The sequence below is a fragment of the Chryseobacterium shigense genome, assembly GCF_014207845.1.
Lineage (GTDB): Bacteria > Bacteroidota > Bacteroidia > Flavobacteriales > Weeksellaceae > Chryseobacterium > Chryseobacterium shigense_A.
The window spans coordinates 173015-230685 of sequence record NZ_JACHLC010000004.1 but is presented as its reverse complement, the minus strand read 5'-3'; the positions used below and the strand labels follow the sequence as shown (position 1 = coordinate 230685).

Below are 57671 nucleotides of genomic sequence, written 5' to 3'. Positions count from 1 at the left end.
AAGCGTTTTTACAAAAGACAGCTTTATGGAAGAGCATGAAATGTTTAAAAATAACGGTTCAAATTATGCTATTCCCAAGGTAGATTTGTATTATTCAAAAAAGATCGGGACTAAGGATGAGCTCAGTTTAAATGGAGTAGGTTCTCATTATAAAACCAATACTACAGAATCGGCCAGGGAATGGATCATCCCTTCCGGAATCTCGGTGTACGATAATGATATGGTCCTGAAAACTGAACAAACTAATTTTGTAGGTGAGCTTGCCCATACCCATGATTTTAAGGCAGGAAAGCTTTCTTCAGGCTATCGTGTTTCCAGTACTACTATTTCCAATGACCTGAATAATCTTGCCGGATATTCACAATACAGCGTTAATTACCTGGAACAGTATTTTTACTCCGAATTTTCCGGAAAAGTTGATAAGTTCAGCTACAGGGTCGGTGCAGGATTAACCAATATCCATAATAAAAGTGCTGCCAATACTTTTGATGAATGGTCATTTACCCCAAAAGTTATTTTAGGTTATCAGCTTAAAAGTAACCAAAGCCTTAGACTGACGAGCAGTTATAGCCCTACAAGTCCGTGGAGCAGTGCACTCAGCAGTAATGTGGTTCAGCTGGCTCCGAATATTGTTCAGAAGGGAAATCCTTTCCTGAAATCACAACAGAACTTTTCCAATAATTTAATTTATTCTTTTAATAATAAGAAATTTGATTTTAATGCTGCTCTTTTTTACCGCTATACAGACCGCGTTATCAATCAGTATTACGTTTTGGATGACACGTTCGGAGGATATGCATTAACTTATGAAAACGGAAAAAATGCACAGCGTTATGGAATACAGTTATCGGGATCTTACAAACCTTTCGGAAGCAGTCTGCTCGTATTGAAGGCTGTACTGACACCAACTTCAGAAACTTTAAGAACCAGCAAAGGTGCATTGATTAAGAATGATTATTTAGCGAATAATTTTTCAGTATCCTCAGAATATAAATCTTTCAGTGTGCAGTATATGGTGAATATCCCGGTTTACACGCTGAATGGTGCTTTTCTCAACACCAATGAGAACCAGAATCATTTCTTTGCGACGTACAAACTTAAAAGCTGGAGTTTTACAGCGGGAATATACTGGATCGGAATGTCTTCGGAATACAAAACCAAAAGTCTTCCGGAAAGCTTGGTAGATTATAATCTGCATACTAAAATCATGAATAACAAATCAATGTTTGTCTTGGGAGTAAGCTTTGATTTTTCAAAAGGAAAGAAAACGGAAATCCAGAGAAAACTGAATAATGAAACTGCTCCTGCAGCTACTTTTTAATTTTTTAATGAATGTTTAATAAAGCCGCCGCCCGATGAAATCGGGCTGCGGTTCTGTGCGTTATATATCATTTTTAGTTGCTCATTATTTTGCGGTATGCATGAATATCTTCAATAGTTACCACGCTCATTCCTTTTCTGGACGCGAAGTCCACGATTTCCGGAAGTCTTGCCATAGAGCCGTCTTCGTTTGTAAGTTCGCAAAGTACGGCATCATCACCCAGGTTGGCCATTTTCACCAGATCCACACTGCCTTCCGTATGCCCGCGCCTTTCGAAAACACCGCCTTTTTTGGCGATCAAAGGAAAAACATGTCCCGGACTTGCAATATGACCGGCTTCTGCATTTTCCGCTACAGCTGTTCTGATTGTTGTTACACGATCTTTAGCTGAAACACCGGATTCAACGCCCTCTTTGGCTTCAATAGAAATGGTGAATGCTGTCTGGTTTTTAGAGTTGTTGTTTTCCACCATCGGACGAAGGTTGAGGTGCCTGCTTTTCTCCTCTGAAATGCACAGACAAACAATTCCGCTGCATTCGCGGATCAGAAGTGCCATGTCTTTTTCTGTAATAGTGGATGCGGGAAAGATGATATCGCCCTCATTTTCGCGGTTTTCATCATCTACTAAAAGAATTCCTTTTCCCTGTTGTAGTGTAAGAAGTGCATTTTCTACACGTTCTTTGGAGGTTGCTCCAAATTGTTCTAATAATTTTTCCATGTTATTTTACTTTTAAAAGTTAAAATAGTCTTCGGTACATGGAAATGAAATACGGCACAATAAGTCCGTAAGAAATCTTACTGACCGTTTCATTTTCTTCTCCCATCCAGACTTTAACTGTCGGTTTTGGAATTTCACCAAATCAGTCCCTTCAGAAGAAAGGAGTCGCGGACTGTAACCGCCGGTAGGGAATTTCACCCTGCCCCGAAGAAAACTTATACTAAGTTTTACTGTATGTTCTGATTTAAAATTTTATTTCATTCATTATATTTTAACGCACAGACTGCTAATTTCGGGAAGTTTTTTGAATTGAAGAAAATTTTTCTGATGGTATTTATGAATAAATAAGAAGTTTAAGATTACAGGCTGTATCAGTCTGTTTTCTCAAGTGATTTTTTGAATTCTGCAGCAGTGATACCTGTGCCCTGTTTAAAGAATCTTGAAAAATAAGCAGGATCCTCAAATCCCAGCTCGTATCCGATTTCTTTAGTGTTTAGTTTATTGATTGCAAGAAGACGTTTAGCTTCCAATAAAAGACGCTCTTTAATAACCTGAGAGGCAGATTTATCCAGAAACTCTTTTACCAGACTGTTTAGCTTCCGCGGAGTGATCCTGAGCTGTTCAGCATAATCCTGTACCTCGTGATGGGTAGTGTACTGTTCATTCAATAAACGTTTAAAATCAAGAAGGTGCTGATGCTGTATATCAGTCTGAATTTCCTGTTCCTGAAAATGCTGTTTCCGGATACGGAGAATTTCCATTAAGATAATTTTTACATAAGCAGAGATCAGGGAAGAAGTGCCGCTCACATTATTTTTATATTCCTGTAAAGACATGTCTACAAGGGTTTTTAGCTTATCCCACTCAGCAACAGTTAGAGGAATTACCGGATGGTTCTTAAAATGATCAAACAGGAAATAAGAATACAGCTTAGAATCTGTTCCGTTATCATTATCAAAGAAATCATCTTCAAACTGTATTGCAAAACCGTGTCCTCCTTTTTCTCTTATCAGCTGATGAACCTGTTCCGGGGCTGTAAGGAATATAACGGGCCCGGAAAAAGGATAAACTTCGAAATCAATATGATGCACTCCTGTACTGTCTTGCAGAAGGAATATTTCGTAATACGTATGCCGATGAGGGTACTGCCGGTCAAAAATTTTGGATCGGTCATCAAAATCGGCAATAATGATATTCCTTTCCTGTCCTTCAAATTTTGAAAAACTTTTATTTAACGGGTGAGTCGGGATTTTTGATTTCATGTCAAAATGTACAATAGATGATACAATTTATCCATTTTCTCAGGCTTATTTCCTGTATAATTTTACATAAAAATAAGAACAATGGCAAAAATTAACCGAAGAAAGTGGATCAAACAAAATGCGTATGCAGCTTTAGCCCTTACAATTCCCGGATCCATCACAGCTTCATTATACAAAAATAAGGAAATGAATACGAAACATCCTATTTGTGCAACCTGTGGTGTTCAATATGAATCTTCAACACAGGAACATTGCCCGGTTTGCGAAGATTCAAGACAGTATGTTAATGCAGATGGCCAACAATGGACTACGTTGGATGCTGTTAATAAAACGCATAAAAATATTATTGAAAAAGTAGCTCCTAATATCTATGCAATCTATACGAGTCCGCGTTTTGGAATTGGGCAGCATGCACATCTTGTGATTACTCCAAATGGGAATATATTGTGGGACTGCATTACCAATCTGGATGCTACAACTGTTGATATTATGAAAAAACTGGGAGGTATAAAAGCGATTGCCATATCTCATCCCCATTACTATTCAACTATGCTGGAGTGGAGTAAGGCTTTTGGTGACGTACCAATCTATATTCATCATTCGGATGAAAAATGGGTACAGCGTAAAGGAGATGCCATTCAGTTTTGGAAAGGCAGAGAAAAAGATCTTTGGGACGGAATGAAACTGGTGCTCTGTGCGGGGCATTTTGACGGCGCTACGGTTTTGTATAATCCGGATCATGGCGGACAGCTTCTTACGGGGGATATGCCGTTGGTATGCTCGGACCGGAAAACAGTTACCTTTATGTACAGTTACCCCAATTATATTCCTTTGCCGCCGGAAGCAATTCAGTATGCTAAAGAGTCTTTAGATCCATTGAAGTATGATGCTGTATTTGGAGCTTTTGGAACATATATCCTGGGAAATGGCAAAAAAGCAGTTGACTTTTCGATAGAAAGGTATCTTGGCCAGACCAGGTAAAATTTAGTTTGATAAATATAAAAACCGCTTGTAAAGGGCGGGTTTTTATATTTTATACATACGATGTTTTTTGGGGATTTATTCTTCTCTCAATATCTTTTCCATCTTTTTACCCTTTGCCAGCTCATCGATAAGTTTATCCAGATACCGGACATTTCTCATAAGTTCATCTTCAATATCTTCCACACGGTATCCGCAAATAACCCCTTTGATTAAGGAAACATTAGGATTGATCCGTGGAGCCTGTTCAAAAAATGTCTGGAAATCTGTTCTGTTCTCTAAGATTTCCTGAAGGCTTTTTTCATTATATCCGGTTAGCCAGAATATAATTTCATGAACTTCAAATTTTGTACGTCCTTTCTTTTCTGCTTTTTGAATATAATGAGGATAAACGCTGGCAAAAGCCATAGTATAGATTCTTGTGTTCTGCATGACTTTTTTATTGTCGATTAACTTAACTCTTTAAGAATATCATCAAGTATCCGGTTGAATTCTTCCGGATTTTCCAGCATAGGGTAATGCCCTGTTCCGGCGATTTCAATAGAGTTGTAATCTTTTAAATACTTTCTGTTATTTTCAATGTTCGTAGGGAAATTATCCGAACTGATTGCTCTTACAGGTATCTTAACTTTTGCGGCAGTTTCCCTGAAATCCTTTTTATATAGAGGCCTGAGCAGATCAATGGCTTTTTCTGATGTATTTTGGAGAAATTCGTCCTGTAATTTCTGTTTTACATCAGATGGTGTTTTTCCTGTAAAAAGATATTGGGGAAGAATATTTTCAACTGCGTTTTTAAAATCATTGCGGTAATGAACAAACAAAATCTGTTCGGCCTGTTCTTCCGTAAAAGCTTCATCGAGATTTTTAACCGTGTCTATCAGGATAAGTGCCTTTACATCAGGTGTTTTTAAAGCAGCTTCAAGAACATAGGCTCCTGACATAGAATGTCCGACAAGAATAATTTCCCGCGAATCTATCTGGTTTGCTACTGCTTGAATATCATCTGCATACAGCTCACTTGTCCATTCCTTTCTTGAAGTGCCGGATTTTCCATGTCCGGCAAGATCCATTTGTACAATGTGATATTTTTCTTTGAAATATTCCTGCTGGCTGCTCCACCATTCCCCGTTGCCGAGCCATCCGTGTACAAAAAGAATAGAAGGATTCCCGTGCCCGCTTTCTTTATAATGAATGTTCTGTCCGTCCGAAGACTTTGCATATTTTTCCATAATTAATATATTTCTGTAAGTGGTTTATTTGTTTTTGGGTTCGTAGATAAGCTGTACCACACCGGACCGGAAGGTATTGGTTGTAATGAGACTGAGTTCAAGCCTTTCTTTCAGATTTTCAAACAAAGGTTTGCCGCTTCCCAAAGCAACCGGATGAACCGAAATCCTGTAAATATCAATAAGGTCTAGATTAATAAAGGTTTTAATAAGACCGGCACCGCCGTAAAGCCAGATATCTTTTCCCGGTTGAGTTCTGATGTCCGCTACTTTTTCAGTAATATCAGAGTTGATAAAGACAGCTGCCGGATCTTCTCTTTCCTGTTCTGAAAAAACATATTTATTTTTAGAATGAATGGTTTTCCAGAATTCCTTTTCTTCGGGAGCAGCATTTTCTTCCGGGTGGTAGGTTCCCCAGGCATCATAACTTACCCTGCCGTAAAAAATAGTATCAATACTGTCCAGAAACCTGTCAAGGTTCATATCATCATCCATGATGCACCAGTCTGTTTCGCCATTAAGCCCTTCAATGAACCCGTCTAAAGTAACAGCCAGGTCCAGGATTATTTTTCTCATATGATTACAGTTGTATGGTTGGGTATGTGTAAAAATACAGAAAAACGCCCTGAAGACAGAACGTTTTGTATAATAAGATTTACCATTTCCATATCTGGGGCTCATCTTTCCAGATCAGCAGCCTGAATTCTTCATAATGGTTTCCGTTGCCTATGGTATGGGTATCTCTGTGGCCTTTCTTTAGTTTTAACTTATGGAGAATACCGGAATGGGCAGCTACCCATAAAGTTTCCTCATCATCTGAGAGGGTCATGCCGGAAATAGTGGAACCTAAGAAATGCCTCCAAAGTCTTTTCCCGTTTTTGTCGAAAGCTTTGATATAGCCATAGGCATCACCCAGGATATAATAATCTTTTGTAGCTGTACCTGTATATACCCTCATTTCTTCATTGATTACAGTATAATCATCACTTTCAGTATAGGCTTCGATATCGGCTCCCACATACTGATCGGAATTGATTCCTATAGTAATACCGTTGTAGAAATGGCAGGAATTGGTGATTAACTGGCTGTCATCTTTTGAAAACAGGCAGAAATGCGGATATGAAGACTGCGCCCCGACAGATCCCAATGTATTTCCTTCAGCATCTAAAATTCTGTGGTCATAGTTCTGGTCACCAACTACAATGTAATTATTGTCATTGGAAATTGTCGCATTTTCCATATCAATATCCGAGGTCCAGTCTTCTTCATTGTCTTCATTAACAGGATGGATGAGCTTTTCTTCTTCGCGGGAGATAAGGTAGATGCCATATGAAGTGATCAGGATAACTTTGCTTCCGTCATTGAAAGGAATAAGCTCTGTAATACCGAAATCTGCAGTGTGGTTTAACCGGAATTCATTGATGATGGCTCCGTCCCAGCCTTTATGCAATGAAATTTTATCATTGGAAGCAACGGCAAAGATGTTTCCCTGCTTGGATTTTCCGATGGCCTGAATATTTTCATCAAGTTTTGTAATCTGATCATCATCCAGAAGATAGGCCTGCCTCTTTTCATAAGAAGTGCCGGTAACGAAGACAATTTTCTGACCGGAAATAAACTGAAGCTGCTCGATACTTTGTGATTTCTCTTCCAATAAAGGGATAATAGGGGTGTGGGCTGGCGGGAAAAAGACCCTGAAATTTTCCGTATCGTTGTTTTGGTTAGCCATTTTCAGTAATTTGAAAATATCCTGGGCAAGGTTGGCTCTTTTATCTTCGGGCTCTTTGCCTTTCCAGTTTTCCCAGCCGTTTTTTTCACCGAATTCAACCATTTCATTAATTTCTGTAGCATATTGTTCTCCTTTTGAGAACCATTCTTCCTGGATTGTAGTGTTTTGCATATTAATGAGTAAATAATGTTTAATATTTAGAAAAGTTTATGATTATTTGAAGGTAATTCTTTCTTCATGAGAACCTCTGATCTTACTGCTGCTTCCTTTTAACAGATGAGGATTGAGAGAGCCTGTTTTCTCTGCTGTGAACTCAAAGCTCATGATGCTTAATGTTTCTCCTGGTTTGGAGAAGTTTTCTTTTTTAACGGTATAATTTCCGGATGGGCCTATTTTTATTGTATCAGCAGGCTGTTCCATAAAAGTCTGTACATTACTGTCATTATCTTTAGTTTCTATTTTGACACTTTTAGATAAATACAGTATGTTAACATCCTGAAGCCCGGACCATTGTATGGAATAATTGCTGTTCAGGGAGGCTTGCGGGTTATAAATAATATTTCCGGAGCTGCTCAGCTTCAGGGAAGGGATGTTGGAAAGGGAAAATTTTTTACCATTGGATAATTGGATCTGAAGGTCGTAACTGTCATTCTTCGGGGGAATATTTTCAGCATGGTAATTGTAATTCTTACTGTAATACAGCTGCTGCGTAATTTTATATTCAGCTTCTTTGCCGTTAACGGTTATTTTCACGGAATCACTGCCAAATTCTTTTCCTTTTTTATCATATAAAACCACAGAAAGGGAATTGTCATTTTCGTCCGTTAAGCTCTGGTAGATTTCAATTTCGGCTTTTATATCGGAAATATCTTTGATTGTTGATGCAGAAGCCGGCCCGGAACAAGAGGCTAACAGGAAATATATGGAGCACAGCAGCATAGAAAGCTTTATTTTTATAGAGCTGTCGGTTTTCATAATTTGTGACATTTGGTAATGGAAAAATTTTCCGGTCCGTTAAATTACAAAAAGAAATAGAATAGGGGATATTTGTATGTGGATTAATTTGTAAAATATATTCAGGCAGATTTTTTATGCAGAATAGAGTGGGTATATAGATATAATTAATCTTTATAATAATTTTTGAAGTCTTTTTTTTCAAGAATCTTCCAGCTTTTGTCAGTAAAATGTACGGAAGCGCCTTCACTTACTTTGCCGTCTGTGGTGAGTTCATAGAAATCGCAGCCCCAATCTTTATTCATCATACTATAATGTGCTCTTACAAGGTACCTGAATCCGTAAATCTTTTTAGCGGGTTCATTTTTGATTTTCACAAAAACAGTATCCGTTAACAGAATTTCGTTTTTTACAAAATAGTTTCTCTGATGTCTCAAAGAATCTGAAATGGCATCAGGGATCTTATCATGATAATTCTGAATGATTTGATTCCTTCTTTTGATCCTGATATTTACAGAATCCGCATCTTTTGGAAAATATCCGAAGAAAGAAACATTGAAACCGTCAATTTTAGTTTTAGCCAAGCATTCTTTTTCAATTTTGGACAGCCTTTCTTTATCGCTTTCACAGGAAAGTAAAGCAATAGCAATGAATGCGGGGAAAATATTTCGAAGGAGAAAATTCATCAGTTTTTTTGACATTATTTATTCTGTAATGACCAATGGATCATGCCATCCTCCTGTTTTATTTCAGTAAAGTTTAATTTTTTCAGAAAGTTGATGGAATTTATATTTTCCAAAAAACATTTTGCCGTAATTTCATTTATCTTCTCCGTGGAAAAAGCCCAGCGTATAAGCTCTGTTACAGCTTCTTCAGCATAGCCTTTTCTTCTTTCTTCCTTAATAATACCATATCCGATATCAATGTTTTTTTCCTCAGCATTAAGTCCTTTAAACCCGGCATCACCAATTATTTCGGAAGTTTCCTTTTTAATGATCATCCAGGATTCAAATCCGGTTGGTGCTCCTGTTTGCGAAAGATTATCGATTATTTTAGGCAGGGTTTCCAGCACATCCTGATCCGGCCAGCCTTTTCCTTTTTTTATTCCTAACACAGGCAAATCGCTGAAATCATTATTCAGAAGGTTTTTGCAAATTTTTATAGTGAAAGGAATAAGGATTAATCTTTCTGTGGTAAGCGGATCTATTGGTAATGGCTGGGCTTTCAAATGTTTGATTTTTATAGGCTGAATTTAATATAATTTATTTGATAAGCTCTTTTGAATAATTATAAACCGATTTATTATATCTTGGCAAATGAGCAGAAAGCGATTGCAAAACCAATGATAATGCTTCTTTATCATTGTTGAGGGAAGAAAGCGACAGAGCAAGAAAAGCGTTCACAGCATCATCCAGCTCATCGGAATAATTTTCTTTTTCTTCTCTCAATATTGCTATGCTTTCATGGAATTTTCCATTATTCCGCAATGTACTGGCCAGTTGAATTCTGGCTCTTCTTCTCCGCAATCCTGTAAGACCGGATTCCAAAGCAGCTCTGTACAAAGGTTCTGCTTTTTCTTCAAAACCGGTGGAATCGTAGGCACAGGCTCTTTCAAAGTCTGCAATGGCGTTGGAGTGGTGATCGGGAACTTTACCCGTATGTACTTTTATGTTGTTGATAAAATCATCATCGGAAACGGTTCCCAACTGTTCCCAGATCGTTTTCAATTCTTCTTCCCAAAATTCAAAATCTGTCATCTTTTTATTGGTGTTTATCAGTCTTCAATAGCTTCGATGCCTTGCTGCTTCAGTTTTTCAAGGTGGTCTTTCATTGCTTTGAGCTGTTCAGGTGAATGTCCCTGCCATTCTTTTACCTCTCCGACAACTTTAAACGGGTGTTGAGAACGGTAAGATTTAGTAGGATTGCCCGGAAATTTTTTATCGGTTAAATTCGGATCGTCTTCAATAGGCCCGGTAGGCTCTACTATATAGATTCTTTCTTTACCTTCCCCGAAAGCCAGCTCCGTACCCCAGGTTGCAGCTTCCAGAGTGGCGGAAAGATAAATGTACCTTGCCTTTCTTTGGGTTCCGTAGTTTGAAGTGAAGCCGATTTCGATGAGGTCTCCGGTTTTAAGATCTGCTTTTGTACCGTGATAGTAGATGATTGGCTCTTCAGAAGAGTTTGAATTCATAGTCTGGTTTCTTTGATATATAAAATGTAAATATACGGTATTGGATTACGCTTCAGATTTTATTTCTGCATCTTTATAGATGTTCCAGAAGTTGTAATCTGTCATTGGAGCATCTGTGATTCCTACATTGCGTCCCATTGTTACGATCTGTCCTCTGTGATAGGTTCCGTGGATGATGGCGTGCTGAATGTATTCATACTTAGAGAAATCGCATTGGAACCACGGAGAATCTATTTTTACGTTTTGAGTTAAATCTTTTTCGGATAAAGTTTCAACGTAATCCACTAATTTTTGAGAATTGTTTTTTATCCCTGCAAAGATTTCTTCTTTACTTACTGCACCCGAAATTTCCGCAAAATTAAAATCAGTTCCGGAAATATGGCTCCACCAGTATTCCTGGGTTTGCCAGATGTGATGCAGGGTTAATAAGATAGTAGGAAAACTGGAAATTACTTCCTGATTAAGCTGTTCGTCAGACTTTGTGGAAAGCCAGTCGATGTACTTATTAACAACCCAGTTGTTGTACTGAGCACTGTGTGTAATTAATGTTTTTAAGCTCATGATGATTAATATGTTGTTTATTGATTTGGTGTTATAAAAATAAGTAAAATATTAACCGGATTTTGTAAAAACAGAAAATTCCTAAACGATCTCTTTATGTTTTAAAATAAAGGTTCACCATTCAAATCGGTGGTAAGTACCTCACTCATATAATCAAAAAAAGGACGCATGGCCAATAAGGTGAGAACTGCTTCCTTCTGGAAATCAGCGGACAGAACTTCATTATCCGTAAACTTTCTCATCACAACATATTGCTTTTTCCTGATTAGATCTATAGCCGGATGATCTTTGTCAAAACCTCTCGGGGCTGTTTTTACGGCATCGCCTTTAATTTCTCCGAAATATTGTATGAAAGTTTGGTCAGAAGTAATCTTTTCAATTTCTGTGGTACTGATTTCAAATTCTTTACGGATACGGAGCAGGTCTTTGGCATCCGGTCCCCAGAATCCTCCTCCTACAAAGCTGTTACCGGGCTCCAGTTGCATATAATATCCGCCTCTCAGCATTGGTTTTGAACGGGAATATCCCACCCCGAAATTGTTTTTGTACGGCGTCTGGTCTTTGGAAAAACGAACATCCCTGTAAATCCTGAAAATATGGATTCCTTTTACATTATCGTGCTCCTGAAGTTCATTATAAATCTGATTGAAAAAGGCTTTGTTTTCTTTTACCACCGAATCATATTCCGGCTTATGCTGTGCAAACCATTCACGGTTGTTGTTTTTTTCCAGCTGTTTAAGGAATTCAAAGGTCTTTTTCATGCTACGATATATTCGGATTTCGTTAATTATACTCAAAAATAACAAAACGTTCTGTAAACAGTATGATTTTTAAATAGATTTAGAAACTACAATGTGATATCGCTTCCGGCAGATCCATTTTATTTCTTTTTTCCGGGTATTTACGAACTCTTCAGTTAAAGTCATTTCTGGAATATCAATTCTGCTTTCAAGGTTAGTATCAACCGATTGTGAACAGGAGGTTTTTTATTTACAAATGTTATTATAAAGGATAAAAACGTTAATTATAAATGTTAGGACAAAAATGATTATATGTATAAACTCTAACTTTAAAACACGTATGCCATAATTTTTATTTTCAATATTTATTTCAATAATTATATTTACAGCTGTCGTAATTGTTAATGGTAGTAAAAACCAAGATCCTTGAAAGCTTAATGCTCTAAGTAAGGCTTTATAAAAATATTCACATCTAATATCTGTTAATAAAAACGATACTGTCATGAAGTAAATTACAATACAAATCACTCCAATATTGATAAAATATTTTAAGATTTTCATTAGATTTTGTTGTAATCTTTCCGGCTACCAGGCAAGATATTCATAATTTTGTTCTATGTTCTATGTTCTATGTTCTATGTTCTATGTTCTATGTTCTATGTTTTATGGTTTGTTTTTTTGAGGGAGACTATATTTTTCGTTTCTCAAAATGGCTGTAATGGCATCGGAAATTTCGAATAATTTCCCGTTGTAATTATTTCCTAACAAAATAATGGTAAATTTTTGATCCAGATCAGAAACTAAAAGAGCTTCATATCTTCCGGCTCTTCCATCATGTAAATGCTCAATTAACTTTCCATTCCTATATTTTGCCTGTCCTAAAGCGGATTGGGTATCCGGCATATCAAAATGTTGCCCCAGCTCAAACACTGAGTTGGCGCTGATTACTTTATTGGAGTGAAGGCAATTTTCCCATTTCAACAAATCTTTAGTGGTTAAATAGGTTCCGCCTGTTATAGGCAGTTCTTCTTTGTCTGCTACTAAATTATTATCAAATGCTTTGGCTATATTTTTTTCATTTTCAAAAAGTGTCATTACGGAAGAAGTCATTTTGCAAGGCTTGAAAATGAATTTTTCCACATACGTTTTAAAGTTCATTCCGGTTAACCGCTCAATAATGAACTGACGTAAAAACAGATTGTTGATGGTGTAATCGTAATTAGTACCCGGTTTGAAATCCAGTGAATCCACGAGCTTTAAGCCATCAAAAAGGTCTTTATCATTTTTAATCTTTTTCCAGTTTGCATCGGGAATGCCGCTTGTGTATTGTAACAGGTTTTTTATGGTGACTTCATTGGCCCATTTTGGTAACCCCGGAATGTATTTGGAAACATGATCTTCTATGTTCAATTTGCCCTGCTCCTGTAATTGCATCAATGCCACGGCACTGAATTCTTTGGTGATGGAACCAATATGAAACCTGTAATCAGGCGTTAGTTTTTTCGTTTTTGTGGCGTCTGTAAAGCCAAAAGAAGCGTTGTAAATGATCTTATTATCTTTTGAAACCAAAACATTTCCATTAAACACTCCAATCCGGTTTGACCATTTCATCAGGGAATCTATCTGACTGATTTTGTTTGTCTGGGCAAATGAATTCTTTATGGGAAGTAGAAGAAGAATGAAAAATAGGAATAGTTGTTTATAATCTGGTACTCTTAATGTTTTTATCATTGGTGTTATTTTTCCTGATTTCGGATCATATTCTATAAAAAGCTGTTTTACTACTCAAGGAGGTGATTATGATTAATTTCCTACAAACAATTTAAATTTAAGTATTTCGGATTGGCCGGGAATTTCGGAAAGTATCCAGTAGTAGTTATTTTCTTTGTTTATAATTTCATAAATATATTTATCTCCTTTTTTACTGAAATTCTTTCTTCCGTTATTATTACTTTCAATAAATTCCAACTCAAATTTATTTTTGCCAATCCATTTGTAATATAATTTTGAATTCGTTCCATCTTCAAAAGTTTCTATCCAAAAGTTTTTGTCAGTTTTTAATGTTGTTTTTTTACCTTCATATTCAAAATAATAAAAGTCTATGGTTTTCTTAAATTGAGCAATTTCATTTTCAGATACTGTAATTTTTGGGTGTGCATCAAGTCTTGCCCAATTGTCATCTTTTGGGGGATCTACTTTTACTAAATAATCTCTGAAATGTTCACATCGCTTTTGAAATCTGAAATATAGATTATCAATTTTATCTTCAAGTTCTGAACCTGAGAACTGACTTAGATAGGGATGAATAAATTTTTTGTTTAATATTTCAATTCTTAAAGTATCACTTAAATTTTCATTAAGTTTAAAATTTGAACACATTTCATCAAGCATTTTGTCTGTTTTATCCGATTCATTTTGTGCATTTAAAAATGTTGAAAGCAGTAGAATAATTATCAACACTGATTTTTTCATGATAAGTGATTTTTATTGTAGCGCCCAAATCTACGAATTACAATAATATCAGGCTATGAAAATTCGGGCTTTTCATCTTTAGAAACCATAATATCCCTGTGAACCCTGATTTCCCACTGCACAAAATCTGCGAAAGTTCAAACATATATGTTTTTCACTACAGTAATTTGTATTTGGTTTAAAACAGGGGTGTTTGTAATCAAATACTTTTTACATTGGTTACAAACAACCTTGTTTTTGTTAAAAATACTTTATTGAAGGTCTTACGCAAGTTGCGGGAAACAAAATACAATTATGTTTTGTTTCCCGGAATAGGGTTTGGAATGAAATACTATTAATTTGAGGTGAGGTTACCTTTATTTTTTCTTTCAATAATGAGATACGCTGCATCCAGCATTTTGGTGAGGTGAATGTATGGGCTTATCATATTCCTTTCCGGCAGATTGTTGTAGATTCCCAGTGAGAAATAGACCATTCCGGAAATAAAATAATCAAATTCCTTGATGCTGTATTCTCTGAATGCTTTTTTAAAGACCAACAGCGGATTTTGGTATTCCTTCTCGGAAAGCAAGCCAAGAACCAATGGGGAAACATCTTCCAACGGAGTATTGACGCTTCTTTTCTTTTCCTGTAGTGCAATGAAGTAGCCTGCACGGATGAATGGCCGCATCGCCTGCTGAAAATGAAAAACGACGGCCGGATGTTCTTTTATCCAGCTATTTCTTTTTACCGCATAACTTATAATGTCGTTTAGCAGCTCTTTGGATGCTGTCAAGTCATTGAGCTTAAAATAGTTTTCCATTAGCTGTATGCCGCAATATTTCTTCCGGCCTTTACCAAGCCGGGAATGAAGGTCTGTTCTGGTTTTTTTCATGAGTTTGTATTTTTTTTACTGTACGATTTTACAGGCTGTAAAGGAGGAAGTCCGCCTGAACTTCCTGCCCATACAAGCCAAAGGTAATATGATAGAATTTGTGTTTTTACAAAAAGCCCTAAAGCCGCAATGAGTTGTACACCCCATTGTACCGTATCATGATACTTTATGTTGTAAAGCAGACTTAGAAAAAGATGATTGTAGAAAACAGAACAGCATGAAAATAAAACGGCATGAGACTCTACAATATCCGACTTGAGGTACTGGTATACCGTGCAACAGATAAGAGAGCTCACGCCTAGGTCGTGAGCTTCTTGCTTATCTTCTCGTTGCTTTTAAATTACCAGTTTTCAAGTCGAGATTCTAAGCAATAGCTTCTAATATTCTTTGAAGTATCGCAAAGCTACATTTCTTGTAGCTTATGTTACAAATATAATAAAAAAACACAATATTGGCATATATCCCAATAAGATTTATTTTTTATAAATGCAATTTGCTTGAAAACATAGTATTAATGGATTTTCAAGAAGACCTGCGAATTTTGATTGGAAAGCGTATTGTTGAAATTAGAATGAGAAATAATCAAACTCAACAAGATTTGGAATTTTTAACAGGTATTGATTCAGCAGAAGTGAGTAAATATGAAAAAGGGAAAAGAAATCTAACCTTAAAAACTATGATAAAATTTGCTGTAGCATTACAAGTTCATCCAAAAGAGCTCTTTGATTTCGATTTTGATATCAACAGATACAAGAATGAAGAATAAAGAAAAATCCTAGCGAGAGCTGGGATTTGTTTTTATTAACCTATCAGGTAATAGAATAAGTTTTTCAACTTGGTGATGTGGTGGATTTTAAAGCACTAAAGTTTAATAGAATTACTGATGCTGAACTTTGCACAATTGATTAATTGAAGCACTTCGGCCTCGCTTTGGGCAACCCCTTGTTAGCTGCTGCCTTTTTCCTGATTATTTTGTTTTTCTAATATTTTGTTATAAAGTTCGTTACGCCTGTTAAAAGATTTTATTGTCCCGATAACTGCACCTGTTTTTGTAAGTAAATAATTGAATTCCCAATTATCGTAATCATTGAATGTAAATTGAATTTTTTCAGCATCAAAGTTTTTTAGTTGTTCAATTTTGTCAGCGACTAGTTTAAGTTTTTCTGTTGTCAAGGAATTTAAAACTTTGTCAGCCTTGTGTGTTGTAATTACTAATTCAATATTGCATTCTGTGTTTGGGTAAGAAATGACAAAGTTTTTTGGTCGGTTTGATGGTTTGGCTTTTTTAATAGTCTCAATAGCAAGTGTAGATATTAATTTATAGAATTTAACCAAATCTTCACCAACTGCTTCCCCTAATTTTTCGGTTACCTTTGATTTAATGATTCCAAGTGTTGTAGCAAGAATTTTAGTTATTGTGATTACAGTTTCTGGGTCGGGCAATTCTGACTTTCGTCCAAATTCAGATGTGTCAAATTCTAAATCAGTTTCTTGTTTTACTAACTCATAAATTTCTTTATGCCCGTTTAGTTTTTCAAAATTAGCTGGATCTGTTGCAATAGATAATTTTGTTGCCTCGTTTTCTTCGCATTCAATAAATGGGTATTCTCCTTCACTGAAATACTCTTTCACCAATTTAGTTCCGTCGTTAAGTGTAATAAACTCTTGTTTGTCAAAATACATCATTTCAGCAGACAAATAATATTGTTCGTCATCACCTTGAAAAACTTCTCCATTAGAGATTGCTCCAAAAGGAGGAAATGTTCTTATATGTTCTAAACCTAAACGTGGTTTTCTTTTTCCGTTTAGCTGAGGCAACATACTGTCAAGTGCACTTTTCATCATCATATATCCTTGACTGTCTAAATGCGTTGAACTAACAATATATTTCTGTTTTCTTATCATAATCGGGGTCTGTTAAGATTGCAGCTAACATCCAAATTTAGGCATCGTGCAATATTCAATTACGCTAATGTTGTTTTGGTTCTAGCTATCTATTTGTTAATCATCAAATATATAATATAAATATACTATTTCATTACGGAAAACCATAATACAAACAAAAAACCGCCCTATAAAAATAGAACGGTTAGTATATTAAATTGCCTCGGTCGCTGACCGTTGCCAATACAATGTTGTGCGATGTTCTTTTAAGAGTTCCATTCCATCCATCCAAATAACATATGATGTTCTTTACAAAATAGTGTTTTTCCTCCTGAAGCAATTAATCCTGAACCAATTGACCAATTTTCTGAATTAATTTCGTCTCTACTATAATAAGTTTTACATTTAACACAATAGATAGAAATGTATTCATTTTTTCTTACAGTCTTCTGTGAAAAGGATGCTATGTAGTTTGTGTTATCTTTAAAATCCAAATTTTTGTTATTATTTAATGCTTCAACTAATTCAGATCTAATATTCAAGATCGAATTATACTCAGTATGTCTTGGTGCATCTTTAGGGAGGTTTTTACAAAATTTTTTATAGTAATTAATTTCTTCATCATATATTTCAATGAGTTTTATTATTTCTATCTTAATGATTGAAAGGTATTCTTTGTTGTGATAAAAGTTGAATTGATAATAACTCATTTTTATTTTAACTTATTACTAAAGATGTGAAATGGAGAAATAGTGGTGAAAAAGTAGGAGAGGGCTTTCAATTCTGATATTAATCCCGTATTTTTCCAATACCATGTTGTTTTATTTATTGATAAAAGGAAGTTTAAAAATTTTCACATTATTTAAACCGCCATTTTCAAAATATTCGGTTTGTACAACAAAGTAGGTTGGGGAATTTTCAATTACCCTGAAAGTCAGTGATTTATTTTTGAGATAGGTTTCATCATAATTACTGTTGGTTTCCAGCAGATTTAATTTGTACGTGCACTTATCAACCCATTCAATTTTATTAATAGAATAAACATTGTTTTTTCTTGTTTCGATAACTTCATTTTTTGTAAATGTCAGGTACGATTTTTCTGTTTTTTGCAGCGTTTCATAATAGTAGATTCCTGTTTTAATATCATCACAATTGGAGATGCTTTCTTGCTTTTCGCGGACAAATTCTTTTTTTCTGTATTCTAAAAAACTTTTACAATTACTTAGCAAAAGTCCTTCAATAGATACGTAATAATCTTCAATGTCTTTTGTGTGGGTATTCTGAGGGTCATTAAATTTTTTAACAATTTCAGTATAGTTATTGTCAAAACTTTTTTGGGCACATTCTTCCAGTTTTTTTTCGGGATCTTTTAAGTTTTCTACATTTCCTAAACAGGTACAAATTTCGTCTGATATTTTTTTCTCCAAATTTTGAGAAAACAAACTAATTGAGCTAATTAATAATATAAATTGTAGTATTCTTTTCATTATGATAAAATTACAGTTAACATCTAAATTTACGCATTATGCCAATATACACTATGTACAATTGCGCTAATGTTGTTTTGGTTTTTATTTTGAAAGTTTAGATTTTTTGCTATTCAAGGCTTTCTGCTTTATCCATTGTACAGCAATATCAAAAGGTGCCGTATCGTTGCCGGAAGAAGTATTGTGCCCCAGTTTAGAAAAAAGAGTATACTCGAAAGGCTTGCCTTGTGTTTTAAGTGTATTTAATTGTTCTATACACAACTTTACAGGAATCTGTATATCTTTTTCGCCAAAAAGCCAAAGCCCGGGAATTGAAAGCATGTTCAGAGAGGTTTTTGGATCTGTCGCTGCAAATTGATATTTGTCCGGATCATTTCTGGTATGCTCAATGGCATCTGCTTCTGTGTGATTTTCCCAGAAATTATTGTTTCCATTAGTATAAAACTGAAACCGAAGCTGTTCCAGTGTTGTAATGGTAGGGCAACTAAATAAAACCATAAAATCAACTTGTGGATTTTTGCTCGCTGCAATCGGGATGATCCATCCGGCCTGGCTGAAACCCACTAATCCAATGGGTGTTTTTTTATCCTTCAAATAGGTTTGAAATGTTTTTACGGCTGCATTTGCATCGTGAGCCAATAAAGTAAGATTGGCAGTGTCGATATTATTCGTGCCGACAGATGGCCCTACATACACACCGCCGGATTCTCCCACGCCACGTTTGTCATAGGTGAGTACGGCAATACCTTCTTTGGCAAGACGCTTTGCAAACTCCATTTCTCTTTTTACCGGATCGGAACCGTGAACAATTACCACTGCTGCCAATGGTTTTTCAGGCTCTAAAATGGAACCTGCAAGAGTGATGCCCTGACTTTCAAACTTTACATCCCGAATGGTAAAGTCGGTTGATTGTGAAAATACAAATTCCGGTAAAGCTATTAATAACAGCCAAATATATAAGTTGGGAAAAAGGTTGATTTTCATTTTATTCTTCAACTTTTATTTCAATTTTTATTGTGTTTTCACATTGCTTAAAATTTATGTTTTTACTTTCGATAATTTTAATAATTTCCAAGCTATGATTTATCATTTTTTTAGGAACTAATTTTCCAATGTTTTTTTCCTCTATGGGATTTATTTCAATATATTCAATTTTGTTTATAATATTAGGTCCTGTCTGTCCGGTTTCAATATAATTCCCAGTAGGATTAATAATCCAATCTTCCCAAGTTAAATTTTTATCTTTATTTTTTAATTTTAATCTAAATTTTACCGGTTGAGAGTTTAATTCTTTTATTAATTCAAATAAATTATCAGTGTTCATTTTTATCAATATAGTTTTTAAGATGACACATACCATCCAAATTTACATATTACGCCAATATTAAGACCTATGAAATTTTAGGAATGTTATTTCTTCTTTCTCCTTTCAATCATAAGGTACGCTGCGTCCAGCATTTTAGTCAGGTGAATGTACGGGCTTATCATATTCCTTTCCGGTAGATTGTTGTAGATTCCCAGTGAGAAATAGACCATTCCGGAAATAAAATAATCAAATTCCTTGATGCTGTATTCTCTGAATGCTTTTTTAAAGACCAACAGGGGATTTTGGTATTCCTTCTCCGAAAGCAAACCAAGAACCAACGGAGAAACATTTTCCAATTTGGGAACTGTAGTTGTTTTCTTTTCCTGCAACGTTATGAAGTAACCTGCACGGATAAATGACCGCATCGCCTGCTGAAAATGAAGGATAACGGACGGATGTTCTTTTATCCAGCTGTTTCTTTTTACCGCATAACTTATAATGTCGTTTAGCAGCTCTTTGGATGCTGTCAGGTCATTGAGCTTAAAATGGTTTTCCATTAGCTGTATGCCACAATATTTCTTCCGGTCTTTCCCAAGCCGGGAATGAAGGTCTGTTCTGTTTTTTTTCATGAGTTTGTATTTTTTTACTGTACGATTTTATTGGCCGTAAAGGAGGAAGCCCGCCTGAACTTCCTGCCCATACAAGCCGAATGAATATGATAGAATTTGTGTTTTCTAAAAGCCCTAAAGCCGCAATGGATTGTACACCCCATTGTACCGTATCATGATACTTTATGTTGTAAAGCAGGCTTAGAAAAAGATGATTGTAGAAAAACAGAACAGCATGAAAATAAAAACGGCATGAGACTCTACAATATCCAACTTGAGGTACTGGTATACCTGTACACAGATAAGAGAGCCCACGCCTAGGTCGTGAGCTGTTTACTTATCCTCTCGTGTACTTTAAATTACCAGTTTTCAAGTTGAGATTCTAAGCAATAGCTTCTATATTTCTTTGAAGTATCGCAAAGCTACATTTATTGTAGCTTATTGTACAAATATAATATAATTTTTTAATTGTAGGTTAATTCAACTACATTTTTTTATTGTAAACTTTCCAAATTGCTTTGATAATGGTATTGCAATGGATAGAATTGAGTTTCGAATAGCTTTTGGTAAAAGAGTTGAAAAATTTAGAAAGAAGTTGGGATTAAGCTATCGGGAGTTAGCTCAAAAATGTGATGTAGACCACAGTAATATCAGCAAAATTGAAAAAGGAGAGGTTGATTTAAGAATCTCTACACTACAGGAACTAGCTAAGGGCTTAGAAGTTCATCCTCAAGAATTATTTGATTTTAAAATAGAATAAAAAATAAGCTCCAAAGTATCAAACTTTCGAGCTTGGTTATAAAGGCAATTTTGTTTTATAGACTTAAAGACAAGGAACTTTGTGTAATTAGGATTTACAAAAGCAATTTTTAAATCAAAACTTGAAATTTACTTTTGTTAAAAATCTATTACCAGAAATTTATTTTTTTCTCCACGTAGTTCCTCGACCTTGAGTTCCAGGAGTTTGTTCAAGAAATCCTTTGTCTCGTAGACTGTAGAAAATTTGTTTCATAGTATTTTCTGAGCCAACATTAGAAAGTTCTCTTGCTGTTCTGTTATTGATAGAAGGATTAGATTCTAAATATTTCATAATAACTTCTTCTGGTGAGGCTAATGACTCATGTCTAATCAATACTTGAACTGAATTTTCTTTTTCAACTATTAAGGGTTCTTTCAACTTTAGTTTTTTCATAGCATCAAAAGCCGTATTTAACCCTTCACCAACATCTTTGTTAGGTGGGTTTGGAAATTTATTAATTAATCTTACGATAGCTCCATTCCTTGCAAATTGTTCTTTTAATATATTTCCTGTTGTGACATGTCCTGGTAATCTACCTGGACTCTCAACTTCAATTCGATTATCGAATATTCTTATATGTATATCAGAGGCAAGACTATAATCTCTATGTAGAACTGCATTTGTAATAATCTCATGCAATGTTTCATTTGGATAATGAATTGTCGTTTCACCATCTTCTGTAAAAACTTTAATTGTTTGAATAATCTCGGTCACTTTGGCAACAGCTTCATAAACTTGTTCATAGGCACAACCTTCTACTGAAATAGGTGTGAACGCAAGTGTTTCTCGTATCCCAACAGATTCTTTTGTCATGTATCTATAAATCTTAATTCCACTTTGTTTTGGAAGAGCAGCTTGTGGATTGTCGGCAAATAGCATAACAGCTGCGACAGTTGGGTGATTGGTTTTAATTAATAACTGTTTTTTTAACCAAGGTATTGGCTCAGTAGTTGGAATCACTTCAATCATAAACTTGTAAATGGTAAGTGAATCTGAAACAAAATCAAGAGGAACATCTAGTGTGTTATCTTCAAATGAAGAGACACCTTTGTCTAATTGTAGTCTAGTTAATTTTTCAGCTGTTTCAACAGGTAAACTTTGTGCACCACGTCTTATATAAGGTATCCCATCAGAAGCTTTTACAATTTGTTTGGTTTTAAGAATTCCGATTTGTAAAACTAACCCAATTTGTCCCGCAGCAGTTAAAAATGTATAAGTGAAATCTGTTCCAAGTGGAAAAAGTTCTTCAAATATTTGAATGTGACCATTAGCTGCTTCTACATCTGCAAAACCCCTCCATTGACGAGTTTTAACGCCAGAGACTTCTATCTCGTCAATACCAATGTAGATTTCCCCACCAACCGTATTAGCAAAAGCGGAAATTGTTTTTGTAAGTTTTCCTGGTCTGATATCTATAGCCTTTAAATCTCTGAAATGGTCTTCTTCTATAGTTAAAATATAATCCTTCTGTTTTTCGCTTATTTCTTTTGTTTCTATCATTCTAGTTTTGTTGAATAAAATTGCTTGTAAGACCCAAATTCAATCATTGTAATGGATTAAAATGTCATTAAGTTAAATATACGTAACTAATTCGATGTAAAAAATAAAATTTCATATTTTTTCATACTAATGATGAGCCTAAAAATAAAGGAAATTATAAGGCTGACAACTGAACGATATATAAAAAACCGCTCTACAAAGCAGAGCGGTTAGTATATTAATTGTCTCAGCGATACGATGTTACATCATTCCCGGCATTCCACCGCCCATTGGCATAGCTGGTTCGTCTTTTTTTACTTCAGTGATTACACATTCGGTTGTTAAAAGCATTCCGGAAACAGAAGCTGCGTTTTCAAGGGCAACCTTAACCCATATTTTGCCAATACAATGTTATCTGTAGTTGCATTATTCGGTTTTTGATCGAACGAATTTAAGTGTGTCAGTAATTATTGGTTTTGTCCAACCAATGTTTTCATCGGGATTTTTTTGTTCAAGGACTACTTTTACAGTATCAGAAAGTTTGTCAAGATAAATTATTTTTCTTCCGTTTCCAATTTCGGTGTAATTTTCATCTGTCGATAATCGAAGTTCAAACGGAAAATCTATAAAGTAGTCCCTATAATCATATTTAAAAATTATTTCCAATGGATAACTGATATTTGAAATTTTATTATTTTCATCGTATTCTATTTCAATTTTTGCAGTGTAAAACATTACATCTTTTTTGTTTAATAAGGTATAATTATTTTTTAATGGTTTATAAAAAACATTTTCAATACGCTTTTGTTTAGCTTGTTTTACATCGTTTTCTTTTGTTGCTGCAAATACTATAAATGAATAGCTTAAAGCATTTCCAATTAAAAGAGGAATAAATAATTTTTTAAAACTGAATTTGAAAATTTTTGATATAGCGAAAGTTTCAATACACACACTTCCCAAACACATCAAAAAATAAGTTGCAATCCAGTTAAATTTGTCAAAAGTTGCATTTGGAAGAAATCTATCAATTGCAAAATGCCAAATTAACATTGCAAACATCATCACAAGAGTTCCAAGAAATCCAGAAATTAAATTTCCGATTATTGACATTAGCACAGATTTTTTCCAACCAATTTTAAGAAATACATAAATAGTTATGGTTTCAATAATTATTGTAAGGAAAATTAAATACCAAAATTTTTGAACTTCTTCACTAACATAAATAGCGGGCCAAATTACATTTAATAAAGTCATTTATTTTTTGCGAGATATTGGTTTTGCAATTACAGATAACGTCCAAATATACGCATTGCGCAAATATCACATATATATTATTGCGCTTATTTCATATGTGTATTGTACAATTGCTTGTTAAACAGCGGTTTATTTTTAGTTGTTTTTGGATAAACGCAATAGTATATAATAAATGATAAACAAAAGAGTTATCTACAAAATAAAAAACCGCCCCACAAAAGCAGAACGGTTTATATATTAAATTGTCTCAGCGACACGCTGTTACATCATTCCCGGCATTCCGCCACCCATTGGCATAGCTGGTTCGTCTTTTTTCACTTCAGTAATTACACATTCAGTGGTTAAAAGCATTCCGGAAACAGAGGCTGCATTTTCAAGGGCAACTCTTGTTACTTTGGTAGGATCTATGATCCCTGCTTCAAGCATGTTTACGTACTCGTCAGTTTTTGCGTTGTATCCGAAGTCACCTTGTCCTTCAGCTACTTTAGCTACAATTACAGAACCTTCACCGCCTGCGTTGGCAACGATTTGTCTTAATGGCTCCTCGATAGCTCTCTTAACGATCTTGATCCCTGTAGTTTCATCAGAATTGATCCCTGTAAGGTTTTCCAAAGCTGAGATTGCTCTTACTAAAGCAACACCACCACCAGCAACGATACCTTCTTCTACAGCAGCTCTTGTAGCGTGTAGAGCATCGTCAACTCTGTCTTTTTTCTCCTTCATTTCCACTTCAGAAGCAGCACCTACGTAAAGTACGGCAACACCACCGGCTAACTTAGCCAGTCTTTCCTGAAGCTTTTCTCTGTCGTAGTCAGAAGTTGTAGTTTCCATCTGAGCTTTGATCTGGGCTACTCTTCCTTTGATTCTGCTTTCGTCACCGCCACCGTTTACGATAGTTGTGTTATCTTTATCGATCGTTACCTTTTCAGCAGTTCCAAGCATATCCAGAGAGATGTTTTCCATAGTGAAACCTTGCTCCTCAGAAATTACCTGTCCACCTGTAAGGATCGCGATATCTTCCAACATTGCTTTTCTTCTGTCCCCGAATCCCGGAGCTTTTACAGCAGCAATTTTAAGAGAACCTCTCAGTTTGTTTACCACCAAAGTAGCTAAAGCTTCACCTTCCACTTCTTCAGAAATAATTAAAAGAGATTTTCCGCCTTGTGCAATAGGCTCAAGAACCGGAAGCAATTCCTTCATTGAAGAGATTTTTTTCTCTACCAAAAGGATGTATGGGTTTTCTACTTCAGCTAACATTTTTTCAGGATTAGTCACGAAGTAAGGCGACTGATATCCTCTGTCGAACTGCATACCTTCCACAACATCTACCGTTGTATCGATACCTTTAGCTTCTTCTACAGTAATTACTCCTTCTTTACCCACTTTTCCGAAAGCCTCAGCGATCAAAGCACCAATAGTTTCATCATTGTTGGCAGATACAGAAGCAACCTGCTTTACCATTTCTGTAGAATCTCCAACAGTTTTAGACTGAGACTGAAGGTTTTGAACAACTGCAGTTACCGCTTTGTCGATACCTCTTTTCAGATCCATTGGGTTAGCACCAGCAGCTACGTTCTTAAGACCTTCTCTTACGATAGCCTGTGCCAAAACAGTAGCGGTAGTAGTACCGTCTCCCGCAATATCATTGGTTTTGGAAGCCACTTCTTTTACCATCTGCGCTCCCATGTTTTCTACTCTGTCTTCAAGTTCGATTTCTTTCGCTACAGAAACACCGTCCTTAGTTACGTGAGGTGCACCGAAAGATTTTTCAATCACCACATTTCTCCCTTTTGGTCCTAAAGTTACCTTTACTGCATTAGCCAATGCATCAACTCCTCTCTTTAGAGCGTCTCTTGATTCAATATCGAATTTTATTTCTTTTGCCATATTGTTAAGCTTTAAGCTTTAGGCAGTAAGCAGTAAGCTTTTGCCCTGAAGCTGTTAATTATTATTTAATAATTTTTTTCTAAGTTGTATAATTTTTTGTCTGATTAAATTCAGTTTTGGATTAAGGCCTGATAGCTGGTCTTCGGAAGTGAAACCTAAATCACAGGAAAGGAATAGTAAATATTCGGTTTCGTTTGTAGAACCTATACTTATTTCTAAAAATCTTGCAAATTCTTTGTCTGTAGCTCTTCCGCAGCCTTCTGCAATATTTGTTGGAACAGAAACTGCTGCTCTTCTTATTTGAGACGTTAAACCAAAAAGCTCTGATTTTGGAAAATTTTCAGAAATAATATAAATTTCTTTTACCAACTCGTGGGCAATTTTCCAGGTGTCATATTTTTTGTAGTCTCTCATTGCCTATTGCTTATAGCCTAATGCCTACTGCTTTTATCCAATCACTCCTAAAAGATCTCCTTCCTTAACGATTAAGTAATCTTTACCTTCCAATTTCAATTCAGCTCCTGAATATTTTCCATAAAGTACTTTGTCACCTACCTGAACAGTTGTAGGTTCGTCTTTTTTACCAGGACCTACTGCTACTACAGTACCTTCTTGCGGCTTTTCCTTTGCAGTGTCCGGGATAATAATTCCTGATGCTGTTTTAGTTTCTGCTGCGATTGGCTCTATCAGAACTCTGTCTGCCAATGGTTTAAAGTTTACTGACATAATATATTTATTTTTTTAATTATTTCTGTCTAATAATTCTCTAAATGTATGCCATGAGATGGCGGTGGCTGAAATGGCAGACTTTTATGTGTGGATGTGAAAATTTGGCAGAAAAATGAAAAAGATAAAGCCGGAAACTTCCGGCTTTTTGTATTTAATTCTAATAATTCTGTGAATTAAGGGCAGTTCTGTCCCGGTCCTATCCATAAGATACATTTTCCCTGTTCGTTCCATTCACAGCAAACAAGTCTGGCAGCACCTCCCATAATCAATTTTTGGGCGTCTCTGCTTAATGATTTAGCATTTTTCATGATTAATATTTTAATTTGTTTTTAGATTCCTGAACATTTATAGTCAATCAGGATTTTTGACGATTTGGTGTGTAATTGTTATTCAAAGATAGGGAAAATATGAATTGGTTATTCACTGTTTGTGGATTAATTATTGGAGTTTGTATTTTGAAAATCAGTATTGTATATGTTTGAATGTGAGATAGTATGATTGAATCAAAAAAAGGTAAGAAAAATATTACTGTATTTCATGTTTTTTTGAAGCCTGATTTATTTTTGAAATCACAGCCCCGGAAATAGCGATACTGATAAAATTGGTAACAGATCTCGCTTCATTCATAAAACGGTCCACACTGTAAAGAAGCGCAATATCCGTTAACGGAATTTTCCCAAATCTGTTTAAGGTAAAAATAAGAGCTAAAAATCCCGATCCCGGAACACCTGAAGCAGTTTTTGAGGTTATGGAAATAATGACGAAAAGCCACAGATAATCACTTAAGTTGAGTGAAATATCATAAAACTGAATAAGAAAACAACAGGTAACGGAAATATAGATACATGCTCCCGAAAGATTAAAATTATATCCCAAAGGAATTACAAATCCTAAAATTTTTCTGCTGTACCCTTCGGATTCCATTTTATCAAAGATCAGAGGGAAAGCGGTCTTTGAGGAAGAGGTAGTGACTACCAGGATGATTTCCTCTTTTAAATCCAGTAAAAATTTCCACAGCTGGATTTTAAACAGATAAGCTACTGCCCCTAAAATCCCGAAAATAAAAACAATATCGGCAAGATAAACCGTTGCCACTACTTTACTGAGGGGTAAAAGGGTATTGATACCATAAACAGCAATTCCATAAGCGATATTACAGAAAATAACAGCCGGAAGAATGATGTATAGATATTTGATTACCGTGTAAAAAACCTTAAGGCCGCGATCCAATATGTTCAGGAACTTTTCCCTTCCTTTGGAGAGATTCATAAAAATTCCGGCTACAATTGAAGTGATAAGGAAAATCCCATGCCTGTTAAGATACAGCCTGCCGGATAAACTTGCATCATTGATTTCAAAGGTTCTGGGAAGAGATTTACTGATCCTGGAGGTATCAATTCCCGTATCGGCTCCGGGTTTTACCGCAAAACCGAAAATAAATCCTAAAACAATAGCAATAGAGCTTAAAATCAGAAAATACAGAATAGTTTTCCATACGATACTCCTCGCGTTTTTGATCCCTGAAAGCTGGCAGATCCCGTACATGATCGCCATGAAAATAATAGGAAGGATGATCATTTCCAGTACCATGAAAAAATACCGGCTCACAATTCCCAGTTTAATGCTTGTCTCAGGTGCATAATGTCCTGTAAGCACTCCACCGAGAATTGCGGCAAATACATATAAGGTAAGATTTTTTAAATATCTTCCTGTGAATGTTTTTTTAGTTTCAAAAAGGTTCATCTGAAAAAAATATACTGTCTGTGCAAAACCGGGAGTTTTTTACATATCCGAAATATAATAATAATTAACGAATTGAGATTAGATCACACCAAGAATCAACGCTGCCAGAAGCATCACAATGGAGGAGCCCAAAGCCCATTTTAAAGTATACTTCAAATGATCGGAAAATTCCACACCTGCCAGTGATACCAGCAGATAGGTAGAAGGAACCAGCGGGCTCAGAAGATGAGAACCCTGCCCGATAAGGCTTGCCCGTCCCAATATTTCCGGTGAAATTCCCAGCTGATGTCCGGTAGTGACAATAATAGGAAGTATCCCAAAATAATAGGCATCATTGGACAGGAAAAAAGTAAGCGGAATACTGAATAGGGCGGTCACAATATTCAGATAGCCTCCCCAGCTTTTCGGCACTATTTCTATCATGCTGTTTCCCATTGCCTGCATAATGCCTGAACCATTCAGAATTCCCGTGAAAATTCCTGCTCCGAAAATCATTCCTGCTACTGATAGGGCGTTTCCTGCATGTTTGGAAATAATTTTCTGCTGGTCTTTCAGTTTTGGATAATTGATGATGGAAGCAATACAGAATGCAATCATAAAGGCAATGCCTAAAGGAACAATATCAAGGATCATCACCACTAAAAGAGTGATTGTAAGGGCAAGATTAATTAGAATCAGCTTGGGACGACGGAGTTTAGGATCTGCTTCACCAATAATATCATTGCTGTTGTAATTGGTAAATTTTCCGTGTTTGGCAATCCTTATTTTTTCTCTTCTTCCCAAAATGTAAGCCACAAATATAACCCATAGAATACCTATAGCCATGATAGGGATCATAGGAACAAAGATTTCTGTATGCCCAAGCTTCAGGGAGCTCATAACTCTTGCGGTAGGACCTCCCCAGGGTAGAATATTCATAATCTGGCCAGCCAGCATAATAATGCAGGTAAGAATTAACGGATTCATGCCCTGTCTTTTGTAAAGCGGAAGCATTGCAGCAACTACAATTAAATACGTGGAAGAACCATCGCCGTCCAGTGAAACCAAGGCTGTAAGAATGGCAGTTCCTATTGTTGTTTTGATGGGATTGTCCCCAACAGCTTTTAAAATTATATTCACTAAAGGCTCAAAAAGGCCAGTGTCTATCATTAAACTGAAATAAAGGATGGCAAAGATCAGCATCACACCTGTTAGCGCTATTTCTTTGACACCGTTTTTCATCATATCTCCCAGTTCAGGTCCGAAACCCGCGAAAAGAGCAATGGTTACCGGTACGATGACCAAAGCTGTAAGCGGTGTCATTTTTTTATTCATGATCAGGACCATAAAGATCAGGATCATGAGAAATCCGAGGAATGTAAGCATAGGTGATTGATTTATAGTTATTTATTTTTGTTTTTTCTCCAGTCGAAGCTGTTTCTGTAGCCGATGTAGCCATAGTTGCTTGTGGAACCAGTTTCCAGCTGGTTGATAAAAGCCACTTCAATCGCTGAATTTTTTCCTACTTTAATGCCAAGTCCGGCTGTTAAACGGTTGCTGTCGAACGGATCTTCCTTTACCACATTCATCCTTAATTCATTTTTCAGGATACCGTACAGTTTTTCTTTTTCTCCTGCTTTGTTAAATGGAATTCTCAGAGAAATCAGATAACGGAGACGAACGATAAATTCATTGGGATTGCTTATGAATCTTTCTTCCACCCGGAAACGGTGCGAAACCGAAGTTCTTCCGATATTACCTCCTAGTGTTACCTGCTGGAAAGGTCTTTTTTCATACCTCTCTTTTTTGGTATTGTCAGATTTATAGGAATCCAGTACCAGGAACATGAATCCGGCAGCGGGTTTTACTTCCTTGGCTACTTCGTAATCTACGTAGGCAGAAACCAGGAAAAGCCTTGTGTCATAAGCCAGGTCAAAGGAACGGTATTGTGACAGAGCCGTTAAAGTACTTTTATCCGTCAGTCTTGCCGACATCAGATACTGGAACCACATATTGTAGCTATCACGGCTTTGAGCATCTGCCTGATGGATTATTCCGAACAGCAGAATAATGATTAATTTGAATTTAATTTTCATGTAATATTGAGTTAATATCCTGATGTTTCAAATATATTTATAAGAACCAGCCGCAGATTTATTTTTCAATCAATGACAGTTTTTATCAGTGAACTGCACGGCGGGCTTAAAAAGATGGTATATTTGAAAGATTGAAAATTGAGGTTTTTAGATGTTTTTAATTGTAAATATTGTATTTATATTGTTGGTTTTCAGGCTTTTGTTTAATGCGAAAGTTTTGAAAAAGCTGATGGAATATCATTGGGGACTTTTGCTGAAGTTTCAGCACATTCTTTTCCTTTTGATCTTCATTTTAATTACTTTTTTTACCGAAAACTACTTTTTGGATGTTCCGGAACTCATCTGGAGTGTTATATCAGTCATTATTTTTAATGTCGGAATTTACAGTCTCGTCTATTCTTATCTCGTCCCTGAATTTTATCTTTCCAATAAATATCCTGAATTCATTCTCTTTGCCCTGATCACTTTTCTGGTCTCGAGCCTTTTCAGGATTCTGCTTGAACCGGCGGTTTTTAATATGAGTTTTAATGAAAACCTTTCCAATACAAAATTTCTGTACAATGTATATACCGCACAGGGAATTGTGATACTTGTTGCTTCATTTCTTGGAATTACAAAGGATAAATTTTTGATAGAGCAGGATTTTAAAGACCTGGGTGAGGAAAAAGACCAGCTGTACCTTGATCTTTTGAAATCTAAAATGAACCCCCATTTTTTACTCAATACGCTTAATAATATTTATTCCAAAAGCTTTCAGCCTTCGGAAAATACCTCGGAATCTATATTGCAACTCAGTAAACTGCTTCAGTATGTGATTTATGATACAGGAAAGGATAAAATCAGTATGGCTCAGGAGTTTTCATCCATTAAATCTCTTGCTGGATTATATCAGTTAAAGTACAATAATGTCTTGAACATCACTTTTACTGTTGAAGATGAAGAAACGCTGGAATTAATTGATATTCCGCCTTCTGTATGCCTTACTCTGTTTGAAAACGCCCTGAAACATTCAGCTGTGGGAATAGAAGAGGGGAGTTATATTAAGGTAGGCTATAAAATACTTGATCAGGAACTTTTATTTGAAATTCAGAATTCCGTGGCCAGGAAGAAGAACCTTGTCGGGAATCTGAATGACAGTGGTTTGGGGAATGAAGCGGTAATCAATATTCTTGAAAAAAACTACGCAGGAAGATTTACTTTTATATCTGAACCTATAGAAAATAATAACTATCAGACGATCTTAAAAATAAAATTGTAATGGCTAATCTGACAATCGTAAGTGTAGATGATGAATATCCGGCGCTCCAGCTTATCCAAAAATATTGCGGACAGATGGAAGATGTGGATCTGCTGAAAATTTTTCAGAATCCGGAAGAAGCACTGGAATATCTTAAACAGAATAGAGTAGATCTGGTAATTCTGGATATCAATATGCCTTACATCAACGGAATTGAGCTTTTACACCAGTTACCTTACAAACCGCTGTGCATATTTCTCACTCTGGAAACTCAATACGCGGTTAAAGCCTTTGAATTGGATGTTGTTCATTATCTTGTAAAGCCTGTAGATTTTGATACATTCAGGAAAGCAATTAATAAGGCAAAAGATTTCTTGCAGTTTAAAAATTCTACGGAACATCAGAAGAAAGAGGATTTTATTATGTTCAAATCCAATTATGTGATGAATAAAGTACTTCTGGACGATGTGCGGTGGGTGCAGGGATTTGGAGAATATATCATTCTGGTAACCCATCTGAAAAAGTATATGCTCCTTGAACGGATGTCTAATTTTGAAGAGAAATTTCAAAATCTGGGATTCATAAGAATTCATAAGTCATATATTGTCCTGTCTTCTCATATCAGTTCATATGATACGGCTCATGTGTATCTTAAAGATGGGGAGAAACTTCCGCTTGGAAGGACTTATAAGAATTCTTTGAAAGCTTACCTGAACTAATTTCAACAACAGCTTCATCAATCAATTTGAAAAATTGATTCATTCTTTACAAACTTTAATTTTCGGAATGTGAATGAAACTTTGCGTTAAAAAATCTCTCGCAGATTAAGCTGATTGAGCAGATTTTTTCTTTTCCGGAATTATATAATTCAATAGGAGCGGGCTTTAGCCCGCTTAATGATTTAAAGAAACATAAAAGGCTTTAGCCAAAAAATATAATAAATTCAATAAAAAAGGCAGCCTCAAATAGGGACAACCTTTTTTTATTTTTATAATTTCTTTCCGCCTGCCTGCATCGGATTTTCTTTTCCATTGGAGCCACCTCTTACCGGACCGTCTCCCTGTTTCTGTTTAAACAACTGGAATTTTGAAACCTGGCCATCAGAACCGCTGCTGCTCCACAAATTATTAGAAGTATCAATATCTGCAGTTTCTCTCATTGGATCAAGCTGTATGGATTTGATCTTCTTATCAAAATAATAAGTCTTTGAAACCTTCTGCTCATTATGTCTCCAGATTTGTGCAGATGATTTGTCGTATAGTTTTGATCCGTCTTCAAAAGTGAATTCAAGGATGATCGGCATTACCAGTCCTCCTTTGTTTACAAAATCAATCTGGTATCCTGTAAGATTTTTGAATTTCTCCTTGTCTTTGGAATCTAATGGAAGACCGGCTTCTGCTTTTACAGTATATTCTTTATCATTGTCTACTTTTTCTTGGCCTCTGTCATATCTGTAATAAAAATCCTGAAGATCTTTGTCTTTATCCACATAGAAGGTAATATTTTTATCCTCCCTGTTTCTGATCTTTGAAATATCCTCAAAAGAATTCTGAAGCGGTTTTTCCACTTTATATTTTGTTTCTTGGGCTTCCTGTGGGGGAGTATTGAGGTCCGGAGTGGCAACAGTTACCTTATCAATGGCAATGTCTACAGGATCTGTTCCGTAGAACCATCCTCTCCAGAACCAGTCAAGATCCTCTCCGCTGGCATCTTCCATTGTACGGAAGAAATCTGCGGGTTCGGGATGCTTGAATGCCCATCTTTTAGCATAGGTTTTAAAAGCTTTGTCAAAAAGTTCCCTTCCCATGATGGTTTCACGAAGAATATTTAAACCTGTAGCCGGTTTTGAATAGGCATTCGGGCCAAATTGAGCGATATTTTCAGAATTACTCATGATCGGCTCCAGTTGGTCTTTTGGCAGCTTCATATAGTCTGTGATCGTCCATGCTGGTCCTCTTTTTGAAGGGAATTTATTATCCCATTTTTCCTCTGTAAGATATTCCGTGAACGTATTTAAACCTTCGTCCATCCAGCTCCATTGTCTTTCATCTGAGTTGATGATCATCGGGAAGAAATTATGTCCAACTTCGTGGATCACAACTCCAATCATTCCGTTCTTGGTTCCTTCGGAATAAGTTCCGTCTTTTTCCGTTCTTCCGAAATTGAAACAGATCATCGGGTATTCCATTCCGTTGGCCGCTTCGACGGACTGTGCTACGGGATATGGATAAGGAATCGTGAATTCAGAATAGGTTTTAATTGTGTGGGCAACTGCCTTTGTTGAATATTTTCTGTAAAGTCCATAAGCTTCTTTTGGGTAGAAGCTCATTGCCATCACTTTATTATTATTTTCAGGGATTGTAACGCGCATTCCGTCCCACACGAACTTTCTGGATGAGGTCCATGCGAAATCCCTAACGTCATTGGCGGCAAATACCCATGTTTTTCTTTGTTTGGAATGATTTTTTTCAGCCTTTTTCGCTTCATCCAATGTTACAATTTCCACAGGTTCGGCAGCGTTTTCAGCCTTTCTGTATCTTGACATCTGGTCTGAGGTTAAAACCTGCTCATAGTTTTTACATTCCCCTGTTCCGCCTACAATATGATCTGCAGGGACATTCATGGAAACTTTAAAATTTCCGAATACCAATGCAAATTCCCCGCGTCCTGTGAACTGGTGGTTCTGCCATCCGTGGAAATCACTGTATACACACATTCTTGGGTACCATTGCGCCATAGTGTACAGGTCATTTCCGTCTTCCGCGAAATTTTCATAACCGCCACGGCCACCCATTTTAATTCTGTTTGGGATATTATAATTCCAGTCTACTTTAAAGACGAGTTTTTCTCCTTTTTTTAGAACTTTCGGCAGATCAATACGCATCATGGTTTTGTTCACCGTATATTTCAAAGGATTTCCTGAAGCATCCGTTACCTTTTCCAGGTTTACCCCATAGCCGTTATCTTTTTCAGGAAGCTCAGTTACTTTCAGTTGCTGATCAGTAGTAGAAGCCGGCAGGCTAGAAGAAAATGCAAAACCTGCATTTTTTATATTGGATTGTTCATTTTCATCCAGCTGCAGCCAGATATAATCCAGGTCATCCGGAGAATTGTTGTAATAGGTAATGGTTTCTGAACCTTTCAGGTTTCTTTTGTCTTCATCAAGATAAGCTGTGATGTCATAATCAGCTTTGTTCTGCCAATATCCCTGTCCGGGAGCACCCGAAGCTGTTCTGTAAATATTGGGGGTAGGAAGAATGGTCCCAAGCTGTTCGAATCTGTTTCCGTGGTTACTTCCAGGATTGTTCTGAATATTTTGTGCGGTGAAGCCTGTATATGCAAATACAGAAAATGAAAATAGTACTGCTTTTAATTTCATTACCGGATTTATTTAAAAGTTATCAAAGATAATAATAAGTAGTTGAAATATTGAAAATGTTTCAAAGCTAGAACGGAATTCTTTCCAAAGTCATTTTTAAAGACAATGCAAATACCCCGGAAGAGACGAACAGTATCCAGTCTTTCTTATTAACCTTGAAAAGATTCAACAGGATAAATAAAGCGATGAGAATAGCTGTTACAATAACGATCTGTCCCAGTTCCAGTCCGGTATTAAAGCCCAGCAACGGCATGGCAATGCTCTGGCTTTTGGCAATCATTACCCTTGCTGTATTGGCAAAGCCCATTCCGTGGATGAGGCCGAAAATAGCTGCCAGATAGTAATTGGCCCGCATCAACGTCTGTTTTTTGTTTTTCATAAAGATATTATCCAGAGAAGTCAGTACAATAGTAAGCGGAATTAAAAATTCTACCCAGGCAGAAGGAACCCTGAAAACATCAAGAATACTTAATGCTAATGTGATGGAATGCCCGATTGTAAATGCTGTAACCAGAACCAGGATTTTTTTCCAGTCGTTGTAAGAATATACGGCAATCAGAGCCAGCACGAATAACTGGTGATCCAGGGCATCAAGAGAAATAATATGTTCCCAGCCAAGGTTTAAATAGAATAGAAAATCCTGCATCATAACGTAAAAATATAATGCGTACGAAAATAATGATTAATTTCGAACAAATTTTAAAGGTCAGGACTTATGAAGAACTTATGGCTGTTTTTGCTACCATTGTTTTTTTTATTCTCTTTTTCAGAAGTGAAGCATCCTTATCACGTAGGATCTGTAGAAATTAATTATAATGCCCAATCAAAATCTTTTGAGATTACCGGGAGGTTTTTCCTGGATGATCTGGAAAACGGGCTGGGTAAAAAATACGGAAGTTCTTTCCATTTTAATGATGAGAAATATAAGAGCAAGCTTAACGATGCTTTGGAAAAATACTTTGCCGAATATTTTAAACTGAAAGCTGATGGAAAGTTTTTAAAGGTAAATTATGTAGGTTTTGAAGAAGACAGTGAGTCTGTGAATGTTTTTCTTGAGTCAGAAAAGGTAGCATCTCCTAAAAAAATTGAAACTGCTGTGAGTTTTTTATATAATATTTTTGATGATCAGATCAATATTGTTCACATGATTGTGAACGGTGAAAGGAAAAGTGAAAAGCTGACCTATCCGAACCGCTATCTGTATCGGCAGTTTTAAATTTTCCATCAAATATTAAATCACCAATTGATGATTAATAATTTTAAATTGTATCATTTTTGAAATTATTTTTAATAATTATTTTTCAACATTTATTGAATTTTGTTGTTAATATTATATTTATAATAATATTTTATTATTTAACGAATATGCTATTTGTTTTTTCTTTAAAATAAATTATATTTGTGTAGAGCTATTTTTAGATGATTATTTTTTAATTAATGGTTTATTAAATTATACTTTTTATTGAAATTATAATTTTGCAGATAAATATGATTTAACAATTTTATCTCTTTAAAAAATAAAATTAATGAAAATAGAAAGGATAGCTTTTTGTGTTTTAATAATTTTATCGGATTAAGTAGGGATTGGAATAGATTCAGATAGAAAGAAATAAACATAATTAAACAGCAGATTCTAATAACACAAATTGTTAAAAAACACTTACGTTCCCTGTGAGTGTTTTTTATTTATTTTCCATCTGGATCAGTGAATTGATTCCTTTGGCATGGGTGAGGAGATCCGGAAAGAAATTATTATAACATTCCTGAAGAAAAGGTTTGTTTTCCATAAATGCTTCGAAAACAGGGATTTCCGGATTCAGGTACTTGGCTTTATTAAGAACATTCCGCATGCTGAATTTAATGCCCCAGTCTTCACGGTAATTGTACAGCCAGTCATCCGCTTCCATTTTAGCCAGCATCATTTTGAAATTCTCAGGAAGCCATTTCTCATGCTCATGAAGCACGCTGTAGACCCGTAATGAATGAGCCTTCCATTCAGCCGGAGAATGCAGGGAAAGGTCTGTAGCTACGAAATAATCCATGGCAACATCTACAAAAGCACCGGCATAAAGCCTGACTAAAGGTGAAAATACTTTCTTGGCTTCATGGATGGCGGGATGGGAATCTGTAAATGTATCAACTGCCCTGTGCATCGTAATGCCGTCCTGGATATCTTTCGGGAAAGAATAACGTTCATTGTTCCGGATAAAATCTTCAAGAAACTGTCCTACAATCTGCCCGTCGGTAAAAGAAAGAAAAGAGTGAGCCAAATAATTCATAGATTAAAGGTATAAATTATATGTGAATGAAGGCCACGCTTAATCTGTTAAAAAATCCTTTCATGGAAATCCTCAATTTTGCTTACCTCTTCAATTTTGATCCCGAATTTCCTTTTCGGAATTTTATTGAGATTTGAGACAAATATTTTTTCATAGCCTAATTTTTCAGCTTCTGTAATTCTCTGTTCAACTTGCGCCACTGGCCGGATTTCACCACTTAGCCCAATCTCTCCTGCAAAACAAAAGTGCTCGGAAATGGCAATATCTTCATTGGAAGAAAGAATGGAAGCCACCACGGCAAGATCTAATGCAGGATCATCCGTTTTTATACCTCCTGTAATATTCAGAAAGACATCTTTTGCGCCAAGCTGGAAACCTGCCCGCTTTTCCAGAACAGCTAACAGCATATTCAGTCTTTTTGCATCAAAACCGGTAGAGCTTCTCTGCGGCGTACCGTAAACTGCTGTGCTTACTAATGCCTGTATTTCCAGAAGCATTGGCCTGTTTCCTTCAAGAGTTACGGCAACGGAATTGCCTGAAAGTTCTTCAAATTTCTTCGTGATCAGGATTTCGGAAGGGTTTCTTATTTCCTTTAAACCTTGTGATACCATTTCATAAATCCCGATCTCGGAAGTAGATCCGAAACGGTTTTTATTAGCTCTGAGCAGCCTGAAAAGGTGGTTTCTGTCCCCATCGAAATTCAAAACCACATCCACCATATGCTCCAATACCTTTGGTCCGGCAATCTGACCGTCTTTGGTGATATGGCCTACGAGGAAAACAGGAGTATTGTTTTCTTTAGCAAATTTGATGATCTCATTGGAGCATTCCCTGATCTGGGAAACGGTTCCGGGTGAACTTTCTATCAGTTGCGACTGAAGGGTCTGGATAGAGTCAATAATCATGAAATCCGGTTCCAGTTTTTTGGCTTCGTGAAGGATTTTTTCCAATGAAGTTTCTGTGAAAAGAAAACAGTTCGGATTTTGAATGTCTGTAAGCCTGTCTGCCCTCATCTTAATCTGTGAAGCACTTTCCTCTCCTGAAACATAGAAAATTTTTTTCTTCATTTTTAAGGCCAGCTGAAGCAGAAGTGTAGATTTACCGATTCCGGGTTCACCTCCGATCAGGGTTACGGAACCCAATACAATTCCGCCACCCAGAACACGGTTCAGTTCCTCGGAAGGGGTCTTTATTCTGGGTTCTTCACTGGTCTCAACTTCAATAATGTTGATGACATGCTGTTTTGATTTTGAAAAAGGCGGAGTTTTGGATGAAGTTTTTTCCACCACTTCTTCCACAAGGGTATTCCATTCCCCACAGTTTTTACATTGTCCCATCCATTGGGAGTACTGGGTTCCGCAGTTTTGACAGAAATATGCTGTTTTCAGTTTTGCCATACTGCGAAGTTAAAAAAAATGAATGTCCTTTCAGAATTTTAGTTAATTTTCACACATGAAAAATGTTCTTCTGAAAAGCCTGGCCGTATTTGTTGTCATGAGTTTTCTCAACACTCAGCTTGCTTACTGGAGTGGTGAATTCATTAAGCTGCCTGGCGGGAAGTTTGGAATGCTGTCAACGGCCGTTCTTGTCGGATCTTTGATTATTACCGTTATTGCTTTGATAACAGTCGCGATATTCAAAGGAAGCTATAATTCGATATGGAAGATGGCTGTATTGTTTGAAATCCTTTACCTGTTGATGTTAATGCTGTCCGGGGCCAGTCCTGTTACTTATTTTACAGACAATACGGATTATCATCTGATAGATTTACTTTTATACCTGAATTCGATGGTAATTTGTGTCGTGGTGTGTCTTTTTGATGTTATTTATTCCAGAATACTTTCAACTAAGGTTAAAAACTAACCTACATCAATAATGAATTACATTTTATAGCATATCTTTACTCCAATTAAAAATAACATAAAAATATAGTACTATGAAAAAAGTATTTTTATCATTCGTATTCACGCTGTTAAGCGTTCTGGGTTTTGCACAGACTGAATGGTCGGTAGATCCCATGCATTCTTCTGTGAACTTTAATATCAAGCATATGGGTATTAGCTTCGTACAGGGACGATTCGATTCTTTTAAAGGAAAAATAACTGCTGAAGGTGCTAATCTGGACAATGCCGTTTTTGATTTTGGGGTAGAGGTGAATTCCATCAATACAGGTGTGGATATGAGAGATAAGCATCTTAAAAGCGCCGATTTTTTTGATGCTGATCAATATCCTGGAATGAGTTTTCACAGTACTTCCATTACTAAGGATAAAAATAATTCATATACACTGAAAGGAACCCTGAAAATTAAGGAGACTGTAAAAGAAATCAGTGTTCCGGTAACATTCGGAGGGGTTACTAAAAACCAACAGGGAAAAGAAGTGATGGGTTTCCAGACAAAATTCACGGTGAACCGTCTGGATTATGGGATTAAATATGATCCAACAGGTGCCGGAGTCGCTAAAGATGTAGAAGTAAGCTTATATTTTGAGCTGGTAAAACACTAGTTCTCTCAATAAACTAAAAAAAGGTTTTTCAATTATTTGAGAAACCTTTTTTATTAAACTGTTGCAGTCAGTATAATCCTAATTTTTTTAAATCTCTCGCAGATTTAACAGATGATGCAGATGTTTACGCTATAATTTAATCTGCTTGATCAGCTAAATCTGCGAGAGATTCAAGAGTATGGTTTAAAAATTTACCCTTCCTGAAGAAACTGTGAAGATTCCATAATCATCAATCAGCATATGCTCCTTTTCAATACCGTTGTATTTTAATACCCTGTCGAGCTCTTTCTGTGAGCGTCTTCTCATGATCCAGTCTTTGTTCTGGTGATTATTCAAAACATAGGCAATCATTTTCAGCTGAGGATGCCACGGCTGTCCCGTATAGACAACGAAAGAATCTTTTTCAGAAATAGAAGCTACTCCTTTAACAGCTCTTGAAGCCATTTCATTATCTCCGAACAGTTCCAGAATACCGGAAATAATTGTAATATTAGGTTCGAAATCCAGTTTTTTATAAGTTTCAGGATCAAAGCAGTCGAAGTTTGTAAAGCGGATATTCTGATAATTTTTATCTCTGATTACTTTCTCTCCGATTTCAATATTGTCCTTTACAAATTCATTGATAACAATTTCTGCTTCAGGATATTTTTCTTTAATATCAAATAAATAATTTCCTGTTCCGCCCGCAATATCAAGAATCTTAATTTTCCGGCCTTCTTTCTTCAGAGTTTGGATATTCTGTTCCAAAAGTTGGATCAGGTGAACCTTACGGATACGGATTCCTTTCCAGCCAATGGCGTTGAGGTAATTTTTATCCATCATTTTTCCGAAACCCAATTTTCCTTTTGGCTGGTTCTGGTAAACGTAATGAAGGGAAGCACCGGAATCAAAGCCATGTTTCAGGCCGATGGCCATTCCGTTACTTATTTTCCCGATATTTTTAAGTGAAAACTTCTGAAATTTAAAATTCAGATTATTCCCGACATTATTCTGCAGATCCTCGTATTCTTTTACAGAAAAACGGTCAGGGTGAAGAGATACGGTTTTGTGAGTTCTGCTAAAACATTTTGCGGCAAAATCCGCAACTTTATCGTATACCTTTTCTTTTCCGGTATCAAAAAGGATTCCGTGGAAAAAGCCAGGCAATACTTCATATTTTTTCAGATCCGTGTCAAGTTTGTCATAAAAGGATTTCTGCTCCTTATTGAAAACCACATGATCTTTTTCTGCTGCCAGAATCAGGGCCGGTGTATCAATAGCTTCTGCATCTTCTACCAGACGTTTCCCTGCTTTTGCAAGATCAATCAGAAGTTCGGCATCTATAGATCTTGTGATCAAAGGATCGGTATCATAAGCTTTCTGCTGTTCCGGGTCGTGAGTAAGCATTTTAGATTTTACATAGCTTTTAATGATCAGTCCTTTTTTTAGTTTTGTTCCTAGCGTGATCATTTCATTGGCTAACGGGACGATAAGATTAATTTTGAAAGCGGGAGCCAGAAGTGCCATTCCTGCAATATCCGGAGCAAAATCATGGGTCCAGGCTGAAGCAACAACCCCTCCGATACTGTTTGCCAAAACGAAAATATCTGAAATTTTTATATGGTATTCTGTTCCTAAAAATTTGGAAAAAGAATCAAGATCCCGCACATAATCCATGAAAACGGAAGATGTTTTGGTTTCTGTATAGCCATGCCCGCGCAGGTCAAAAGCAAAAATGTTATATTGGGAAAACTGCGGCGACTGTGCAATATCATTCAGTCTTTCTGAATGTTCATGGCCACGGTGGATGATAATGATACTTTTCTGTTGAGGCTGGTAATTCCATTCACGGTAGAAAATGGTACTGCCGTCAAAACTCTTAAAATGTCCGTTGTTCATAGTTTAAATTTTTTTCAAAAAATCCATCAGATAGGGATGAATTATTGCATTTTTATTCATCTTCTTCATAGTTTCCACTGCATCTGGTATGGGTAAAGATAGAATATTTTTCATTACTAATATACCTATGACGGTACTTCTTGTAAAGCCCATAGTGCAATGTATAAGTATTTTTCCGTCCGTTGGAAGTTTTTTATAATTCTCTGTAATCTCTGTAACCAGTTTTTGCGTTTCATGTATGTCGAAAGTTCCGATATCAAGAAAAGGAAACGGATGGTAGGAAAGGTCCTTTTTTAATGCTGATGTTTCCTCCATTTCTGCTGAAAGATCATACACCAAAGTATAGCTGCTGATTTCGAAATTATTCAAGTCTTTAGAGTCGGGCCTCGAAGAAATACAGATACGGGGTAAAATCTCGATAGGCTTCTTATTTTTCCGGAAAAATTTCCAGAAGCTCCGATAGATTATAAGATAAGGTGCATAAAAGATCTTCCGCCATAATGAAATGTTTCCCTTTTTGTCTTTTAGAAAATGAACGTTATTTTTTTGATAATGATATCCGATAATTATAATCATTAAAGCAGGCCAAAGTAAAACGAGCCAAAAATGATTAAAAAAGCTGTCCAGGAATAAGGCTGTAGAGATCAGTATCCATCCGGACAAAAAATAAAAATTGGCAATGTGAAAATTTCTGTACTGGAAATCATATTTGCGGTATGGGAAAATAACAAAACTGATGTGGGCAAGAACGGTTCCGGACAGAATATCAATGAAATGGTGCTGATAGGTCGTAAGCGTAGAAATTCCAAGTAAAATAAGCCACAACATTAAAAAGGTCCGTAATTTTCCCAAATTCCTGAAAACCGTCCAAAAAATAAAGGCATAGGCAATATGCAGTGACGGAGACTGGTTAAAAGGGGAATCGAATATTTTCAGAAACAGAAAAGAATAGTTTAGAATAGAACCATCTGTTTCAGGCTTTAATAAAGAAAATTTCAGCGGAAATACAACGAAGCAAATGCCTGCTGCAGCAGTGACAAAAAGCATTCTCTTTGTAAGAACTTTTAGCTGTCCTTTGTTTTGGCACATAAAAAATACCGAACAGAAAAAAATACCGCTGGTCATGTACGGAATAATGCTCCATGGCAGAAACGGGATCTGCTTTTCAAAATCAAATACGAATGACGGGACTTTTTCAGCCTTTGACGTATACCATGCTGCAAAATTATAAATAACCATGAATGCAAGGGCACACAGAATGAAAGCATAAATCCGCTGTTTTATGGTTGGTCGTCTTTCATCCATTGGGCTTTCCTGTACATAATTATATTCAATAAAAAAGATGGGAGTAAGGATAATGATTTCATCATCCACTTCATTTTTGCAGGGAAAATTATTAGCTTTTCCTGCTTTTCAATAGCTGTAGAAATAATATTCACAGCGGTTTCAACATCGGTAAGGAATGGTTTTTTACTCAGGTCATTGTTATTTAGTTGCCGTAATTTTCCGGTGTCTATATATCCGGGAGCAACAGCCGTTACGGAAATTCCAAACGGTTTCAGAGCCCGGCGGTAAGCATCGGCGATCTGGATCACAGACCGTTTTGTCTTGGTATACAGGCTGGAGTTTTCATAGTCCATGATTCCGGAGACAGAAGCAATAACTGCAATCTTTCCTTTTGTATGCCCTTTCATTGCTTTCCTGGCAGTTTCAAAGCAGTTAACTGTTCCCAGAATATTGGTTTGAAGCATTTCTTCAGCCTCTTCATAAGAAATTTTTCCTGCAACATCTTCAGCATAGCTTCCTGCGCAATTGATGAAAATATCCAGATTGTTTTCATGGCCTGTAAATGAATGCACCGCAGCCGAAATAGAATCTATATCACAAACATTTGCCTGAAAAGGTTTAAATTTTTCAGAAAGGCTTTCAGGGATTTTTTTCAGATCTCTTCCGCAGACTCCCACGCAATATCCTTTTTCAAGATAATGCCGGGCAAGAGCGTAGCCAATACCGGAAGTTCCACCTGCTATAAAAACATTCATGAGAGATGATTGATTTGAATTTTATGTAAAAATAGATTTTAAAACTGAAAGTTGGGTGATTGCCCTCCAACAGATTTAAGGGTCTGATCAAAACCGTACTGCCACTGCATTTCCATATCTTCCGTAAATTGCTTGTATGTTTCAGGAAAAGAAAAAACCATCTCAAATTTTCTCCAGGTAATACTTTTTTTAAGATAATGTCCTTTCAAATCCTGTTTAACGTTTGTAGTGTTAATTTTGAAATTCACCGGGAATTTTTCAATCTCAGAAAGCCTTTTATTACCGCTGAAACCAAGTACGGCACGTACGAGAGCTTCTTCAACGGGGCTGTACGGCTGCTTTTTTTCAATAATAATTTCTTTGGCAAGATGTTGGGCCAGTTCAATAGGAATAAGATCAATAGCTCCCCCCGCGAAATATTTTCCGTGAAGAAAAACCGGTTCCACATAAAACATATCGGAAACGGAAATCCGGACACTTTCAAGCAAGGAAATATCAGTTTTTATTAACGAAAGCTTTTCTATGGCACTATTTAACAGATTTTCAGATGTTATAATGATCTGTTCCGGATTTATTTTTTCAGCAGTTTTGAAATCAGTTAAAATAACTTTCCGGTACAGCTTCCTGTCGTTTCTCTTCAGTCCTGTTTCTTTTGGAACAAAAAGCATTTCTGAACCTATAATCACTGTTGGGATTTCCTGTGAAAACCTGGTGTTTTTTAATGAAGGAAAAACTTCAGACAAATCCTGGGGCATTTCAACAAGATACCTGTTAAAAACGTCTTCTATACAAGATGCATTTCTTTTGTCGAATAGTTTTTTTAATGAAAAGAGCCCAATCTGAGAAAGTTTTTTATGATTGGTTAAAACAGTTCCGGATACGAACCGGAAATACTCTTCTGATTTCAGATATTCCTTTCGTGAAATATTATCAGGAAAAGCATTGATTACCGCTGCTGCAAATGCTCCCCCGCATGAGGCTATCAGTATATCGGGCTTCATGTCCAGTTCTTCCAGGGCGGCAAACATGCCGAGGTAGATCATCAGTCTGGTTCCGCCTCCTGAAAACAATACGGCTCTTTTAAATTTTTCACTCATGAATTCAGCTTTTTACAACAACAGAAAGTACCCAAAAGAAAATTGGGGCATTAAAGATAAGGCTGTCCATTCTGTCCAGGAGTCCGCCATGTCCCGGAAGCAGGGTTCCGGTATCTTTTATATTGGCTTTTCTTTTTAAATAAGACATGAATACATCGCCAAAAAATCCTGAGATTCCCAGAATAATTCCTAAAATAGTATTGAAGAAAATATCTGTCTTCAGTAAGAAGAATCCTAAAATATTACTTAAAATTACGGTAAGAAAAACACCGCCGATAAAGCCTTCCAAAGTCTTATTGGGACTTATTTTAGGCGTTATTTTGTGTTTTCCGAAAAACTTGCCCATCAGGTATTGAAAAACATCATTCAATTCGGTGACCACAACAATAAAAATAATGGAATTCAGTCCGGAAGCCATTTCCCTTATGAATAAAAGATGTGGGAAAGCGAAAAGACATACCAGTAAAGCTATCATAATTCCATACAGTTGCTTTACAGTTGCTTTAAAAAAAATAAAGTATAATAGTACAGCAACTGCCAAAACAGAACTGTACAAAAAATAATTTTCTATACTAAAAAAATAGAACAGAAAAAATTGTACAACTCCTATAAATAAAGAAGGTACAATATGGCTTGAATTGATTTTAAACAATCTCAAAAACTCAAAAAAGCACTGAAAACTGATCCATGAAACGAAAATTTTCATAGCAAGAGGGTGGGAAATTCCCAATGCAAAAACAATGATGATGTAGATCCATGTTTTTACTCTTAAAGGAACATCTGCAAATTTATTTTCTTCAGGCTTCATATAATGATTTCTTTAACCGGATGTATGTACTGATTATCAACAGAATAATAATAAGTCCGAAAATATATTGTGAAATCCCTGAAATATGAGCTCCGAAAAATACTGCCAGACCATAAATCCCCAGGATCAGAGCCCGGTCACTTTTGCCCATCGGACCGTCATAACGGCGTTCTTTTCCAACTACTTTTCCCATAATGCCTGCAAACTCATTGATGATGCTTAGTATAATAAAGATAACAATGAGGTATAAACTTTCCGGCTGGAATTTTAATAAAGGAAAAAAGATGATTATATCTGAAACAATATCTCCGACTTCATTTAAAACTTCCCCCAATTTGCTGGTCTGGCTGAATTTTCTGGCCATCATGCCGTCCAAAGCATTCAGAGCCATTCTTAAAAGCAGCCCGATGGGAAGGCTCAGGAAAAACCATTTTGAGAGATCTGCATTCCAGAATAATATTCCGATAATAACAGACAGTAAAACAGAGCTTATCGTAATCTGATTGGCTGTGATCTTGTTCTTATGCAGAAATAATAAAACCGGGGTAAGCAGCTGCTGAAACTTTGGTTTTAGTTTATATACCGAAATCATGTTGGTTATAGCTTTTTGTCATTGTGTTTATCAAATATAGATAAAATTTTTAATCAGAATTTATAATTGATAGAGGATGCTTTTTCCGTTTTCAAAATTTAAAAAATTGCTTTGTATCTCTTTTTCCCATAACTTTGCACAAACCTAATCTAATGAGTAAAAAGAATACAAAGTACATCTTTGTGACAGGAGGTGTAACTTCATCTTTGGGAAAAGGAATCGTGTCTGCTTCTCTGGGACTTTTGTTAAAATCACGCGGTTTTAACGTAACGATCCAAAAACTGGATCCTTATATCAACATCGACCCGGGAACACTGAATCCATATGAACACGGAGAATGCTATGTAACCGAAGATGGTGCAGAAACGGATCTGGATTTAGGTCACTACGAGCGTTATCTTGATGCTCCTACTTCCCAAAACAACAACGTTACTACAGGGAAAATTTACCAGACAGTTATTGAAAAAGAAAGAAAAGGAGATTTCCTTGGAAAAACAGTTCAGGTAATTCCCCATATCACCAACGAGATCAAGCGCAGAATCAAAATGCTTTCCAAGCAGAACTACGATATCATCATTACTGAGATCGGAGGAACTGTAGGGGACATTGAATCTCTTCCATACATCGAGACTGTACGCCAGTTGAAATGGGAGCTTGGTGAGAAAAATTCTATGGTGATTCACCTTACCTTATTGCCTTACCTGGCTTCAAGCGGTGAATTGAAAACAAAACCTTCACAGCATTCCGTTCGTCAGCTGATGGAAAGCGGGATTATGGCGGATGTTTTGGTTTGCAGAACAGAACATAAGATTCCAAAAGATCAGAGAGCAAAACTGGCTCAGTTCTGCAATGTTCCTTTAGATAATGTAATTGAATGTAAAGACCTTGAAACCATTTATGAAGTTCCTATCTATCTTCAGAAGCAGAATTTTGATGATGTTGTGCTGAAAGGTTTAGATCTTAAAAGTGATAAGGAGGCCGATATCAAGGAATGGAAAAATTTCCTTAAAAAATTCCAGAATCCTAAAAAAACGGTAGAAATAGCGTTGGTAGGAAAATATGTTTCCCTTCAGGATTCCTATATTTCTATTGCTGAAGCCTTCAAACATGCCGGTGCCGATCTTGAAACTGAAGTAAAAGTAAGATGGGTTTACAGTGGAGATATCACAGCAGAAAATATTAAAGATACCCTGAAAGGGGTAAACGGTATTCTTGTAGCTCCGGGATTTGGAGATAGGGGAATTGAAGGAAAAGTCCTTACCGCACAATATGCAAGGGAAAATAAAATTCCGATGCTGGGAATCTGTTTGGGAATGCAGATCATGACCATTGAGTTTGCAAGAAATGTTCTTGGACATACCAAAGCAAATTCCATGGAGTTTGATACAGCGACACCGGACCCTGTGATCTCTTTAATGGAAGAGCAGAAAAATATTGTAGACAAAGGAGGTACGATGCGTCTTGGAGCATGGAAATGTTCTTTAAAAAACAATTCAAAACTATCCGAAATCTACGGAAGCAAAAATATTTCCGAAAGACACCGTCACCGTTATGAGTTTAACAGTGATTATCTTCAGGAATTTGAAAAAAATGGTTTCCTTGCAACAGGTACAAACCCTGAAACGGGTCTTGTAGAGGCTCTTGAGCTTCCTGATCACCCATTCTATGTAGGAGTGCAGTACCACCCTGAATATAAAAGTACAGTAGCAACGCCGCATCCTCTGTTCAGAGCTTTTATCAAGGCTTGCGAAAAGAAATAAGGTAATTATATACCATAAACGTCTTACTGTAAACTCAGGCTGATTATTCTCAGCTTGAGTTTATCATATAGTAATGTATTATAGTATAGAGATTTGATAAAAAAACAGTATTTTTGTCAGCTCAAATTCGCTACAGATTTATCAGTTTTCTTATAGTTTTGTAGCAAGCTAAGAATAGGAAATTTTAATTATAACAAAAATAAAATGCAACAAAACAACGGAATCGATAAAAGTCAAATGATCAGTTTTGCGGTTTTATGTTTGGTTCTTTTCGGATTCATGTTCTATTTCCAGAACAAGCAGTCGAAAGAGGAGCAGTTAAAAGCTCAGCAACAGAAGACCGAACAGGTGAAAAACGCTGTAAAACAGACTCAGGTAAGCAATATCAATCCAAATGTAACTCCCGGTGCCATTCAGACGGCTACTTTGGCTAACAAGGAACTGAATGTTGAATTTTCAAGTCTGGGAGGCCAGGTTTCCAAAGTACAGCTTTCGAAGTATAAAGCATACAACCATAAAACAGATAAGGCAGACCTTCCGCTTTACCTGATCGATAAAAAGAACTCCAACTATGGTTTTCAGTTTAAAGATAAAACCGGAAAAGTAATCAATACTAAAGATTTAGTTTTCTCTCCGGTAATAAACGGAAGCATAGCTACTTTAACTGCAAATTACAACGGAGCAGTAATTCAGTTTATATATACCTTAAATAATAATCCGAATGCTGAACTGAAAGATCAGTACGCTTTAGATTTTAAAGTAAGAACAAAAGGACTTGCTGCGGTTACCGCTGATAATAAAGCAGATTTTATCTGGGATTATAATGTAAGAAACCTGGAAAAGGGTAGAGCGCAGGAACAGTCTCATTCTGAATTCTCTTATGCCTTCAATAATTATAAAGATTATGATTATGACGGAAGAACAGAAATGAATGAAGAAAAAGAAACCCTTAACTGGATTGGTGTAAAACAGCAGTTTTTCTCTTCTGTAATTGAAGCTAAAAACGGATTCACACAAAGTAAAGGAAGCCAGGAGACCATTGAAGAAGGTGAATACCTGAAGAAACTTAACTTTGAAGGATTCGTGCAGATGACAGGAAGCGAGCTTAATCAGGACTTTACCTGGTATTTTATGCCGCTTGATTTACCTCTGTTAAAATCTTATGATAAAAATTTCGACGAAATTTTACCATTAGGATGGTCCTTCATCGGTTGGATGAACCGTGGATTCTTTATGCCGATGTATAATATTATTGCCGGCTGGGGAATTACTGCGGGATGGGTGATTTTCTTAATGACGATCATTGTAAAACTGATCTTGTCGCCAATCATGTACAAGCAGCACAAATTAAGTGCAATGATGAAAGTGATCCGTCCTGAAATTGATGAAGTAAATGTCAAGCTGAAAGATGCCGATCCAATGAAGAAGCAGCAGGCCACTATGGAAATCTATCGAAAGGCGGGTGTGAATCAGATGGCGGGATGTCTTCCGGCATTGGTGCAAATTCCTATTTTCTATGCCTTATTCCGTTTCTTCCCGAACTTTATAGATCTTAGAGGAAAAGGATTCTGGTTTGCAAAAGATTTAACGGCTTATGATGATTTGATTAAACTGCCTTTTAAAGTTCCGTTCCTGGGAGATCATTTAAGTGTTTTTGCATTGGCATGTACCATTGTGATCCTTATTTATACGGTAATGACTTCAGGAAATATGCAGCAGCCTCAACAGGAGGGAATGCCAAACATGAAAGTGTTAATGTATATTTTCCCTATTACATTCCTGTTCTTCCTTAATACATCCGCATCAGGTCTTTCATGGTATTATTTTGTATCGAATGCGATCAATATCCTGATTATCCTTGTAATTAAGTACTGGATACTGGACGAAAAGAAAATTCATGCCCAGATTCAGGCTAATAAAGAAAAGCCAAAATCTGAAGGTAAGTTCCAGAAAAGAATGAGAGAGATGATGGAGAAGGCTCAGGAGCAACAAAAAGTGCAGGAGCAACAGAGAAAAAAGAAATAAAACAGAATAGGTTTTTATAAAAAAAAGAGAAGCAAATTTGCTTCTCTTTTTTATTTTTAATTACAAGGTTTTGGTACGGGTTGATTCATGTATGGGCATGGTGTATCACAAGGACAGATCTGTCCACCCATAATTTGCTTTAATTGACTTTTACTGATTAGTTTGGCATTTGCAATTTTTGTAATGTTTTTCATAGTTTAATATTAAGATTGTTTTTAAATTTTATCAAAATTCAAAAAAATTATATATGATTTGTAATTCAAATATAAATAAAATATCTATTTCCAAATATTTTTATTTGATTTTTTGTCAGATTTTATATAGTGTATAATGTTGAGATAGTGTAAGGGAGTTCGGCTTGAAGAGATTTTAAACAGGAAGTATTGATTAAGTATTATAAAGTAAAAAGAGAAGCTGTTTGTGCTTCTCTTTTTTATTAAATTTTTTGGGGTTGAAAATAATTATTTAATCATACTTCAGCCTGAATGATTGTCTGTGATGCTTGGTTGGTCCATATTTTATTAAGGCTTGCTGATGGACTTTCGTAGCATATCCAAAATTGGTATTCCAGCCATATTGCGGGTGTTCGTCATGAAGCTCAATCATTAATCTATCCCTGTAATTTTTGGCCAGTATGGAAGCTGCTGCAATAGATAATATTTTTGAGTCACCTTTTATAATGCATTGATGGGGGATATAATTGTAAGGATGGAATTTATTGCCATCTACTAAAATCAATTCAGGAACTATTGTTAATTGATCTAAAGCCCGGTGCATTGCATGAATGCTGGCGTTGAGGATGTTGTGTTCATCAATAAATGTGGGAGGCAGTTCTGCGATGGCATACGTTTTTACATTGTCTTTTATGTAGCTATCCAAATCCATCCTTGTTTTGAATGTCAATTTCTTGGAATCATTAACTAAGTTTTGCTCAAAACTGTCATCCAGGATAACAGCGGCTGCAACTACCGGTCCGCTCAGACAGCCTCTTCCTACTTCATCACATCCTGCTTCGATGTAAAGCTCTGTCCATTTTTTTAGTAAATCCATGTAATTGTTTATCAAATCATAAGATGGTGTAAAATTAATGAAATTTATATTTTAATGAGAGATGTTTTTTTTCTTAAATATTTAATGATATGGATGAATATATTGCTTCTGTTTGACGCAATGGTTGTATTGTGTTTAACAAGGCTGTTTTATGTTCTTTTAAATAATATGGGGTTTCTGTTGATGTATTTATAAATATTTGGCTTTTTGATGATTGATTGATTATTAAGTTAAATATTTTAACAAAAAATTTGGTGATTTTAAGAAAGTTTCACATATTTGCAACTATAAAAAAATAATCAATTTAAATATGAAGAAATTAACGACTAGTGTTCTTGCAATAGTTCTTACTTCAACTTTTACAATGGTAAGTGCACAGGACACGCTGAGAACTCAGAACATCGGAGAAGTTGTTGTAACAGGAGCTCTTGGTATCAAGAAAAAAAATGATGCTTTTACAGGTAATAATGCAGTGGTTAAAACTGACCAGCTTACTGTTGCAGGTAACCCCAATGCAGTACAGGCATTAACTGGGAAAGTTTCCGGTTTACAGATTAATATTCCTAACAGTAGTGTGAACTCTCAGGCAACCATAAACTTGAGAGGGCAAAGATCTATTACAGGGGATAACGGTGCCTTGGTAGTTATAGATGGAGCGGTTTCTACGGCAGCTATTTTTCAACAATTGCCTCCTGAAGTTATTGAAAGTGTAAATGTTTTCAAAGGCCAGCAAGGAGCTGCTTTGTATGGAGAAAGAGGAGGAAATGGAGTAATCATTGTAACAACAAAGAAGGGGACTAATTCTGAAAAAATCAGTTTTACATTGACTTCAAATATAGATTTTTCTTCTGTTTATAAGCTGCCTATCTATCAAAAAACCTATGGTCAGGGTTGGCCGGGCGATAGCACTTATGATCCTACAGACTATAACGGAACCAGTTGGGTACCTTATGAAAATGGTTCTTGGGGACCGTCTTATAACGACCCGCATTTTGCTGGGCAAAATGTTATTATTGGTTTACCTCAGGCTGATGGATCTTTCATTACAGGACCATGGGCGCCTATTGATAATCATTTGAAAAATTTCTTTAAAACAGGTGTGCAGTTCCAGAATGGTTTGTCAATGAATGTTGGAGGGAGAGACTCTTATGCATTTTTATCCATCAACAGAGTTCAAAATGACTTTGTTATAGATCAGGATCAGTTAAAAAGAAACAATATTCTATTTAAAGCAGGAAAAAAATTAGGTAATTTCAGAATAGATGGAACATTCAATTTAGTTGATCAGCATACATCTGAAACCGATTCTAACCTTTATGATCAATTATTACAAACTCCTACGAATGTAAACGTAAGAAATTACGCTAATTCTGGGATTATGGGTGCTTGGAGTGCTTACATTGATAATCCATATTGGACTATCCAGAATGTGAGATATGATAATAAAGTGACCAATTTTATTGGAAACTTAAAAGCAGAATATGAAATCAATAAAAATATAAGTATTTCTTATTTGGCAAATATTATAACAGCTTCCACCCTTGGGGAGAGTCACAATAATGGATACCAATTCACTGAATTTTGGAATGCTCCAGGAACTATATTTGATGGAAACAATCCAGGTAACCAGTTTTTGCATGCAGCAACAACCTCTAATTACTACAAGAGTATAGGTAAGAGATTGGACTATTATGGTGATTTATTAGTTAATTTTGATTATGATTTGACTGATAACCTTAATATGAAGCTTAATCTAGGTATGAACACCACGGATGCCAGTAATACAGTAGTTACACAAGGTGGATCAAACTTACAGGTACCTGGTTTTTATCATATCAATAACGTGTTAAACTTAGATGCTACCAGAAATTTAGCAAATACACAAACGAGAAGAAGATCAGTAGCAGGGCTTGCAAACTTAGACTTGGCATTTAAAGATTATTTATATTTTAATACTACTTTTAGGTATGAGCAAAGTTCGGCTCTTGCCAAGAGAGATACAAGTACAGATGAATTCTCTATAAAAGGTCAGCCATATTACTCATTTGGTTTGTCTTTCATCCCTACAAAAGCTTTTGACTTCCTTAAAGAAAACAGTGTTTTAAATTACGCAAAAATTACGGCTGGATATACTAGAGTAGGTAACTCCTCAGGTATTACTACCTATGGTTTAGATGAAGTAACGGGGACAATTCCTGTGGGCTTTCCATTTAATGTAGCATCATTTGCTATCAACAGAACACCTGTAGATCCAAATATTACACCTGAATTCCAAAATTCGAAAGAAGCATCTATCCAATTAGGATTCTTCAAAGACAGAATTTCATTAGGTGCAGCTGTTTTTAAAACCGATGTAGATGATCTAATCACAAGAAAGACAACCTCTTCAGCGTCTGGTTTAGCTTCAGTACTTGCTAATGTTGGAGATATGACCAATAAAGGATATGAATTGGACTTAGAGCTTGTACCATTTAAGTCTAAAGATTTTGAATGGAGAGTTAGTGGTTCTTACTCTACTTATAAATCGGAGGTAACAGCTATAGAAGATCCGTCAGGTAGAGTGAATCTTTTGACGTATTCTACTCCGAATGTTGGTATTTATGCTAAAGTAGGAGAGCAGTTTCCTTTAATTATGGGTTCTGCATATCTAAGAGACCCAGATGGAAGAATAGTTGTTGGAGCTAACGGAGCCCCGTTGGTTAATCCGGAGTTGCAGGTTTTAGGAAAAGTTACTCCTGATTATATTTTAGGATTCAGTACATCTTTTAAATTTAAAGGAATCACTTTATCAGGTACGGCAGATTACAGAACAGGAAATAGTTTTGTTGCCATGACAAAAAGAGAATTGGCTTATGTAGGAGCTTTAGAGGAGACTGCAAACTTTGATAGATCCCAGGGATATGTTGTTCCGAATTCCGTTCAATTGGTAGGTGGTCAATATGTTCCAAATACTACGCCTGTAGGTGGAGCAGATTATACCAATGTTAATACATTCTTTACAGGTGCATATAGATCTGTTGGTGAAAACTTGGTTGTTGATGGTTCAGCATTGAGAATCAGAGAGATTGCTCTTAGCTATACTTTACCAAAAGCTCTTTTACAGAATACATTTGTTAACAGTGTAACATTAGGTGTGTATGCCAGAAATCCTTTCGTATGGTATGCAAAATCCAACAGAAACTTTGCAGATCCTGAGACTGCTAGTACCTCGGGAGCTATTGATAAAACTCCGGGACAAGCTTTGGGAGTAGGTGGACCTAACGCATTCGGTATCGCTTTCGCGGGTCAGTATCCTACAACTAGAACTTTTGGATTTAGTTTTAATGCAACCTTTTAAAATTATATAAAATGAATAAAATAAAAAATACGATTTTAATATTAGCGCTATCATTAGGTGCTGTTTCTTGTAATGATTATTTGGATATCAACGAGAATCCTAATGCAGCTCATATCGAAGATATATCACCAGCTTTTGTATTTCCAGGTGCAGCAACGGAGATCCATAGAGTTCAGACGGCTGGTGCTGGTTCTATGATGGATTTTGGTAATTTGATGATAAATAGCTGGGGTTCTAATGTCTATGCATTTGGAGGTGGTTTTAGTAGAGAATTTACTTTGTCTACTGTAGATAGTTCTTTCTATCCTGCTATTTGGAGTACAATATATAATCAGTGTGCCAATCTTAAACTGATTGAAGATTATCCAAATACAGATCATAAGCAGGATTATTATGTAGCTATGTCAAAGATCTTGAAAGCTTTTTATATGCAGTATATTGTTGATTTATACGGTGACGCTCCTTATTCTGAAGCTTTCAAAAGAGGGGAGAATACTAAACCGAAATATGATGATGACAAGGAAATCTATAAAGCTTTAATTTCAGATCTTGAATCCGCTATTGCAATTATTGATGCTGGTAATTCTAATGCGGTAAACCCTGGTAATATTGATGTTATTTTTGCAGGTAATATGACTAACTGGAAAGCATTTGCTAATACAGTGAAATTAAGAATGCTTATTAGAATGTCTAATGTAACAGGTGATATGGCTACATATAGAAACCAAAAGCTGGCAACACTTCCAACTGCTACATCTGCATATATTACACAGAATGTTACAGTAAATCCAGGATATTCTAATGCAACAGATGAGAAGATGAATCCGTTTTTAGTTTCTTATAGAATTAATTCGGGGGCAACTGCTCTGCCACAGAATTATAATGCAACAACAGCTTCCGAGCATATTGCCATTGCTCTTAATGGTAATAGAGTAGGTAGTGTACAGCCTTATTCAACAGATCCAATGTATACTAAGTTTACAGGTGTTACAGACCCTAGAAATTCAAGATTGTTTACCCTAATCACTTATCAGGGCACTGCTCAGGTAAAAGGTGTTAGACAGGGAGCTCAATCGGGACAGCCAGGCGCACCACTTGATCTTACTACTACTTCAAGATTTGGAAATGGAACATTTATTGGTTCAGCTTCTGTAACAACAAATGCAGCACTTATTGCGGCTGGAAATGCTAGAGGAGGTATGATTATGTCTCTAGCTGAAAGTAAATTTTTGCAGGCTGAAGCGGCATTACGTTATCCTGCTCAATTCTCAGGTGGGCAAGCAAGATTCGAAGAAGGGATTGATGCTTCAGGAGCTTGGTTAGGAGCAGCTACTGCTGGTATGACAACTTACAAAACTAGTATTTCCACAAGAGCTGGATTAGGTTGGACTGGAACCAATACTCAAATTTTAGAAGCGATTATGACACAAAAGTGGTTAGCGATGACCAATGTAACCCCTACAGAGTCATTTATCGATTATTTGAGAACAGGTTACCCGGCTACACCAATGGCTGTAAATGCGAGTGTGCCTAATAAGCCATACCGTTTAATGTATCCTGCAACAGAATATTCTGCAAATAGTGAGAATGTACCAAATCTTACAAGTGCTCAGTTGTTTACTAAAAATCAATATACTCCTTTCTGGAATCAGAATTGATTTTAAATTTTAATATATTTTAATACCGCCTTCGGGCGGTTTTTTTGTTTTTAGAGCTTTTTCTTAGGAATGAAATTTAATATGCGTAGCATTGTATTGAAATCTCTCAACTTCTTTTTTATCCTTTTTGTGTGATTAATTGTATTGATAATCAATTTGTTATTGTTGAATTCAACTAATATTTTACATAGAAATTATCAATTAATACGATTTATGCTTTCTTAAAAAATAGTATTATTAAAATATTATATATATGTTAATTATTTTGCTTTTAACATAATTTAATAATTTGTTTAATAGTAATTTTATGAATTGGTGAAAAAATGATATTTTTTTAAGATTTTGTTTTGTGTTTTTAAGAAAGTTTTACAAATTTGTACAGGATACAAAATTAATATTTGATATGAAGAAACTAACAACAAGTCTGCTTGTTTTGGTGATATCTTCATCTGTAGCAATTGCAAATGCTCAACAGAAGAATGATACTGTAAAAACAAAAGAAATTGAGGGGGTAGTTGTAACTGCACTCGGAATTAAAAGAGAGAAAAGATCTCTTGGTTATGCTACCCAAGAAGTGAAGGGAGAAGCAGTTAATAAAAATCCTACAAGTAACTTTCTGAATAACTTATCCGGTAAAGTGGCTGGATTAGAGATTAAACAAAGTACCAACTTTGGAGGATCTGTCAATGTTGTAATGAGAGGGTTTAAATCTCTATTAGGTAATAACCAGGCCCTGTTTGTTGTAGATGGAATTCCCATTATAAATAATAATATCAATACAGCTTCCCAAACCACGGGCGGAGGAGGTTATGACTACGGTAGTTCAATATCGGATATAAACCCTAATGATATAGAAACTCTTAACGTTCTTAAAGGTGCAGCTGCAACTGCTCTTTATGGGTCAAGAGCTCAAAATGGTGTTATTATAATTACAACTAAGAAAGGAAAGAAGAATAAAGAAGGTATAGGGATGGAATTTTCTAGTTCCATTACGATGTCAACTGTGGATAAATCGACTTTTCCTAAATATCAAACCCAGTATGGACAAGGATACAGAGGAACAAGCTTTGCAGGGACTTTAGATGGTAGCCAAGTTGTTGATTTTGGAAATGATGCATCATATGGTTCTGCTTATGACGGATCAATGGTATGGCAGTATGGAGCTTTTACTCCAGGTTCACCAACTGAAGGGCAAAGAACTCCTTGGCAAATGGCAAAAAATGGACCTATCAAATTTTTTGATGTAGGATCCACATATGTAAATAGTTTAGCTTTTAGTGGAGGTAATGATATAGCTACATACCGTTTGAGTTATACCAATACAAATGCTTCTGATATCATGCCGAATAGTTCACTAATGAAAAACAACTTTAGTGGGAATGCATCTTATAAACTTACAGATAAACTGACAGCAAACTTCTATGCTAATTATGTTACTCAGAAAACTAAAGGTAGAAATAGTACAGGTTATAATGATAACATTATGACTAACTTTAGACAATGGTGGGCTACAAACGTAGATATTAAAGATTTGCAGTATTTGTATAATGCCTATAAAAAGAACTATACGTGGAATATAAATGCAACAGATGATTTGACTCCAGCATTTTGGGATAACCCTTATTTCCAGAGATATGAAAATTACCAGAATGATTCAAGAGATAGGTTCGCAGGAAACTTCAGTTTAAACTATGATGTAAGCAAAGAATTTAATCTATTGTTTAGAATGGGAACTGATGGATA

At 36.0% G+C, this 57671-nt stretch carries 57 protein-coding genes and 1 riboswitch (2 of these 58 running past the window's edge); of the genes, 14 read left to right on the top strand and 43 right to left on the bottom strand.

Annotation, left to right across the window (positions count from 1 at the left end; genetic code table 11):
- A protein-coding gene (locus HNP36_RS15890) for a TonB-dependent receptor plug domain-containing protein (protein WP_184165792.1) crosses the window boundary here: on the top strand, window positions 1-1321 show its 3' portion. The gene continues 767 nt to the left of window position 1, outside the view; 1321 of the gene's 2088 nt are visible here — the last part of the coding sequence; the start codon falls outside the window, past its left edge; the stop codon is at window positions 1319-1321.
- A 73-nt stretch (window positions 1322-1394) separates the two neighbouring features.
- Here the strand turns inward: HNP36_RS15890 and ribB are convergent, their stop codons facing one another.
- On the bottom strand, window positions 1395-2039 hold the full coding sequence (gene ribB, locus HNP36_RS15885) for a 3,4-dihydroxy-2-butanone-4-phosphate synthase (RefSeq protein WP_184165790.1): 645 nt from the start codon (window positions 2037-2039) through the stop codon (window positions 1395-1397).
- A 90-nt stretch (window positions 2040-2129) separates the two neighbouring features.
- Window positions 2130-2255, bottom strand: a riboswitch (FMN riboswitch).
- Window positions 2256-2410: 155 nt separating this feature from the next.
- A complete protein-coding gene (locus tag HNP36_RS15880) occupies window positions 2411-3301 on the bottom strand; it encodes a helix-turn-helix domain-containing protein (protein WP_184165788.1) in 891 nt (296 codons plus the stop codon).
- Between the two features lie 81 nt (window positions 3302-3382).
- On the opposite strand from HNP36_RS15880, the gene HNP36_RS15875 reads away from it, so the two are divergent.
- Window positions 3383-4282 carry a hypothetical protein gene (locus tag HNP36_RS15875; protein WP_228456409.1) on the top strand — a complete coding sequence of 300 codons (900 nt, stop codon included), beginning with the start codon at window positions 3383-3385 and terminating at the stop codon, window positions 4280-4282.
- A 78-nt stretch (window positions 4283-4360) separates the two neighbouring features.
- On the opposite strand, the gene HNP36_RS15870 is transcribed toward HNP36_RS15875, so the two are convergent.
- The 15 genes from HNP36_RS15870 to HNP36_RS15800 all read right to left on the bottom strand — a co-directional run bounded on the left by HNP36_RS15870 (window position 4361) and on the right by HNP36_RS15800 (window position 15325).
- Window positions 4361-4714, bottom strand: a complete 354-nt coding sequence (locus tag HNP36_RS15870) for a DUF2200 domain-containing protein (protein ID WP_184165786.1) — start codon at window positions 4712-4714, stop codon at window positions 4361-4363.
- A 17-nt stretch (window positions 4715-4731) separates the two neighbouring features.
- Window positions 4732-5511 (bottom strand): alpha/beta fold hydrolase, encoded by a 780-nt coding sequence (locus HNP36_RS15865; protein WP_184165783.1) that lies wholly within the window; start codon window positions 5509-5511, stop codon window positions 4732-4734.
- Window positions 5512-5535: 24 nt separating this feature from the next.
- Window positions 5536-6084, bottom strand: a complete 549-nt coding sequence (locus HNP36_RS15860) for a dihydrofolate reductase family protein (RefSeq protein WP_184165780.1) — start codon at window positions 6082-6084, stop codon at window positions 5536-5538.
- A gap of 79 nt (window positions 6085-6163) precedes the next feature.
- Window positions 6164-7408 carry a hypothetical protein gene (locus tag HNP36_RS15855; protein WP_184165777.1) on the bottom strand — a complete coding sequence of 415 codons (1245 nt, stop codon included), beginning with the start codon at window positions 7406-7408 and terminating at the stop codon, window positions 6164-6166.
- A gap of 42 nt (window positions 7409-7450) precedes the next feature.
- Window positions 7451-8212 (bottom strand): hypothetical protein, encoded by a 762-nt coding sequence (locus HNP36_RS15850; RefSeq protein ID WP_184165774.1) that lies wholly within the window; start codon window positions 8210-8212, stop codon window positions 7451-7453.
- Window positions 8213-8358: 146 nt separating this feature from the next.
- A complete protein-coding gene (locus HNP36_RS15845) occupies window positions 8359-8892 on the bottom strand; it encodes a hypothetical protein (RefSeq protein ID WP_184165770.1) in 534 nt (177 codons plus the stop codon).
- Complete coding sequence (locus HNP36_RS15840) at window positions 8892-9419, bottom strand: GNAT family N-acetyltransferase (protein ID WP_184165767.1); 528 nt, start codon at window positions 9417-9419, stop codon at window positions 8892-8894. Before HNP36_RS15840 ends, HNP36_RS15845 begins: the two co-directional genes overlap by 1 nt.
- Before the next feature lie 34 nt (window positions 9420-9453).
- Window positions 9454-9948, bottom strand: coding sequence for a tetratricopeptide repeat protein (locus HNP36_RS15835; protein ID WP_184165764.1), 495 nt, complete (start codon window positions 9946-9948; stop codon window positions 9454-9456).
- A 17-nt stretch (window positions 9949-9965) separates the two neighbouring features.
- Entirely contained in the window at window positions 9966-10382 is a 417-nt protein-coding gene (gene arr, locus HNP36_RS15830) for an NAD(+)--rifampin ADP-ribosyltransferase (RefSeq protein ID WP_184165761.1), read from the bottom strand.
- A gap of 45 nt (window positions 10383-10427) precedes the next feature.
- Complete coding sequence (locus HNP36_RS15825) at window positions 10428-10943, bottom strand: DinB family protein (protein WP_184165758.1); 516 nt, start codon at window positions 10941-10943, stop codon at window positions 10428-10430.
- Window positions 10944-11044: 101 nt separating this feature from the next.
- A complete protein-coding gene (locus HNP36_RS15820) occupies window positions 11045-11704 on the bottom strand; it encodes a DUF2461 domain-containing protein (RefSeq protein ID WP_184165755.1) in 660 nt (219 codons plus the stop codon).
- 642 nt (window positions 11705-12346) lie between these two features.
- On the bottom strand, window positions 12347-13414 hold the full coding sequence (locus HNP36_RS15815; RefSeq protein ID WP_184165752.1) for a serine hydrolase domain-containing protein: 1068 nt from the start codon (window positions 13412-13414) through the stop codon (window positions 12347-12349).
- A gap of 72 nt (window positions 13415-13486) precedes the next feature.
- A complete protein-coding gene (locus HNP36_RS15810) occupies window positions 13487-14155 on the bottom strand; it encodes a hypothetical protein (RefSeq protein ID WP_184165749.1) in 669 nt (222 codons plus the stop codon).
- 334 nt (window positions 14156-14489) lie between these two features.
- On the bottom strand, window positions 14490-15029 hold the full coding sequence (locus tag HNP36_RS15805) for a hypothetical protein (RefSeq protein WP_184165746.1): 540 nt from the start codon (window positions 15027-15029) through the stop codon (window positions 14490-14492).
- A complete protein-coding gene (locus tag HNP36_RS15800) occupies window positions 15026-15325 on the bottom strand; it encodes a hypothetical protein (protein ID WP_184165743.1) in 300 nt (99 codons plus the stop codon). Before HNP36_RS15800 ends, HNP36_RS15805 begins: the two co-directional genes overlap by 4 nt.
- A gap of 218 nt (window positions 15326-15543) precedes the next feature.
- Between HNP36_RS15800 and HNP36_RS15795 the strand changes: the two genes are divergently transcribed.
- Window positions 15544-15795, top strand: a complete 252-nt coding sequence (locus HNP36_RS15795; protein ID WP_184165740.1) for a helix-turn-helix domain-containing protein — start codon at window positions 15544-15546, stop codon at window positions 15793-15795.
- 179 nt (window positions 15796-15974) lie between these two features.
- On the opposite strand, the gene HNP36_RS15790 is transcribed toward HNP36_RS15795, so the two are convergent.
- The 6 genes from HNP36_RS15790 to HNP36_RS15765 all read right to left on the bottom strand — a co-directional run bounded on the left by HNP36_RS15790 (window position 15975) and on the right by HNP36_RS15765 (window position 20335).
- Window positions 15975-16934, bottom strand: a complete 960-nt coding sequence (locus HNP36_RS15790; RefSeq protein WP_184165737.1) for a hypothetical protein — start codon at window positions 16932-16934, stop codon at window positions 15975-15977.
- A 245-nt stretch (window positions 16935-17179) separates the two neighbouring features.
- Window positions 17180-17623 (bottom strand): hypothetical protein, encoded by a 444-nt coding sequence (locus HNP36_RS15785; protein ID WP_184165734.1) that lies wholly within the window; start codon window positions 17621-17623, stop codon window positions 17180-17182.
- A 111-nt stretch (window positions 17624-17734) separates the two neighbouring features.
- Window positions 17735-18340: a hypothetical protein gene (locus HNP36_RS15780; RefSeq protein WP_184165731.1), complete on the bottom strand. Its 606-nt coding sequence runs from the start codon at window positions 18338-18340 to the stop codon at window positions 17735-17737.
- A 144-nt stretch (window positions 18341-18484) separates the two neighbouring features.
- Window positions 18485-19384, bottom strand: a complete 900-nt coding sequence (locus tag HNP36_RS15775) for an alpha/beta hydrolase family protein (protein ID WP_184165728.1) — start codon at window positions 19382-19384, stop codon at window positions 18485-18487.
- A gap of 1 nt (window position 19385) precedes the next feature.
- Entirely contained in the window at window positions 19386-19724 is a 339-nt protein-coding gene (locus HNP36_RS15770; protein ID WP_184165725.1) for a DUF6678 family protein, read from the bottom strand.
- Between the two features lie 86 nt (window positions 19725-19810).
- Window positions 19811-20335 (bottom strand): hypothetical protein, encoded by a 525-nt coding sequence (locus HNP36_RS15765; protein WP_184165722.1) that lies wholly within the window; start codon window positions 20333-20335, stop codon window positions 19811-19813.
- A 514-nt stretch (window positions 20336-20849) separates the two neighbouring features.
- Here HNP36_RS15765 and HNP36_RS15760 point away from each other — a divergent pair.
- Window positions 20850-21074 (top strand): helix-turn-helix domain-containing protein, encoded by a 225-nt coding sequence (locus tag HNP36_RS15760; RefSeq protein WP_184165719.1) that lies wholly within the window; start codon window positions 20850-20852, stop codon window positions 21072-21074.
- Between the two features lie 159 nt (window positions 21075-21233).
- Here the strand turns inward: HNP36_RS15760 and HNP36_RS15755 are convergent, their stop codons facing one another.
- The 9 genes from HNP36_RS15755 to HNP36_RS15720 form a co-directional block, all read right to left on the bottom strand.
- The gene (locus HNP36_RS15755; protein WP_184165716.1) at window positions 21234-22613 is read right to left on the bottom strand and encodes an ATP-binding protein; all 1380 of its coding nucleotides are present in this window, start codon (window positions 22611-22613) and stop codon (window positions 21234-21236) included.
- A gap of 405 nt (window positions 22614-23018) precedes the next feature.
- Complete coding sequence (locus HNP36_RS15750; RefSeq protein WP_184165714.1) at window positions 23019-23846, bottom strand: hypothetical protein; 828 nt, start codon at window positions 23844-23846, stop codon at window positions 23019-23021.
- 261 nt (window positions 23847-24107) lie between these two features.
- Window positions 24108-25733: a chaperonin GroEL gene (gene groL / locus HNP36_RS15745; RefSeq protein ID WP_184165711.1), complete on the bottom strand. Its 1626-nt coding sequence runs from the start codon at window positions 25731-25733 to the stop codon at window positions 24108-24110.
- A gap of 54 nt (window positions 25734-25787) precedes the next feature.
- The gene (locus HNP36_RS15740) at window positions 25788-26102 is read right to left on the bottom strand and encodes a four helix bundle protein (RefSeq protein WP_410494192.1); all 315 of its coding nucleotides are present in this window, start codon (window positions 26100-26102) and stop codon (window positions 25788-25790) included.
- Window positions 26103-26180: 78 nt separating this feature from the next.
- Window positions 26181-26459: a co-chaperone GroES gene (gene groES / locus HNP36_RS15735; protein WP_184165704.1), complete on the bottom strand. Its 279-nt coding sequence runs from the start codon at window positions 26457-26459 to the stop codon at window positions 26181-26183.
- A gap of 176 nt (window positions 26460-26635) precedes the next feature.
- A complete protein-coding gene (locus HNP36_RS19315; protein ID WP_262889263.1) occupies window positions 26636-26770 on the bottom strand; it encodes a hypothetical protein in 135 nt (44 codons plus the stop codon).
- A gap of 217 nt (window positions 26771-26987) precedes the next feature.
- Window positions 26988-28205 (bottom strand): cation:dicarboxylate symporter family transporter, encoded by a 1218-nt coding sequence (locus HNP36_RS15730; protein WP_184165701.1) that lies wholly within the window; start codon window positions 28203-28205, stop codon window positions 26988-26990.
- A 78-nt stretch (window positions 28206-28283) separates the two neighbouring features.
- Window positions 28284-29570, bottom strand: coding sequence for a CitMHS family transporter (locus HNP36_RS15725; protein WP_184165698.1), 1287 nt, complete (start codon window positions 29568-29570; stop codon window positions 28284-28286).
- A 17-nt stretch (window positions 29571-29587) separates the two neighbouring features.
- Window positions 29588-30280, bottom strand: a complete 693-nt coding sequence (locus tag HNP36_RS15720; protein ID WP_184165695.1) for a DUF2490 domain-containing protein — start codon at window positions 30278-30280, stop codon at window positions 29588-29590.
- 151 nt (window positions 30281-30431) lie between these two features.
- Here HNP36_RS15720 and HNP36_RS15715 point away from each other — a divergent pair, with 151 nt between their 5' ends.
- Entirely contained in the window at window positions 30432-31538 is a 1107-nt protein-coding gene (locus tag HNP36_RS15715; protein WP_228456407.1) for a sensor histidine kinase, read from the top strand.
- On the top strand, window positions 31538-32236 hold the full coding sequence (locus tag HNP36_RS15710) for a LytR/AlgR family response regulator transcription factor (protein WP_184165691.1): 699 nt from the start codon (window positions 31538-31540) through the stop codon (window positions 32234-32236). Before HNP36_RS15715 ends, HNP36_RS15710 begins: the two co-directional genes overlap by 1 nt.
- Window positions 32237-32505: 269 nt before the next feature.
- Here the strand turns inward: HNP36_RS15710 and HNP36_RS15705 are convergent, their stop codons facing one another.
- Window positions 32506-34896, bottom strand: a complete 2391-nt coding sequence (locus HNP36_RS15705) for a M1 family metallopeptidase (RefSeq protein ID WP_184165688.1) — start codon at window positions 34894-34896, stop codon at window positions 32506-32508.
- 67 nt (window positions 34897-34963) lie between these two features.
- A complete protein-coding gene (locus HNP36_RS15700) occupies window positions 34964-35542 on the bottom strand; it encodes a HupE/UreJ family protein (RefSeq protein WP_184165956.1) in 579 nt (192 codons plus the stop codon).
- Window positions 35543-35611: 69 nt separating this feature from the next.
- Here HNP36_RS15700 and HNP36_RS15695 point away from each other — a divergent pair, with 69 nt between their 5' ends.
- Window positions 35612-36112, top strand: a complete 501-nt coding sequence (locus HNP36_RS15695) for a DUF6702 family protein (protein WP_184165685.1) — start codon at window positions 35612-35614, stop codon at window positions 36110-36112.
- 466 nt (window positions 36113-36578) lie between these two features.
- On the opposite strand, the gene HNP36_RS15690 is transcribed toward HNP36_RS15695, so the two are convergent.
- On the bottom strand, window positions 36579-37175 hold the full coding sequence (locus tag HNP36_RS15690) for an ACP phosphodiesterase (RefSeq protein WP_184165681.1): 597 nt from the start codon (window positions 37173-37175) through the stop codon (window positions 36579-36581).
- Window positions 37176-37222: 47 nt separating this feature from the next.
- Window positions 37223-38572 carry a DNA repair protein RadA gene (gene radA, locus HNP36_RS15685; protein ID WP_184165678.1) on the bottom strand — a complete coding sequence of 450 codons (1350 nt, stop codon included), beginning with the start codon at window positions 38570-38572 and terminating at the stop codon, window positions 37223-37225.
- A 55-nt stretch (window positions 38573-38627) separates the two neighbouring features.
- Here radA and HNP36_RS15680 point away from each other — a divergent pair, with 55 nt between their 5' ends.
- Both HNP36_RS15680 and HNP36_RS15675 read left to right on the top strand, forming a co-directional pair.
- Entirely contained in the window at window positions 38628-39038 is a 411-nt protein-coding gene (locus HNP36_RS15680; protein WP_184165675.1) for a hypothetical protein, read from the top strand.
- 73 nt (window positions 39039-39111) lie between these two features.
- Window positions 39112-39681: a YceI family protein gene (locus tag HNP36_RS15675; RefSeq protein ID WP_184165672.1), complete on the top strand. Its 570-nt coding sequence runs from the start codon at window positions 39112-39114 to the stop codon at window positions 39679-39681.
- Between the two features lie 183 nt (window positions 39682-39864).
- Here the strand turns inward: HNP36_RS15675 and HNP36_RS15670 are convergent, their stop codons facing one another.
- Genes HNP36_RS15670 through HNP36_RS15645 form a run of 6 tightly spaced genes read right to left on the bottom strand, consistent with a single transcriptional unit; the run spans window position 39865 to window position 46098 of the window.
- Window positions 39865-41559 (bottom strand): bifunctional alpha/beta hydrolase/class I SAM-dependent methyltransferase, encoded by a 1695-nt coding sequence (locus HNP36_RS15670; RefSeq protein ID WP_184165669.1) that lies wholly within the window; start codon window positions 41557-41559, stop codon window positions 39865-39867.
- A 3-nt stretch (window positions 41560-41562) separates the two neighbouring features.
- Entirely contained in the window at window positions 41563-42933 is a 1371-nt protein-coding gene (locus tag HNP36_RS15665; RefSeq protein WP_184165666.1) for a phosphatase PAP2 family protein, read from the bottom strand.
- On the bottom strand, window positions 42840-43601 hold the full coding sequence (locus HNP36_RS15660; protein WP_184165663.1) for an SDR family NAD(P)-dependent oxidoreductase: 762 nt from the start codon (window positions 43599-43601) through the stop codon (window positions 42840-42842). The genes HNP36_RS15665 and HNP36_RS15660 overlap by 94 nt, the downstream gene beginning before the upstream one ends.
- 38 nt (window positions 43602-43639) lie before the next feature.
- A complete protein-coding gene (locus HNP36_RS15655) occupies window positions 43640-44698 on the bottom strand; it encodes a patatin-like phospholipase family protein (RefSeq protein ID WP_184165661.1) in 1059 nt (352 codons plus the stop codon).
- A 4-nt stretch (window positions 44699-44702) separates the two neighbouring features.
- Window positions 44703-45506 carry a phosphatidate cytidylyltransferase gene (locus HNP36_RS15650; RefSeq protein WP_184165658.1) on the bottom strand — a complete coding sequence of 268 codons (804 nt, stop codon included), beginning with the start codon at window positions 45504-45506 and terminating at the stop codon, window positions 44703-44705.
- A complete protein-coding gene (locus HNP36_RS15645) occupies window positions 45496-46098 on the bottom strand; it encodes a CDP-alcohol phosphatidyltransferase family protein (protein WP_184165655.1) in 603 nt (200 codons plus the stop codon). Before HNP36_RS15645 ends, HNP36_RS15650 begins: the two co-directional genes overlap by 11 nt.
- A 152-nt stretch (window positions 46099-46250) precedes the next feature.
- On the opposite strand from HNP36_RS15645, the gene HNP36_RS15640 reads away from it, so the two are divergent.
- Together HNP36_RS15640 and yidC are read left to right on the top strand one after the other, a co-directional pair.
- Window positions 46251-47858, top strand: coding sequence for a CTP synthase (locus tag HNP36_RS15640; protein WP_184165652.1), 1608 nt, complete (start codon window positions 46251-46253; stop codon window positions 47856-47858).
- Between the two features lie 204 nt (window positions 47859-48062).
- Complete coding sequence (gene yidC, locus HNP36_RS15635; protein WP_184165649.1) at window positions 48063-49883, top strand: membrane protein insertase YidC; 1821 nt, start codon at window positions 48063-48065, stop codon at window positions 49881-49883.
- A 465-nt stretch (window positions 49884-50348) separates the two neighbouring features.
- Here the strand turns inward: yidC and HNP36_RS15630 are convergent, their stop codons facing one another.
- A complete protein-coding gene (locus HNP36_RS15630) occupies window positions 50349-50933 on the bottom strand; it encodes a ribonuclease HII (protein WP_184165646.1) in 585 nt (194 codons plus the stop codon).
- Between the two features lie 364 nt (window positions 50934-51297).
- Between HNP36_RS15630 and HNP36_RS15625 the strand changes: the two genes are divergently transcribed.
- The 3 genes from HNP36_RS15625 to HNP36_RS15615 form a co-directional block, all read left to right on the top strand.
- Window positions 51298-54270 (top strand): SusC/RagA family TonB-linked outer membrane protein, encoded by a 2973-nt coding sequence (locus HNP36_RS15625; protein ID WP_228456405.1) that lies wholly within the window; start codon window positions 51298-51300, stop codon window positions 54268-54270.
- Window positions 54271-54281: 11 nt separating this feature from the next.
- On the top strand, window positions 54282-55928 hold the full coding sequence (locus tag HNP36_RS15620) for a SusD/RagB family nutrient-binding outer membrane lipoprotein (RefSeq protein WP_184165640.1): 1647 nt from the start codon (window positions 54282-54284) through the stop codon (window positions 55926-55928).
- A gap of 403 nt (window positions 55929-56331) precedes the next feature.
- On the top strand, window positions 56332-57671 hold the beginning of the coding sequence (locus HNP36_RS15615; RefSeq protein ID WP_184165637.1) for a SusC/RagA family TonB-linked outer membrane protein. Its footprint extends 1684 nt past the window's final position; the window shows 1340 of its 3024 coding nt (coding positions 1-1340); the start codon lies at window positions 56332-56334; its stop codon lies beyond the right edge, outside the window.

Excerpts from the sequence above, each read along its gene's own strand:
- ribB (WP_184165790.1), bottom strand. The coding sequence starts at position 2,039 with ATGGAAAAATTATTAGAACAATTTGGAGCAACCTCCAAAGAACGTGTA.
- HNP36_RS15880 (WP_184165788.1), bottom strand. The coding sequence starts at position 3,301 with ATGAAATCAAAAATCCCGACTCACCCGTTAAATAAAAGTTTTTCAAAA.
- HNP36_RS15875 (WP_228456409.1), top strand. The coding sequence starts at position 3,383 with ATGGCAAAAATTAACCGAAGAAAGTGGATCAAACAAAATGCGTATGCA.
- HNP36_RS15870 (WP_184165786.1), bottom strand. The coding sequence starts at position 4,714 with ATGCAGAACACAAGAATCTATACTATGGCTTTTGCCAGCGTTTATCCT.
- HNP36_RS15865 (WP_184165783.1), bottom strand. The coding sequence starts at position 5,511 with ATGGAAAAATATGCAAAGTCTTCGGACGGACAGAACATTCATTATAAA.
- HNP36_RS15860 (WP_184165780.1), bottom strand. The coding sequence starts at position 6,084 with ATGAGAAAAATAATCCTGGACCTGGCTGTTACTTTAGACGGGTTCATT.
- HNP36_RS15855 (WP_184165777.1), bottom strand. The coding sequence starts at position 7,408 with ATGCAAAACACTACAATCCAGGAAGAATGGTTCTCAAAAGGAGAACAA.
- HNP36_RS15850 (WP_184165774.1), bottom strand. The coding sequence starts at position 8,212 with ATGAAAACCGACAGCTCTATAAAAATAAAGCTTTCTATGCTGCTGTGC.
- HNP36_RS15845 (WP_184165770.1), bottom strand. The coding sequence starts at position 8,892 with ATGTCAAAAAAACTGATGAATTTTCTCCTTCGAAATATTTTCCCCGCA.
- HNP36_RS15835 (WP_184165764.1), bottom strand. The coding sequence starts at position 9,948 with ATGACAGATTTTGAATTTTGGGAAGAAGAATTGAAAACGATCTGGGAA.
- arr (WP_184165761.1), bottom strand. The coding sequence starts at position 10,382 with ATGAATTCAAACTCTTCTGAAGAGCCAATCATCTACTATCACGGTACA.
- HNP36_RS15825 (WP_184165758.1), bottom strand. The coding sequence starts at position 10,943 with ATGAGCTTAAAAACATTAATTACACACAGTGCTCAGTACAACAACTGG.
- HNP36_RS15820 (WP_184165755.1), bottom strand. The coding sequence starts at position 11,704 with ATGAAAAAGACCTTTGAATTCCTTAAACAGCTGGAAAAAAACAACAAC.
- HNP36_RS15815 (WP_184165752.1), bottom strand. The coding sequence starts at position 13,414 with ATGATAAAAACATTAAGAGTACCAGATTATAAACAACTATTCCTATTT.
- HNP36_RS15810 (WP_184165749.1), bottom strand. The coding sequence starts at position 14,155 with ATGAAAAAATCAGTGTTGATAATTATTCTACTGCTTTCAACATTTTTA.
- HNP36_RS15805 (WP_184165746.1), bottom strand. The coding sequence starts at position 15,029 with ATGAAAAAAACCAGAACAGACCTTCATTCCCGGCTTGGTAAAGGCCGG.
- HNP36_RS15795 (WP_184165740.1), top strand. The coding sequence starts at position 15,544 with ATGGATTTTCAAGAAGACCTGCGAATTTTGATTGGAAAGCGTATTGTT.
- HNP36_RS15790 (WP_184165737.1), bottom strand. The coding sequence starts at position 16,934 with ATGATAAGAAAACAGAAATATATTGTTAGTTCAACGCATTTAGACAGT.
- HNP36_RS15785 (WP_184165734.1), bottom strand. The coding sequence starts at position 17,623 with ATGAGTTATTATCAATTCAACTTTTATCACAACAAAGAATACCTTTCA.
- HNP36_RS15775 (WP_184165728.1), bottom strand. The coding sequence starts at position 19,384 with ATGAAAATCAACCTTTTTCCCAACTTATATATTTGGCTGTTATTAATA.
- HNP36_RS15770 (WP_184165725.1), bottom strand. The coding sequence starts at position 19,724 with ATGAACACTGATAATTTATTTGAATTAATAAAAGAATTAAACTCTCAA.
- HNP36_RS15765 (WP_184165722.1), bottom strand. The coding sequence starts at position 20,335 with ATGAAAAAAAACAGAACAGACCTTCATTCCCGGCTTGGGAAAGACCGG.
- HNP36_RS15760 (WP_184165719.1), top strand. The coding sequence starts at position 20,850 with ATGGATAGAATTGAGTTTCGAATAGCTTTTGGTAAAAGAGTTGAAAAA.
- HNP36_RS15755 (WP_184165716.1), bottom strand. The coding sequence starts at position 22,613 with ATGATAGAAACAAAAGAAATAAGCGAAAAACAGAAGGATTATATTTTA.
- HNP36_RS15750 (WP_184165714.1), bottom strand. The coding sequence starts at position 23,846 with ATGACTTTATTAAATGTAATTTGGCCCGCTATTTATGTTAGTGAAGAA.
- groL (WP_184165711.1), bottom strand. The coding sequence starts at position 25,733 with ATGGCAAAAGAAATAAAATTCGATATTGAATCAAGAGACGCTCTAAAG.
- groES (WP_184165704.1), bottom strand. The coding sequence starts at position 26,459 with ATGTCAGTAAACTTTAAACCATTGGCAGACAGAGTTCTGATAGAGCCA.
- HNP36_RS19315 (WP_262889263.1), bottom strand. The coding sequence starts at position 26,770 with ATGAAAAATGCTAAATCATTAAGCAGAGACGCCCAAAAATTGATTATG.
- HNP36_RS15730 (WP_184165701.1), bottom strand. The coding sequence starts at position 28,205 with ATGAACCTTTTTGAAACTAAAAAAACATTCACAGGAAGATATTTAAAA.
- HNP36_RS15725 (WP_184165698.1), bottom strand. The coding sequence starts at position 29,570 with ATGCTTACATTCCTCGGATTTCTCATGATCCTGATCTTTATGGTCCTG.
- HNP36_RS15720 (WP_184165695.1), bottom strand. The coding sequence starts at position 30,280 with ATGAAAATTAAATTCAAATTAATCATTATTCTGCTGTTCGGAATAATC.
- HNP36_RS15715 (WP_228456407.1), top strand. The coding sequence starts at position 30,432 with ATGTTTTTAATTGTAAATATTGTATTTATATTGTTGGTTTTCAGGCTT.
- HNP36_RS15710 (WP_184165691.1), top strand. The coding sequence starts at position 31,538 with ATGGCTAATCTGACAATCGTAAGTGTAGATGATGAATATCCGGCGCTC.
- HNP36_RS15705 (WP_184165688.1), bottom strand. The coding sequence starts at position 34,896 with ATGAAATTAAAAGCAGTACTATTTTCATTTTCTGTATTTGCATATACA.
- HNP36_RS15700 (WP_184165956.1), bottom strand. The coding sequence starts at position 35,542 with ATGCAGGATTTTCTATTCTATTTAAACCTTGGCTGGGAACATATTATT.
- HNP36_RS15695 (WP_184165685.1), top strand. The coding sequence starts at position 35,612 with ATGAAGAACTTATGGCTGTTTTTGCTACCATTGTTTTTTTTATTCTCT.
- HNP36_RS15690 (WP_184165681.1), bottom strand. The coding sequence starts at position 37,175 with ATGAATTATTTGGCTCACTCTTTTCTTTCTTTTACCGACGGGCAGATT.
- radA (WP_184165678.1), bottom strand. The coding sequence starts at position 38,572 with ATGGCAAAACTGAAAACAGCATATTTCTGTCAAAACTGCGGAACCCAG.
- HNP36_RS15680 (WP_184165675.1), top strand. The coding sequence starts at position 38,628 with ATGAAAAATGTTCTTCTGAAAAGCCTGGCCGTATTTGTTGTCATGAGT.
- HNP36_RS15675 (WP_184165672.1), top strand. The coding sequence starts at position 39,112 with ATGAAAAAAGTATTTTTATCATTCGTATTCACGCTGTTAAGCGTTCTG.
- HNP36_RS15670 (WP_184165669.1), bottom strand. The coding sequence starts at position 41,559 with ATGAACAACGGACATTTTAAGAGTTTTGACGGCAGTACCATTTTCTAC.
- HNP36_RS15660 (WP_184165663.1), bottom strand. The coding sequence starts at position 43,601 with ATGAATGTTTTTATAGCAGGTGGAACTTCCGGTATTGGCTACGCTCTT.
- HNP36_RS15655 (WP_184165661.1), bottom strand. The coding sequence starts at position 44,698 with ATGAGTGAAAAATTTAAAAGAGCCGTATTGTTTTCAGGAGGCGGAACC.
- HNP36_RS15650 (WP_184165658.1), bottom strand. The coding sequence starts at position 45,506 with ATGAAGCCTGAAGAAAATAAATTTGCAGATGTTCCTTTAAGAGTAAAA.
- HNP36_RS15645 (WP_184165655.1), bottom strand. The coding sequence starts at position 46,098 with ATGATTTCGGTATATAAACTAAAACCAAAGTTTCAGCAGCTGCTTACC.
- HNP36_RS15640 (WP_184165652.1), top strand. The coding sequence starts at position 46,251 with ATGAGTAAAAAGAATACAAAGTACATCTTTGTGACAGGAGGTGTAACT.
- yidC (WP_184165649.1), top strand. The coding sequence starts at position 48,063 with ATGCAACAAAACAACGGAATCGATAAAAGTCAAATGATCAGTTTTGCG.
- HNP36_RS15630 (WP_184165646.1), bottom strand. The coding sequence starts at position 50,933 with ATGGATTTACTAAAAAAATGGACAGAGCTTTACATCGAAGCAGGATGT.
- HNP36_RS15625 (WP_228456405.1), top strand. The coding sequence starts at position 51,298 with ATGGTAAGTGCACAGGACACGCTGAGAACTCAGAACATCGGAGAAGTT.
- HNP36_RS15620 (WP_184165640.1), top strand. The coding sequence starts at position 54,282 with ATGAATAAAATAAAAAATACGATTTTAATATTAGCGCTATCATTAGGT.